The organism is Rheinheimera sp. (genome assembly GCF_036782235.1).
Taxonomy (GTDB): Bacteria; Pseudomonadota; Gammaproteobacteria; order Enterobacterales; family Alteromonadaceae; genus Pararheinheimera.
Map to the genome: position 1 here is coordinate 1 of NZ_DAIPZL010000019.1, position 45,787 is coordinate 45,787.

The following is a 45,787-nucleotide window of genomic DNA, read 5'->3' on the forward strand; positions in this document are numbered from 1 at the left end:
TCGTGACCTCGACCTTGGCAAGGTAGCGCTCTACCAACTGAGCTATGCCCGCATCCAGAAAGGCTATTGCCTTAACACGAGACGCATTCTACTGAGTTTAATAATTCCGTCAACCAGAAACTTGCAGATTGCAAATCGTTTGCTCAAATTTTAACTTGCCTGCCGAATAAAGCAGCAAGTTATTGATTATTGCTTTAAATCCTGCCACGCCGCCTGCAGATAAGCCACCATAGACCAGACAGTTAATAAGGTGGCCAGATACAATAACAGCATGCCCAGCTGAGTGATCCAATCCACAGGTTGCCAGATTAAACCAATCAGCGCCAACATCTGGACTGCAGTTTTCCATTTGCCCATATCAGACACTTTGACCTGAGCGCCACGGCCAACACCGGCCATCCATTCACGTAATCCAGAGATAATAATTTCGCGGCTGATCATTAAAAAAGCTGGAATAGTCACCCACAAACTTTGCATGTCTACGGCTATCAACACTAAAGCAGCTGCAACCATAGCTTTATCGGCAACAGGGTCTAAAAAGGCACCAAATGCAGTGGATTGTTGTAACTTACGGGCCAGGTAACCATCCAATGCGTCGGTGATAGCGGCCAGCCAGAACACAAAAGCGGCCAGAAAACGGGCATGCTCATGGGTGGAATAAAAGCAGAACACAAATACCGGAATTAAGAAAATTCTGAACAAAGTTAACAGATTAGGAATATTCCACATCAATGGGATCTCAAATACGTCATTAGTTTTTATTATGACAAGCCTGATAAATGAGTTCGGCCTGCGTTTTGGATATACCAGGTACTGTTGCCAGCTCCTGTACTGACGCTTTCAGCACGCCCTGTAAACCACCGAGATATTGTAACAAAGCTTGCCGGCGTTTCTCACCTATTCCGGCGATATTTTCCAGCGGACTTTGCACCATTTTTTTCCCTCTTTTGGCTCTGTGTCCGGTAATGGCGTATCTGTGCGCTTCATCACGGATTTGTTGGATTAAATGCAAAGCTGGTGCATCCGGCGGCAAACTCATTTCTTTATCGGTGCCGGCCAGAATGAGTGTTTCTAAACCGGGTTTACGGCTGGTGCCTTTGGCAACCCCAAGCAGTAGCGGTTTTTTTGCTAAATGCCAATCACTGAAAAAAAGAATGGCCTGATTTAACTGGCCCAAACCACCGTCAATCAGCACTAAATCCGGCACTCTGCTTTCATCCTGCAACTTGCCGTATCTTTTATTCAGCGCAAACAGCATGGCGGCGTAATCATCACCAGGCGTAATACCTTCCACATTAAAACGGCGGTATTCACCTTTATCCGGCCCTTCACCGTTAAATACCACACAAGAGGCGATGGTTTGCTGCCCCATGGTATGGCTGATATCAAAACATTCCATCCTTTTGAGTTCACTGAGCTTCAACAAAGCTTTGAGCTCACGGTAGCGCACCGCCATTTGCTCTTTGACACTAAGTTTACTGTTGCAGGCCGTCTCAGCATTTTTTTCTGCCAGGCTTAAATACCGTGCTTTTTCGCCGCGTTTGGCTGCCAGCAGGCTGACTTTATATCCTACCTGCGCGCTAATCGCAGCGCTGATGGCATCTGAATCTTCAAGTTCAATGCCAAGCACCACTTCACGCGGCACCTTCTGGCCACTGATATTGTTTAAATAAAACTGCAGCAAAAAAGCCGGCAGAATTTCGCCGGGTTCGGTCTGATGCGGCACTTTGGGATGATAGGTTTTGCTGCCAAGAATTTTCTGATCACGCACAAAAAGCACATGCACAGCAGCAACCCCATGTGAGTAATGAAAACCAATGACATCCATTTCACTGTGTTCGCCGCTGACACTTTGTTGCTCCTGCACTGTACGCAGCGCGGCAATTTGATCACGCAGCTGCGCAGCCTGCTCAAACTCCAGGTTTTGACTGGCCTGCTCCATCAGCTGCACTAAATCGTCGATCACCAGCTGATTTTTACCGGATAAAAACAATTTAGTTAACCGCACCTGCTCGGCATATGCGCTGTCGGAAATTTTGCCCACACAAGGCGCCGAACAAAGTTTTAACTGATATTGCAAACAGGGTCTGGTACGGGCACGGTAAAAACCATCTTCACACTGGCGTACCGGGAATATTTTCTGCAGTAATTTTAAACTTTCCCACACAGCACCAGCGCTTGGATAAGGGCCAAAATACTGACCGGGCACTTTACGCGGCCCGCGATGGGAGGTTAAACGTGGATGCTTGTGATCGGTCAACAAAATATAAGGATAAGATTTATCGTCACGAAGCAGCACATTGTATTTGGGCATAAACTGCTTGATGAGGTTATTTTCTAAGATCAGCGCTTCAGTTTCGCTATGGGTGACAATAATTTCCACATGCTGAATTTGGCTGACTAAAGCGCGGGTTTTAACCCCGGGCACATTCACCCGAAAATAACTCGACAGGCGTTTTTTTAAATCTTTGGCCTTGCCGACATAAATCACTGTCTCTTCGGCATTAAGCATACGATATACCCCCGGCAACTGAGGTACAGTTGCCAGAAATGCTTTGGCATCAAAGATAGTTTGGGAAGACGGCAAAATCAGAGGCTCAGACGATGTCAATCATACCGTGACGCAGTGCCAGGTGAGTCAGCTCTACATCCCCGCTGATCGCCAGTTTTTCAAACATCCGGTAACGATAAGAATTCACTGTTTTGGCACTGACATTCAGCTGCTCGGCAATGTCATTGACCTTCTGCCCTTTGGTGATCATCAGCATAATTTGCAGCTCACGTTCAGACAGCTCATCAAACGGATTGGCGCTACTGGACTGAATTTTACTCAGTGCCATTTTTTGCGCCACTTCATCGGAAATATACCTTTGCCCCGCGGCCACTTTGCGAATAGCTTCAATCATTTCTTTAGGGGCGGCATTTTTTGAAATAAAACCGGCAGCGCCCATTTGCATCACTTTGGTGGGCACCGGCTCTTCAAAAGAAACCGACAACGCCAGCACTTTAATGTCAGGGCAATAATGCAGAATACGTTTAGTGGCCGCCATACCGCCAATGCCGGGCATATTCATATCCATCAGCACAACATCAGGGGTCACCACATCAGCTGATTCATTGCGGCAGTAGCTTATTGCCTGTTCGCCCGAGCTGGCTTGTGCCACCACCTTGATGCCACGCTCATCATTCAGGATCCGGCTGATCCCGGTTCTGACCAGTTCATGATCATCAACCAACAACACGTTAATCAATTGTGGCTCCGCAGAATAAAAACCTGACCCAAATGAGGGTGTTAATGTTCGCTAGCATAGCTGAGCGCAACTGAATTTGCTACGGTAAAAACAGGCACTGTCAGAGGTCGGCGCAGAGCGTGGCGGCAATAAAAATGGCAGGCGCAAAAACAAAAAAACCACCTGTCAGGTGGTTTAGAAGAAGTGGCGGAGAGAAAGAGATTCGAACTCTTGAAGGGCTACTAACCCTCGCCGGTTTTCAAGACCGGTGCATTAAACCACTCTGCCATCTCTCCGCGATGGACGGCATGATAGAAAGTCTGACAAAAGTTGTAAAGTGGTTTTTTTCACGAAACGGTTTGTTTGCTCAGCTTTTCACCAGAAGCCGTCTGTTCTGTACACAAAAAAAACGGACGGCAACCACAAATGAAACTGCAGCACAGACCAGACTGACAGCACTGCGCTAAAAGTTTACACTAGTGAAAAAACCAGAGCCCTGCCCTTATGTCACAAAAACGAATTTATGTTGCTTACACCGGCGGTACCATTGGTATGCAAAAATCGGCCAACGGTTATATTCCGGTGCCCGGATTTTTGTCAGATACAGTCAAAGCCATGCCGGAATTTTACCGCCCCGAGATGCCACAGTTTGATATTCATGAATATCATCCGGTGATTGACTCATCCGATATGACACCAGCCCATTGGTTACATATTGCCGAAGATATCCGCGCCCATTATGACGATTATGACGGTTTTGTGGTGTTACACGGCACCGACACTATGGCCTACACAGCGTCAGCTTTGTCTTTTATGCTGGAAAACCTGACCAAACCTGTGATTATCACCGGCTCGCAAATTCCTCTGGCACAGCTGCGCTCCGACGGTCAGGTGAATTTACTCAATTCGTTATATCTGGCCGCGTATTACCCTATTGCTGAAGTGGCTTTGTATTTTAATAACCAGCTGTTTCGGGGCAACAGAGCCACCAAAGCAGATGCGGATGGTTTTAATGCTTTTGCCTCGCCTAACTTCCCGCCGCTACTGCAGGCCGGTATTCATATTGAAATGCTGGCCGGCCAACTTGCAAGCTCAGCACCAGCTGCACCGCTCAAAGTGGCGAAAATTACACCACAACCTATCAGCGTGGTGACCTTATACCCAGGCATTAGCGTGGATGTGATTAAAAATATGGCGGCAGCGCCAGTGCGGGCTTTAATTATCAAATCTTATGGTGTCGGCAACGCACCTCAGGATCCAGCGCTTCTCAGCACCCTCAAAGAAGCATCAGAGCGCGGCACTATTATTGTGAACTGCACCCAATGTTTTAAAGGCAAAGTAAATATGGGCGGTTACGCCACCGGCAACGCACTGCGTTTATCCGGGGTGATCAGCGGTTATGATATGACGCTGGAAGCAACCCTGACCAAACTGCATTATTTACTCAGTCAGCCACTAAACGCCGAACAGATCCGCGCCCAGATGCAAACCAGTTTAAGAGGCGAACTGACGACGGGCTAAGAAGCACCTTGTCGCAACAACCTTAGGTAAAGACATAAACTGATTTGCCATAAAAAAGCCCTGATATTGACAGGGCTTTTTTACTAAGGCGTTTAAAAGTTATCTGCTTTATTGCGATGGCAGATAAATAGCTTTAAGTCTGGCTAACAAAGGTTTTTCCGCCTGAGTGACAACACCATATTGTAGCCAGCGCGACAACAACTGAGGTTGGGTGACAGCTTCACCACTGTTGTGTTTGTCACTCAGCAGCTGCATTTGTACGTGCTGACGCCGCCCCTGCAAATCTGCCGGTGAATCCACTTTGGCCAGCCATTCCAGCGCCAGTGTTAAGTCAGCACGCGACAGTTGTTTTTCCTGCTGCTGATTAAACACCAAACGGTAAATCGGCGGGAAATCAGTGAGTTCAGGCTTATCTTTGTCAAGCGCAGCAAATAACTGACGATAGCTGTCAAGCTCAGCATTTTGTTGTAAGTCGGCTAAACGTTGTTGTAACTGCTGCTTTAAGTTTTTGACATCGGCGGCTTGTGTCTCATCGACTGCTTTAAACTGCGCCAGCTGCTGTAACTGTTGCTGAATAGATTTTTCATCAGTCGCGGCTACCACAGCTTCAGTGAGCGCGGCCAGTACTTCAGCCTGAGCGTCACGCTCGGCACTCAGCTGTTGCTGCATGGCCTGTTTTGCCAAAGTGCGGCTTTCAAACCAGCTGTCACAAGCTGCTCTGAATTGCTGCCACAACTGCTGGTCCTGGGTTTTACCGGCATAACCCAATAACTTCCATTGTTGCTGCAGAATTTTAAGCTCGCTACCGGCCTGTTCATTCGGGTTCTTTGCCAGCTCTTGCGCTGCTTGCACCAACGCAGCTTTATGTTCCGCATTTTGCTGTTGCTGAGCTTTTTGCTGTTCTTTCAGGCTATTCAGCAGCTGTTGGAACTGCGGCTGCAACTTCGCATACAGCTCTTTTTCCACCACACCACTTTGCTGCCAGTCTTTGCTGAACTGGGTGATCAGGCTATCCAGCGTTTTTCCGCTGACATTCTGTACTACAGCTTCCTGCATCCTGGCCAGCAACTGTGTTTTACGTTCAGCACTTTGTGCGCGTTCGGCATCCAGCTTTGCGAAATAGTCACGGCATGGCGCAAAAGCAAGCTCGCAGGCACTGTTAAAAGCGTCATTTAACTGCGTCTCTAACTCAGCATCGGCGCGGCCCAGCGTATTCCACTGTGCTCTGGCATTTTTTACCGCAGCGGCACGTTCAGTTGGTGTGATGTCGGTCGCCTCTGCCAGCTGCTGCATGGTTTCAACCAGCTGCTGTTTGCGTGGCGTGGCAATATAAGCCTGTAAATCCGCTAAATCCTGCACCTGGGCTTCCAGCTGCTGATAGTCTTTTTGCAGGCTTTGTTGCTGCACAGCACCCAGCTGCTGATAGTCAGCGCTGATGCCTTTAAAAAGACCAAATAACACATTAAATTTACCGGCCTGATGCAGGCGTTTAAATTCGGCCATTTTGCTTTTTAACAAGCGTAATGTTTTATCCTGTTGCGCGAGCATAGGCTCACAGTGCTCACGCCACTGCTGCACCAGCTGCTGATAACTGCTGCTGAAACTTTCCGGCATCAGCTGTTTCAGCACTTTATATTGCCGTTGCCACTGCTGTTGCCATTGTTTGAAGGCCTGATAGGCGGCATCCACATCATCACCCTGTTGTGGCAAGGTCCGGGTGGCGGCTTCGGCCAATAAGCGGGCGGCCTGCGCCATGGCGTCGGCCAGCGCTGGTAATTGCTCCAGCTGCCGGGCTATATGCTGCAGTTGCTGATTCAGCTGTGTTTGGCCAGAAGCAGGTAAATCGGCAGCCTGAACTGTGGCAACCAATTGATCCAGCTGCTGCTGATATCCGGCAGCCATAGTCAGTTCAGCCTCACCAAGCGCTGTAGCAAGCACCTGTTCCAGCGCTGTAACTTCTTGCTGTATCTGTTCAAAACGCTGTTGTGCAGCTAATTGCGCCGCCAGCTGCTGCTGGGCTTTGGCAAATTCTGCCAGTTTAGGGGCCAGCGAGCGTTCGGTCAGGCTGACCACTTTATTATATTTTTCAATAAAATCTGCTGCATCTGACAGGCAATCAAGCTCGGGCACTAACTGCTGCCATTCCTGCTGATAAGCCTGATACTTTTGTTGCAGTTCAGCCAGGTCCGTTTTTTCCCGCACTGAATTGAGTTTAGCCAGCAGCAACACCACTTGTTTGCGGATGCGCTCCGGCTTTTGTTTTTGCTCAGCATGTGCAGCTAATAAAGAGTCCGCAAACTGACGTAGTTCACCGGTTAAACTGCGGCTTAGTTTTTCCAGCGTTTTGTCATCGTCAAGCTGGGTCAATAATTGCTGACGCTGAGTCAGGCTCAGGCTGCTGTCCAGCACCGCCTGCTGGAATAAATCCTGACGGCCCAGACGCTGTAATAAGCTGAATTTCAGCTCAGCGTCCTGTTCGGTTTGCGCTAACTTTTCCAGAATACTGCTGCGGTTACATTCGCTGATAAACTGAGCTTTTAAATGCGGCGACACTTTGTTTTCCAACAACATTTGTACCAGCTGTTGTTCAGCAAAATGTTTCAGCCGCTCTGCTGGTTCATGTTTACTGGCTTGCCACCATAACGAAAACTCGTTTAACCGCTCAAGCGCAGTGCGGCGCACTGCTTCGGCACCGTCGTTAAAGGCGAGCTCGTGCAGGATCTCTTTCTGCGCCGGTGTTTTTTGATCAAGTTCGGCAATTGCCAACTGACGGATTGCAGCATTTTCATGCTGCCATTTTGGCTTAAACCAACGTTTAAAGATCATCATGCGAAAACCTTGCAATAGCATCCATAGCTGCAGGCGCCGGGGCGGCTGCTCCAGCGAATTGTTTTTTCATATCGGATTTGGATTTGACCACCATTTGGCCGTCAGCTCCCACGGTAAAGGGTTCGTCTGAACGCAGAACTTTGGCCTGATAAGCCATCACCAGTTGCATACTCTGTGCATGCTGCTGATCGCTCATCACAGTGCCGTCCGCCCAGCGTTTTGTGGCAACACATTCCACCAGATTCTGGTAAGTTTCTGCAGACATGGCTGCAACCAAGGCATGAAAATCCATGTTATTTTCTCTTGTACATCACAATGCGGACTTTGGTCACAAGGTACCACACACAACCCACCACCATAGCGGCATAGAGTGCTTTTTGCTGCCATGAATCCGGCTCGGGTGATTGATAATAAAACCAGGTGAAACTGCCCAGAAACAGCACCAACGCCAACATGGCATGATTGTTCAGCTGTTGCCCTTTGGCCAGCCGATTGTCCCGCTGCATACGTTTTAAGGTTTCAACTGAAATTTCCGACAGATTGTTGCCGCAATGGTTACAGCTGGCAGCTTTATCTGAGACTCTTTTATCGCAGTAAGGACAAGCAATAATCGCCATATACATCACCTCTTTTGACAGCGCACTATAAAGCAAATGACTGCTGTTGCAAACCATAGCCACGGCTTGTTTTGTGCTCTGACCGATAAAAAATGGCACCTTGAAGGTGCCATTTGTGAAAGATAACCGGGCTATTCAGTTTATAACTGATCAACCACTGCGCGCACAGCAACCAGCGTATCCTGACCCAGTTTCATTGAACGAACATCAGACCAGCCAAATTGTTCATCCGGCAGATTGGCGTTGTCTTTAAACGGCATTTCGAAGGTATAAGAGAGACACTTAAACTGCTCCGCCACCCAGGTCGAAGCAATGGTCAGATTGGCCTGACCCGGCGCGTCCAGCTCATAACCAAACTTGGTCTGAAATTCCGGAGTTGCCGTTAACAAAGCTTGTTTAAAGGCAGTTTCCAGCGCGGCCATTTTACTATTGTACGATGGCACACCTTCGGCACCGGCGACAAAGTTGTATGGAAGGTTTTCGTCACCATGGATATCCAGGAACATGTCCACACCCAGTTCCAGCATTTTTTGACGCACCAGATAAACTTCCGGGCTTTTTTCCATACTTGGCGTTTGCCATTCGCGGTTCAGGTTGACACCGGCTGCGTTGGTACGTAAATGACCTCGTACACTGCCGTCCGGGTTCATATTGGGGACCACATAAAACACCGCTTTTTGCAGCAGTTCACGCGCCACACCATCATCTTCATCCAATAAACGGTCTAATAAACCTTCGATAAACCATTCAGCCATGGTTTCACCCGGATGTTGACGTGCAGTGATCCAGATTTTCTTTTTACCTTCAGCCGGCTCACCGACGACCAGCATGCTCATGTCACGGTTATCCAGGGTGTTGCCCAAATCAACCAGCTGGCACATGCCACTTGCCTGCGCCTGGCTTAATAAGTCCATATGGCGCTCGTAGCTGTATGGTGCAAAATAGGCAAAATACACCGACTCAGCTTCAGGGTAATGATGAATGGTCAGCTCTTTGCCATCATATTCGGTTGGCACACGGAACCAGGTTTCACGATCATAAGAAGCAACGGCCTGATAGTCAGCCCAGCCGCCAGGGTAAGCTGAAGTGGCGACATTGGTAATTTTAATGGTATGAGGCTCAAAACTTTCTGAATGCAGCCGGAAATGGAACCATTGATAAAAATCTGAATTATGGTCTTTGCGAATGGCCAGCTGGATGTTATCAACGCTATCGGCCTGAATAACTTCGATATTACCGCTGTCAAAATTACTGGTAATTTTCATAACTGAAGGTTCCGTCAATGTAAAAAAGGTGCTGAGGTTAACACAGTCTGGCTGTGCTGAAAATGCAACGGCATGCCAAAGTCGTACTGCAGTGTCGGTTTGGGGATCATCAATAATAAAGCCGCACTAGGCGGCTTTATTCACAACACAATTTGATTAACGTGCCAGTGGCAATGTTGGGTAAGAAATACCCGCCATTTCGTTCATCACACGGATCACCTGAGTGCTGTAACCAAACTCGTTGTCATACCACACGTACAACACACAGCGGTCGCCATCGACGATAGTGGCCTGAGAATCCACCACACCGGCGTAACGTGAACCCACTAAATCGCTGGAGACGATTTCAGTGGAGCTGGTGTAGTCAATTTGGTCCTGCAATTCAGAGAACAACGACACTTTTTGCAGATAAGCATTCAGCTCGTCACGGTTGGTTTCTTTATTCAGGTTTAATGACAAAATTGCCATAGACACGTTGGGTGTCGGCACCCGAATGGCGTTGCCGGTCAGTTTACCTTTTAGTTCAGGCAAAGCTTTGGCAACCGCAGAAGCTGCACCGGTTGACGTGAGCACCATGTTCAGTGGTGCAGCACGGCCACGACGTTCAGCTTTGTGATAGTTATCAATCAGGTTCTGGTCGTTGGTATAAGAGTGCACAGTTTCAACGTGACCATTTTTAATACCATATTCGTCATTTAACGCTTTTAATACCGGTGTAATGGCATTGGTGGTGCAGCTGGCAGCAGAAACGATATTGTCTTCTTTGCTAATCATCTTGTGGTTTACACCATAAACCACGTTTTTCACATTGCCTTTGGCCGGCGCTGTTAACAACACTTTGGCAGCACCTTTGGCTTTAAAGTGAATCGACAGTTCCTGATCGTCTTTCCAGATCCCGGTGTTATCAACCACTAAGGCGTCATGAATACCATAAGCGTTGTAATCCACCTGCTCTGGCGAGTCGGCATAAATCACTTTGATAAAGGTACCGTTGGCTTTAATACCACCGTTTTCCTGATCCACAGTGATGCTGCCGTTAAATGGGCCATGGATAGAGTCACGACGCAATAAACTTGCACGTTTTTCTAAATCGCCTTTACGGCCTCCGCGCACCACAATGGCACGCAGACGTAATTTGGCACTTGGGCCGGCGCGTTCAATCATCAGGCGCGCCAATAAACGACCGATACGACCAAAACCATACAGCACCACGTCTGTTGGTTTGATGTTGTCGTCGTGGTCTAATAAATCTTCCAGCTCGCGCTGTAAATATTGTTCCAGCGTTAAACCTTCAGCGGCATTTTTGTAATGATAAGCAAAAGCCAGCTTACCAAGGTCGATACGACCCGGAGCCAGATTCATTTTGCTGATGGCTTCAAGCACCGGGAAGCTCTCACGCAACCGCAGTTTTTGTTGTTCAAAACGCTCAACCGTTTTATGAGATTTAATGATATCGATAGTGGTCGCATTCACCAATGGTTTGCCGTAAACCACCAGTTCAACAGCTTTGTTACGGTATAACCGGCCGATGATCGGCTGCATGTTTTCAGCAATTTCCTGGCGTTCCTGCCAGCTGCGTTGATACTGTTCTTCGTGAGATAAGGTCATGCTGTCGCCTTCTACTTCGTAAGTTAAATCAGTTGAGTGTAGGGTTGCCTGACGCGAGGCGGCTTATTGTAATTGAATTGGTAATACTACAACAACAATTACAAAAGATTTTTTCGGTGCTATTGGTTATGATAAAAATCGCCTTTGTGGAGATGCTTATGAAATTATGGTACGTCAGTCCTTTGCTGCTTAGCCTGGTCGCCTGCGGTGGAAAAGAATTAACAGTCAATCAGGTCTGTGAGGAAAAACCGGGCATTTGCAGTGACTTAAATGACGATTCTCACTGCAAGCTGGAACGCAGAGACGTTATTTTCGGCCGTTATGACGAGCAAAAAATGCCGTCGGACAAGAACAAATATAAATTGCTGATAGGTTTTGAAAAATACTCAAAATGTATCGAACTTGCTTCCGGCATCGAACATATCAAGCTGAAAGAGAAAAAAACCACCAGAGTAAATGGTTATCTGACCAGCCTTAAAGAAATCAAAAGACTGAATGATGAAACAATCAGCTCTTTGGATCCGAACCTGCTGCATTACCATTGGTCGCGCAACCAGAGTGAATCTCATCTGGCGAAGTTTTTACAGGCTGAACAGAAAAAAGAACTGGAAACCCCAGAGCTCCAAATCGCTCTTGCCAGTTACTACATGAAACGCAATCCACAAAAAACCATTGATATTCTGCATCATGCACTGAGTCTGTATCCGGCAGCGGCCGAGGTGGATCCGGAAATATATACAGCCCTGACCACTATTTATTACAAACAGAAAAAATTTCCCCAGTCTTACCACTGGGCATTACTGGCTGAAAATGCGGGTGTACAACGTATTGAATTTAAAAACATTAAATCGGAACTGGCTCAGCAAAAAATTGAAACAGACAGTATTGAAGATATCGCCGATACCACTATTGACAGCATCCAGCAAGGTCGGTTTAAAGTACCTGCGTTCTGAGGTGATGGCCCACTTAACTACAAAAGTTTGCCGGATAACGTCAGGCCAGTTTACAGGATAAAAAGATGTACAGATAAAAAAACCGTTGAGTAACTCTCAGCGGTTTTTTTATCTTTTCAGGCGGACAGTCTCAGCACTTGGTGAAATCTTGACAACGGCACTTGTCACGACAAGCGGCACAGCAAGATTCGAATACTCAGCGGCCTGAACCTTGTGATGTTTCCTTATCGCTGTCGACAAAACTTAACGACACCGAATTTACACAGTACCTTTGCCCTTCGGGTAAAGGGCCATCGTCAAACACATGCCCAAGGTGAGCATCACAAGCTGCACATAAAATTTCCGTGCGTTGCATACCATGGCTGTTATCCGGTAGATAACGCACTTTGCCCGGCAAAGCACGGCTAAATGAAGGCCAACCACAACCTGAATCAAACTTAGCCGCAGAATCAAACAACTCTGCATCACAACAAACACAATGGTAAACACCGGTTTTTTCGTTATGTAACAGAGCGCCGCTATAAGGATATTCTGTGCCTTTTTGCCGCGTGACGTAAAACTGCTCGTCACTGAGTCGTTCACGCCACTGCGCTTCTGTCAGCTTCATCGGGCCTCCGTTACGTTACAAAAAATCTGGTTTATTTTACTTTAACCATGGGACGACCGGCAGCACTCCAGTCAACATGGAAAAACTTACCTTTGCTCTTATCAGTGCGCTCAAAGGTGTGAGCACCAAAATAATCACGTTGGCCCTGTAATAAATTGGCCGGTAATACCGCAGTGCGGTAAGAGTCGTAATAACTGAGCGCTGAACTTAATGCTGCCACCGGCACGCCTAACAAAGTAGCGTCAGCCACTGCACGGCGCCAGTTCATCTGATACACCGAAATTTGTTTGGCAAAAAACGGGTCAACCAGCAGATTGGCCAGCTCATCATTACGCTCATAAGCGTCGGTAATGGACTGCAAAAATACCGCGCGGATAATACAACCAGCCCGCCAGATTTTGGCAATTTCGGCAAAATTCAGCTGCCAGCCGTGCTCAAGGCCTGCAGTTTTCATCAAATCAAAGCCTTGAGCATACACACAAATTTTGGCGCAGTATAAAGCGTCATGCAGCTGGGCTATGACCTGTGCCCTTTTGGCTTCGGTCGGTTTATCCTGCACCGGGCCCGCCAGCAAGGTAGAAGCGGCCACCCGCTGCTCTTTTAACGTAGAAATAGAACGGGCATATACAGCTTCGGCAATAGTGGGCGCTGGGCAGCCAAGTTCCAGACTGCTGACGGCTGTCCATAAACCTGTGCCTTTTTGACCTGCTTTATCCAGAATCACATCGACCAGTGGCAAGCCGGTTTCAGAGTCTTTGGTGGCCAGCACTTCGGCGCTGATTTCCATCAGGTAACTGTTCAGAATGCCCTGATTCCACTCTTTAAAGACAGCGGCAACCTCCTGTGCTGTCATACCGAGGGCGTCACGCATCACCTGGTACACTTCACAAATCAGCTGCATATCGGCGTATTCAATACCGTTGTGCACCATTTTGACATAATGGCCAGAACCGCCGGCGCCAATATAAGTGGCACAAGGCTCGCCTTCTGTCACAGGATTACCTGGTTCAAAACGTTCAATAGGACGGCCTGTGGTTGGGTCTACTTTTGCTGCAATAGCGCGCCAGACAGGCTCAATGCGGGTCCATGCATAAGGGTCACCACTTGGCATTAATGAAGGGCCAAAACGGGCGCCCACTTCGCCACCGGATACGGCAGTACTAAAGAAAATAAACTTGCCTTCGTAACTTTTTTCGCGCCGTACCGTGTCTGTCCACAGACTGTTCCCCGTGTCCACAATAATGTCATCGGCCTGAATACCGGCGTCTATTAATTTAGAACAGACATCATCCACAGGTTTACCGGCCGGCACCGACAAAATAATCAGATGCGGGCGGCTTAACTTGGCCAATAACTCAGTATATGAACTGCATGCCACCACCCGGCCGCCACGGCCATTGGTTTCCTGCACATCTTGCTGGATCACAGATTCAAGTTTTTTATGGTCAAGGTCAAAAGCGGCAACACGGTAGCCATGATCGGCCAGATTCAGAATGAGGTTTTTCCCCATCACACCCGCGCCTACAAAACCAATGTCACACTGTACTGTTGTATCTGTCATCAAAGCATTCTCCGAACTGCCGGCTCTGCAAAATGCCGGCGATTATACTGGAAAAGCCACTCAGAAAGCAGCGAAAAGGGAAAAAGATTATGCTGTTCAGACCATTGCAGTTGCACTGTAGCGGCCATAGTGCCCGGCTAATAACAACCTTGTTCCAGCCAAATCGACAGCGAACTCCCCTGCTGCAGATAGCTGGCGGCACCCTGGGTTAATACGGAACTCAGACCTTGCTCAAAAGCGGTGTCAAGCACACAGTGCCACTGCGCAGACGGCAGCGTCACCTCTATAGCCGTAGCGCTAGCGTTGATGCTAATGAGCAGCTGATGGGCCGTACTGGTATTGCGGATAATAAACACACAATAACTGACACTGCTGTCGTACCAGTCAGTTTCGGTTTTTAACCGGCCATCACTTTGATACCAGTCAATCTGATGTTTATCACCATGCAGCTGATAATGATCGTCCAGCAAAGATAACTGCTGCAGACAACTGTACTGCTTACGAAGGGCAATCATTTGTTTGACAAAACTTAAAAACTGCGTTGCATGATAATCCAGCTGCCAGTTTAGCCAGCTGATGTCATTGTCCTGACAATAAGCATTGTTATTGCCTTGCTGACTGTGACTCAGCTCATCCCCACCCAGCCAGTGCACTATGCCCTGGCTTAACAGCAAACAGGCCGCCAGATTACGTTTATGCAAAAAACGTTTAGCCAGCACCTCGGCATTACTGGTGGGCCCCTCCACACCATAATTGACGCTCAAATTATGATCGTGACCGTCGCGGTTTTGCTCGCCGTTCAGCCAGTTGTGTTTATGCTGATAACTGACTAAATCCTGCAGTGTAAAACCATCGTGATAGCTGATGTAGTTCACCGAGCAGCAGGCTGGTCTGTGATGTTTCTGAAAAATATCACGCGAGCCAAGCAGTCTGGTGGCAAATTCAGCCAGAGTGCCACTGTCTCCGCGCCAGAAACTGCGCACTGAATCGCGGAATTTGTCGTTTAGTTCAGACCACAAAGCCGGAAATTGGCCAAGCTGATAACCATAAGGCCCAACATCCCAGGGCTCAGCAATCAGTTTGGCCTGCGACAACACCGGATCTTGCGCCACTATTTGTAAAAAAGCGGCATAAGGGCTAAATCTTTTGTGCTCGCGCGCCAGTGTGACAGCCAAATCAAAACGAAAACCATCCACCTGCATCTCGGTCAGCCAATAACGCAGCGCGTCCAGCACCAGTTTTTGTGTGGCCGGATTGGCAATATTTAGTGTATTGCCACAGCCGCTGTAATTGGCATACTGCTGATAGTCGGTAATATCAGCATGACTTTCAAAAAGATAATAATGCCGGTTGGCAAGGCCCCTGAAACTTAAGCTGTAACCTTCTGCCTCAGCACTGTGGTTAAACACCACGTCGAGGATCACCTCAATGCCATGCTGATGATAAGTGCGCACCAGGGTTTTAAATTCGCTGACCGCATCTTCCAGCTGATATCGGGGATCAGGCGCAAAAAAATTAATCGGGTTATAACCCCAATAATTGCTGAGTTTGAGCTTTTCCAGCCGGGGTTCACTCATAAAAGCCGCCACTGGCAACAACTGCACTGACGTAATGCCAAGCTCAGTTAAATGCGCCATTATGGCCGGGTGACACATGCCCAGGTAGGTGCCACGCAGCTCTTCAGGCACATCGGGGTGCAACGCCGTCATACCTTTCACATGGGCTTCATACACAATAGTTTTTTCGCGAGGAATTTGAGGTTTCATCGCACCTTGCCAGTCAAAATCCGCCTGACCAAGCACAGCTTTGGCCAACATATAATGACTTCGGCCCTGATAAAGCCGGTCATTGAACACCAGAGCGCGATTCAGCTGGCGGGCATAAGGGTCTATTAATAACCGCTCGGCATCAAAACAGAGCCCTTGCTCCACCAGCATAGGACCGCCAGCTTTCAGGCCGTATAAAGTGCCTGTTGCCACCCCCACCACCGCCAGATGCCAAATGTCACCGGTACGGGCAGTAAAAGGCAATTCCGCCAGCGGCTCTTCGGTGTCAGCACAATACAGGCATAAGGTCAGCGCCGTGGCGTCTGGGGCAAAAACGGCAAAATTCCAGCCATCATCCTGCCTGCTTGGCCCCAGTGGTGCAGGCCTGCCCACACCGCAGACAAAGGCAGTGTTTTGGCTAAAAGTTGCCAGCATACCGCCAGCCTCTGACCGGTAATCGCTGCTCATCAGCTTAACCGCCGGCGCAGATACAAGGTGGATAACGGCGGTAAATCCAGCTGTAACTGCCAGCCCGGATTATAAACGCCTTGATTGGCCGACAAATGGCTGCCCACCGGATAATTGCTGCCCCAGTAATAGTTGCTGTCTGAATTGAGGATCACCTCATAATCACCGTGCTGCTCCACATCCAGTAAATAAGCCGGCCTTGGCACTGGGGTGAAGTTGCACACCACATACAAGACTTCACCGGCCTGGCTGTAACGCTTAAAGGACAAGGTGCTATGGTCGGCATCCTGATGTTCTATCCAGGCAAAACCGGCCGGTTCGTGATCAAGCTGATGCAAAGCTGCGCAGCGGCGGTAGGTATAGTTCAGATCCCGTACCAGCTGCTGTACACCCCGGTGCTTTTCAAAGTCCAGCAAGAACCAGGGCAAGGCCTGATTGTGATTCCACTCTGTGCCCTGCCCAAACTCATTGCCCATAAAATTCAGCTTTTTGCCCGGATGCGCAAACATAAAAGCATAATAAGCGCGTAAGTTGGCGGCTTGTTGCCACTCATCACCCGGCATTTTGTTCAGAATACTGCCTTTGCCATGCACCACTTCGTCGTGTGACAGCGGCAGAATAAAGTTTTCGCTAAAGGCGTACACCATGGAAAAAGTCAGGTCGTTGTGGTGAAACTTGCGGTAAGCCGGATCTTTACTGATATACCTCAGGCTGTCGTTCATCCAGCCCATATTCCATTTAAAACCAAAACCAAGACCGCCAAGGTCGACAGGCCGGCTCACACCATGGAAAGAGGTGGACTCTTCCGCGATAGTGATGGCTTTGGGGAACTGGGCGTACACTTCCTGATTCAGCCACTTTAACAAGCTGATGGCTTCGTAGTTGTGATTGCCACCGTCCACATTCGGGATCCACTCGCCATGCTCGCGCGAGTAATCCAGGTACAGCATGGAAGCAACAGCGTCTACCCGCAAACCGTCAATATGGAAGTGGTCCAGCCAATACAGCGCGCTGGCCACTAAAAACTGCCGCACATAATCTTTGCCGTAATCATAAATGCAGGAATTCCAATCCGGATGCCAGCCACGGCGTGGATCGGCATATTCATACAAATGGCCACCATCAAAGCGGGCCAGACCATGGCCATCTTCCGGAAAATGCGCCGGCACCCAGTCTAAAATCACGCCGATACCGGCCTGATGGCAGGCATCGACAAAAGCTTTAAATTGATCCGGAGTGCCAAAACGTGAAGTCGCCGCAAAAAGCCCAAGCGGCTGATAACCCCAGGAACCTGAATACGGATGCTCCATCACAGGTAACAGCTCAATATGGGTGTAACCCAGATCTTTGACATAAGGTATAAGGCTTGTTGCCAACTCAGGATAAGTCAGAGGCGAACCATCGGTATGGGTGCGCCAGGAGCCCAGATGCACTTCATAAATGCTCATCGGGCTTTGATAAGGCAGATGTTCCCGCTGTAACCACTGGCTGTCCTGCCACTGATATTTGCTGTGATCAAACACCAATGACGCATGAGACGGGTATTGTTCGGCAGCAAAAGCTAAAGGATCGGCTTTATGCGGTAATAAATGACCGCTGGCGTCTTTAATTTCGTATTTGTAGCGAACCCCTTCGCCCACCTGCGGCAACACCAACACCCAGTGGCCACACTGGGTACGTTCCATCGGATGGCAACGGCCATCCCAGTCGTTCATATCGCCGATTAAACTCACCGCACTGGCGTGTGGCGCATACACAGCAAAACGGGTGGCTTTGTGCGTTTTTTTGCCCAGTTGCAGGCTGATGATCTGAGCGCCAAGCTGGCTGTACAGATTCTCTGGTCGCATATGAACATAATGCACCGCATAAAATGCTTCTTCCTTAAACTGATAGGGATCCAGCAGTTCATACTGATATTGCCCCTGCGTTACCTTCAGTTTATACAGCTCAGTTTTGCGTTTACGCGGCAGCTGCAGGGTAAAAACGCCTGGGACTGAGTTATCTTCGTTCATCTGGCCCCAGCTGCTGTGATCGTCAAAGCCCAGCACTTCAACAGCTCTCGCTTTGGGCAAATACACCCGAATCAACCAGCCTTTATCTGCTTTTTGCCAGCCCAATAAGGCAAATGGATGGGCACAACGAACTTCAGCTAACGAGGCAAGACTCATAACATATCCTTTGACATTGACAGGGGCCTTGTTCACCAGGCGCAACAAGCAGAGTACTCCGGTAACAGAAGTTACCGGAGTTTTTTTATTGAATTATGAATATAAGCCAGAACGGCGATTTGCTGTCAAATTTTGCAGATGAGCACTGATGTGGCCGGCAGATTCAAGTTGCTCTAAGGTCATACTAAGTTTGCGCCGCCAATTGGCATATTCGTCACTGGTGCCCGGCACATTCACCGGCTCCAGCATCTCCATCCAGTCTTCCAGCTGCAGACATAACAACTGACAACTGCCTTTGGCCAGATGTTGTTGCAGTGCATAGTTTAAAGTGCGGTCCATCCCGAGATTTTCCACAGAGCGCGGATAATCGGCCGGTAAGGCATGATGACCATGCAAAGAATCCAGAATACGCTGTTTGGCTTTGTGCCGGTCGGCGTATAACCCAGGCAGAATCTCTTCGGTATAAAGCCCGAGTTTTAACCCAAGTTTTAAGTCAGAACAATGCCAGAAGCCAATCAAAGTCGGCATATCATGGGTGGTTAATGCCGACATCGCCTGCACCGGATAATGCGCAGTAGAAATATAACCACCATCTTCGGCCTGCTCAAAAAAGAAGATACGATATGAATACATACCAAATTGTTGCAGCAGCTCAAAAATGCCATCCGGCACTGTGCCTAAATCTTCGCCTATCACCACCGCCTGCTGACGCTGGCTTTCCAGCGCCAGAATGCCGAGTAAATCCATAATAGGATAATAAATATAAGCGCCTTCACCGGCAGACTGCGCGCCTTTGGGCACCCACCATAACCTTAATAACGCCATCACATGGTCAATACGCAAAGCACCTGAGTCCTGCATATTGGCGCGAAACAGCTCAATCATCGGTCTGTAGGCCTGACGGAACAGCTGATAAGGCAACATCGGCGGTAAACCCCAGTTCTGACCTTTAGGACCCAGAATATCCGGTGGTGCGCCAACACTGGCATTACGGCAATATAAATCCGGATTTGACCAGATTTCAGTAGAAGCTTCACTGACACCGACGGCCAGGTCACGGTACAAACCTAACAACATGCCACTGGCTTTGGCCTGTTGTTGTACTGTGGCCAGCTGCTGCTGGGCACAAAATTGCAGATAACTAAAAAATTCAATGTCGTCCTGATTTGCTGCGGCAAACTGCTGCACCGCTTCACTGTGGGCATCACGGTATTGCTCTGGCCAGTTTGGCCAGCCCCAGGCATGTGGATCTTTGGCAATTAAATGCATATGCAAGGCATCATAAAGCGCCAACTGACGCAGGCTGTCGCCGCCTTGTTGTTTAAAGGCTGCAAAATCAGCCGCAAGCTTCGGATTTGCTTGCTGATGTTCAGTAAACCAGTGAAACAAGGTTTTCAGCGCCGGCAGTTTCAGCTGCATCACGCCGCTGTAATCCACCCAGTCTTTACTGCGCTGCGCTTGTACTGCTTCAACAAAATGGGGGGCATTGACCAAAGCTGCGGTTTGCAAACAGTCAGCAAAACCCGGCATTTGCGGCACACTTAAATAAATGATGTTCAGCCAGCGGCGCGACGAAGGGCTGTAAGGGCTGGCCGATTCCGGCATCGCAGGGTAAAGCGCATGAATAGGGTTTAAGCCAACAAAATCAGCACCTTGTTTGGCTAAATAACTGACCAGACGCCCCAAATCGGCAAAGTCGCCAATACCCCAGTTGCTGTCCGATTTTAATCCATACAGCTGAACCGAAACGCCCCACTGCTTTTGCGTTTGAAATTGCTGCGGCTGGAAACAACGTTCAGGTGTAATGATCAGCGACTGTTGATAAACCTCATCATCACCTTCAATGGCAAGGCTCAGTTGGTGGTAACCCAACGGCAGATCAAAGTTAAAACTATGTTCATACTGCTGATATTCAGTGTCATCGAGCAGCATCACGCCGGACAACTCGGCATCGATGGCGCTATAGCTAAAAGCATGGGTTTGCCCCTGCTCTGTGGTCAGGGTGACGGTCAGTTGCTGGTGCACTTCGTCTATCGGCAATCTGATTTGTAAACGGTATTGCTGCTCTGCGCTCTGCTGCTGAACCGAGACCGGATCCAGCGGCTCTAACCAATGTAACTTCTGCCGCTCTGCCAGTTGAGCCGCCGCCAGGGGGTCGTTGTCGATGGCAAAACCAAGAGCCGCCAGTAATTTAAGCTGATCCTGCTCTTTTACTTCGGTGGCATTGCCCCAGGCGTCGGTGAAGGCTGTTTCAATACCGTTAAAGCGGATTAAATCAGCAAGAAGTTTTTTGTCCATAAAGGCTCCAAATCAGTGCGTCGCGGTGGAAGTGCCGGTGTTTTCATTGGCTTTTTTATGCATCTGACCGGCTTAGCCTGAGCAGTATACGACGTAAAAAATTACTTTCGATGGCTAAATGCGGCTTTATGTCATTAAATTACATAAATACGATTGCATAACGTTTTTAAGCTTGAAAAATGGCAAAAAACATGTAATTTTACTACACAATTGACAATCATTCGGGGTGAGCCATGACAATTCGTGTTGCAATTAATGGATTTGGCCGTATCGGCCGTAATGTTTTACGTGCTTTATATGAAAGTAAGAAGGCGTACGACATCAAAGTCGTGGCTATTAATGATCTGGGTGATGCTGCTATTAATGCCCACTTACTGAAATACGACACAGCACACGGTATTTTCCAGGCCAATGTTGAACATTCTGATAAAGCTATTTATGTCAATCAGGACGAAATCCTGACCCTGAGTGAGCGCAACCCGGCCAACCTGCCCTGGGCCGATTTAAAAGTAGATGTGGTACTGGAATGTACCGGCCTCTTTACCGACCGCACAACTGCAGGCGCGCATTTAACAGCTGGCGCGAAAAAAGTCATTATCTCAGCACCGGCCAAAGATGTAGACGCCACAGTGGTGTATGGTGTCAATCACAATGTGATCACATCTGATATGACAATCATCTCCAACGCCAGCTGCACCACCAACTGTTTGTCACCCATTGCCAAACCATTAAATGATGTACTGGGCATTGAATCAGGCCTGATGACCACTATTCATGCCTACACCAATGACCAACGTTTAAGCGATGTGTACCACACTGACGTGCGCCGTGCCCGCGCCGCCGCTATGTCGATGATCCCCACCAAAACAGGTGCAGCCGCTGCTGTTGGATTAGTCGTACCTGAACTCAAAGGTAAATTTGATGGTTTGGCGGTACGGGTGCCAACACTGAATGTGTCTTTGGTTGATTTAACCTTTATTGCAGGTCGTAACACCACAGTAGAGGAAGTAAACGACATTATCCGCAAAGCAGCCGGCGAGTTCCCGATGAATCAGGTGCTGGCTGTCAATGATTTACCGCTGGTGTCGGTTGATTTTAATCACAACCCAATGTCATCAATTTTTGATGCCACTGAAACCCGGGTCAATGGCCGGTTGGTCAAAGTGATGGCCTGGTATGACAATGAATGGGGTTTCAGTAACCGCATGCTTGATAATACTGTCGAGCTGATGAAAGCTTAACTGGGTCAGGGTCTGGCCTGCAGCAACTACAGTATGCGGCCACAGACTTTTGCACCAGCAAATAAATTAGCCAAAAAGGCGACTTCGGTCGCCTTTTTCATTAATAATCTCAGCACTTTGATTGCCTGGTTTTTACAATGCACAATAACTCCATTCAACAACTGTCAGGTTTTGGCCCTTTAGCCGGTTTACCTTGTTATCAACTCAACGCCAATGGCGCCAGGGTGGTCGTTTCTGCTTATGGTGCTCATGTACTCTCTTATCAAAATGCCGCCGGGCGTGAATTGTTGTGGTTATCTGAAACAGCAAAGTGGCAACACAACAGTGCCATTCGTGGTGGTGTACCTATATGTTGGCCATGGTTCGGTAAAGCAGCTGCTGAATTTGCTGCAGAAGCCTCAGGGGTGCCCAATCACGGTCTGGTGCGCACAGCGTTTTGGCAAATGACACAACAACATATTTCAGCTGAAGCTGTCTCCATCGGTTTTAGCATTGAGCTTGCTGAGCTGCCGTGGCGCAAAAACGCCGGCAGAGACAATCAACCAGTCCGGTTAGACTATCTGCTGACCTTATCCGATGAACTGAAGCTGCAACTACACTGCGACGCAGTGATGATGCAACAAGCGGCTCTGCATAGTTATTTTCGAGTACCACAAGTCGAAGGCGCTATTGTCAGTCCACTGCCACAGCAGTGTTTTGACAAGGTGAGTAACAACACATTGCACCTGAACCAAGCTCAGCTGCAATTTCAGGGGGAAATTGACCGGGTTTACCCTGATACCGCCAATACACTGACGCTGTTGACCACAAATAGCGCCACTGCCTTGCTGACCATTGCACAACAAGGCCATGATGCCAGTGTGTTATGGAACCCTGGACATATAAAAGCCGCAGCTATGGCGGATATGCATCCGGGCGCGGCAGCCGAGTTTGTATGTATAGAAAGTGCAAGGCTGGCTCTGGAACCACAGCCTTTGTCGTTAACACAAATTATCCGTGGTTAAAAAGCAGCCGGATATTGATTGCTCAATCCGGCCAACGGGAATAAAAACTGTCCTGCAACGTGATTTTGTCGCCGTTTTGATATGTCACTTCAAGTTCAAGTTGCCACTGCATCCTGGGTTCAGTGCAGGCGCCTAACATCAGTTCGGCTTGCCACTGCTGTTGTTTTAGCTCAAACCGCAGTGGTATTTCCCCCATATACATCGTTTTGCCACGAATAGTGCCTGTCACTGCCAAAACCTGGTTGTTGCCGCTATCCAGTTGTAGCAACAAAGGGGTTTCAACCGGCATATCACCAGGCAGATAACTCAGGGTAAATGTTTCTAACTGCACCTGACGTGTAGTTGTCGTTTTGGCAGCTTCTTGCGGGCTGCATGCAGCTAACATCAACAAAACACAACCAAATACACTTTTCATCACAACTTGTTTACCTCATTTTTCCGCGCCCATTGTAAGGCTTAGCGCACGCGACTGTGAAATTTCCGTCATTGCGCTCAAAAACTGAACAGCAACATTGTTCTACATCATAAAACCGGCGAGTCCGCCTATCTTTTTGGGGGTAAAACTCGTATTATCGCGCCCAAAGATTGGCAGGCAAAACAAGGTTGTGTCAGAAAAACCTTGCTAAACTATCGGTCTATTATAAGAAGGGTCACCCCCATGGGTGTTTTTTAATAACTAGCAAAAAACTGCAGCGGAACTCAACATGAGCCAGACCAAATCGTTAAATGTTGACTACAACTACACGGTTGTCCGCCTCTTTGCCCTCACAACAGTGTTGTGGGGTATAGTCGGCATGACAGTGGGTGTTTTATTAGCGGCGCAATTATATTGGCCAGCACTGAACTTTGATACAGCCTGGTTGACTTACAGCCGACTTCGTCCTCTTCATACCAATGCGGTAATTTTCGCTTTTGGTACCAGCGCCTTGTTCGCGACCTCTTATTACGTGGTGCAACGTACCTGTCAGGTTCGGCTTTATGCAGAAAAGCTGGCCATGTTTACCTTTATTGGCTGGCAGGTGGTCATTATTGCTGCGGCTATTACTCTGCCAATGGGCATCAGCCAGAGCAAAGAATACGCCGAGCTGGAATGGCCTATTGACGTATTAATTACTATCGTCTGGGTTTGTTATGCCATTGTGTTTTTTGGCACTATGATCAAAAGAACCACCAGCCATATTTATGTAGCCAACTGGTTCTACGGCGGTTTTATTATCACTGTTGCTGCGCTGCATATTGTAAACAGCATGGTGATCCCGGTATCTCTGACAAAATCTTATTCTATCTACGGCGGTGCTGTGGATGCCATGGTGCAATGGTGGTATGGCCACAACGCAGTAGGTTTCCTGTTAACTGCGGGCTTCCTGGGTATGATGTACTACTTCGTACCAAAACAAGCTGGCCGTCCGGTGTATTCTTACCGTTTGTCTGTCGTACACTTCTGGGCCTTAATCGCCCTGTACATCTGGGCTGGTTCTCACCACTTACACTACACTGCCCTGCCTGACTGGACTCAGTCTGTGGGTATGGTGATGTCAGTCATTCTGTTTGTGCCAAGCTGGGGCGGTATGATCAACGGTATCATGACCTTATCTGGCGCCTGGCATAAACTGAAAACAGACCCAATCTTACGTTTCTTGATCGTGTCTTTATCTTTCTACGGCATGTCGACCTTCGAAGGCCCGATGATGGCGATCAAATCAGTAAACGCATTATCTCACTACACAGACTGGACAGTTGGCCACGTTCACTCAGGCGCTTTAGGCTGGGTTGCCATGGTGTCTATCGGTGCTCTGTATCACTTAATTCCGGCCGTATTTGGTCAGGGTCGCATGTATAGCACCAAACTGGTGAACACCCACTTCTGGTTACACACCACTGGTGTTGTACTGTACATCGTTGCTATGTGGATCAGCGGTATTATGCAGGGCATGATGTGGCGTGCAGTAAACACTGACGGCACCCTGACGTACAGCTTTGTACAGTCACTGGAAGCCTCTTATCCGTTCTATCTGATGCGTTTTATCGGTGGTGTGTTTGTAGTCGCAGGTATGCTGGTGATGGCGTACAACGTGATTAAAACAGTCCGTGCCAAACAAGGCGTATTAGAGCCAGTAGCAGAAGCGGCGTAAGGAGCTTATCGTGTCTAAGAATTACCATGAAAAAGTTGAAAAAAGCGCCGGCTGGCTGGCCATTTTAACTGTAGTTGCCATCAGCTTTGGTACTCTGGTTGAAATTACCCCTTTGATGTTTATCAAAGAAACCACCGAGCCAGTTGACGGTTTAAAACCCTATACTGCACTGCAAATGGAAGGTCGGGATATTTTTATCCGTGAAGGTTGTACCAACTGCCACAGCCAGATGATCCGTCCGTTCCGCCATGAAGTTGAACGTTACGGTCACTACTCTGTTGCCGGCGAAAGTATCTGGGAACATCCGTTCCTGTGGGGTTCGAAACGTACTGGTCCAGATTTGGCCCGTGTTGGTGGTCGTTACAGCGATGACTGGCATTACGCGCATTTAATGGATCCACGTTCTGTTGTACCACAGTCAAATATGCCTGCTTATCCGTGGCTCGATGAAAACGTGCTGGATGGCAAACTGACTGCGAAAAAGCTGGAGACTTTCCGCTCTTTCGGCGTGCCTTACACTGACGAAGATATCGCCGGTGCTGAAGCTGCTGTAAAAGGCAAGAAAGAAATGGAAGCCCTGATTGCCTATCTGCAATCACTGGGCACAGCGTTGAAGTAATCCTTATGGACTACGCAACCATTCACAGCTTTTATACCGTGATTATTTTGGTGGCCTTTGTTGGACTTCTGGTTTGGGTTTTTTTAATTAAACGCAAACCAGATTTCGACGATGCAGCAAATGCAATCTTTGCTGACGAACAAAAGTCACAACAAAAACAACAACAGGAGTCGGATCATGAGTAGCTTTTGGAGTGCTTGGATCACAATCTTAACGATCGCATGTATCGTGTTATGTACTGTGTTATTAACATGGAACTTAAAAAACCATGTGGGTGTTGAAGAAGGCAAAACCACAGGTCATGAGTTTGATGGTATTGAAGAAATTAACAATCCACTGCCAAAGTGGTGGACCATTATGTTCTACGCCACCATCGTCTGGTCGGTATTTTATTTTGCCGCCTACCCTGGCCTTGGTAACTTCAAAGGCTTTTTAGGCTGGACCAGCTCTAACCAGGGTGTAAAGTCTTTAGCAGAATCAAAAGCTGCCATTGAAGCACAAAAAGCTGCTGGTACTCCTTCACAGTTGGACCGCGAATATATGAAAGCAGACGAAACTTTTGCCAAAGAGTTTGCTAAATATACCAGCCGTCCAATTGAAGAACTGGCGTACGACACTCAGGCATTAAAAGTAGGTCAACGTTTGTTCCTGCAAAACTGCGCCCAGTGTCACGGCTCTGATGCCCGTGGTCAGCGTGGCTTCCCGAACCTGACCGACAACGACTGGTTATACGGCGGTACTGTTGACAAGATCAAAGAAACCCTGCTGTATGGTCGTAAAGCCGCCATGCCAGCCTGGGGTGAAGCTTTGGGTGAACAGGGCATCAAAGAAATGACCGCTTATGTGCTGAGTTTGTCTGGCCGTAAGGTGAACGACAAAGACGCAGCTGCAGGTAAAGCCAAGTTTGGTATGTGTGCAGCTTGTCACGGTGCAGACGGTAAAGGTAGTCTGGCGCATAACCTGCCATTTGGCGCGCCTAACCTGACCGACAACACCTGGTTGTACGGTGGTTCAGCCGGTTCTATCGAAACTTCGCTGCTCAAAGGCCGTAATGGTGTGATGCCAGCCTTTAAAGACACGCTGGGTGAAGATAAAATCCACGTAATCACCGCATACGTATACCGGTTATCACGTCCGGATGACACCAAATAACCGGAATTTGCCAAAAGTGCGTTAAACCGCTGCAATAAGCCCCGCTGTCGGGGCTTATTGTTATGCAGCAGAGGAAAACAGATGTTAAGCAAACCCTGGTATAAACAATTCTGGCCCTGGGCACTGATTGCCCTGCCCGTACTAACCATGTTCAAGGCCGCCCACACTATTTACATTATGAATCAGCAAACGCCAGATCTGGTGGTAGATGACTATTATGCCGAAGGCAAAGCAATCAATATGAATCTGGCTAAGTACCGCGAAGCGGCACTGCGCAATTTACAGGCCAATATTCTGATTGCCGCCGACAAAGCTGTGGTACGTTTTGCCAGTAACCCGGTACTGGGTGACACCCTGGAACTGCAATTTGTGCACAACACTGTGGCTGCTAACGATTTTGTGGTGAAGGCTGAGCGTAGCGGCGAAAACCTGTATATCACCCAACTGCCAACCACTTTGTCTGGCAAATGGAAGCTGGTGGTTGCCGATAACAGCGAGCAATGGAAACTGCGTGCTGAACTGACGTTACCTCATAACGGCGAAATCAAACTAACTTATTAAGATGACAAAAGCTGTGGTGCAACCCTGTTTTCACTGTAACGATCCTGTGCCAGAGGGCAGTAACTTTGTGCTGGACTTTGATGGCCAGCAACGTCAGTTTTGCTGTCCGGGCTGTGAGGCCGTCGCCCACAGTATTGTCTCGCAGGGACTTGGTGATTATTACCGTTTTCGCACCGCGCCGGCCAATAAAGCAACACCTTTGCCGGAGAAACTGCAGCAACAACTACAAAGTTATGACAATGCCGATGTACTGGGTGACTTAACCACCAAAGATGGTCAGTGGCAACAAGTGGAGCTCTCCATCAGCGGTATGAGCTGTGCAGCATGTGCCTGGCTGATAGAAAAACAACTGAAACAATACCCTGCTGTTGCCAGTGCTTCGGTAAATTCTTCAACATCACGTTGTGCCCTGCGTTTTGATCCCAACCAAACTCCCCTGAGCACTTTACTCAAAGGCATTGCTGAACTGGGTTATCAGGCCAGCCCTTTTATTGCCGACAACGAAGAGCAGTATTACCAGCAGGAAATGCGGGCATATCTGAAGCGTCTGGCCGTTTCCGGCATTATGTCGATGCAGGTGATGATGTTGGCCTTTGGTTTGTATTTTGGCGAATACACTGGCATCGAACAACAATACGAGGGTTATCTGCGCTGGATAAGCCTGCTGCTGACCTTACCTGTGATGGTATTTGCCGCTGCACCTTTTAGCCAAAGTGCCTGGCGTGCACTCAAAGCAAAAGAGCTGAATATGGACGTGCCGATTGTGCTGGCGCTGTATTACACCTTTTTAGCTTCGGTATACGCCACCGTCAGTCACAGTGGTGAAGTGTATTTTGAATCCGTCTGTATGTTTGTGTTTTTGCTGCAGCTGGGTAAGTTTTTTGAATTCCGGGCGCGTAAACAAGCGCGTGATGCCACCAGCAATCTGCTCAAAGTGATGCCGGTCAGCGCCTGGTTATGGGACGGCCAGCAAGCAACTGCCACTTCAGCACGGCGCTTAACACCTGGGACACTGATTTTAGTTAAAGCAGGTGAAACTATACCGGCAGATGGCATTATCCAAAGTGGCCAAAGCAGTACCGACGAGTCGATGCTGACCGGTGAATACCGGGCTATTGCCAAACAACCTGGTGATGCCGTGCTGGCCGGAAGTGTGAATCATGATGGGGTGTTAGTGGTGCAGGTGCAAAAAGCCCTGACCGAATCCAGACTTGGCCAGATCATTTTATTGCAACAGCAAACACTGCATCAAAAGCCGCAACTACTGGAAAAAACCGACAAAATTGCCCGTTTTTTTGTGCAGCGTTTATTAGTGATAGCCACCCTCACCTTTGCCGTCTGGTACTTTTTTATCGACGCAGATCGTGCTTTTTGGGTGACTTTATCTGTGCTGGTTGCTACCTGCCCCTGCGCGCTGAGTCTGGCAACCCCAACCGCCATTACCTGCGCTTTGGCACGACTGAACCGCAAAGGCATTCTCATTAAAAACCAGCAGGTGCTGGAAGTGTTGCCCAAACTGAACCGGGTGTTTTTTGATAAAACCGGCACCCTGACACAGGGTCGCTTTAGTGTGCGTCACTTCAGGCTGCATCAAAGTCCATATAGTGCGCAAGAACTGACAAACCTGATTGCCAACCTCGAAGCTTATTCTGAACATCCAATAGCCCGTGCTTTTAGCGGACTTCTGCACTCGCAACTACAACTGAGCGATGTTGAGTTGCAGGTAGGTGCCGGCCTCTCTGCGCTTTGGCAGCCACAACAAGGCGCTACCCCAGTCAGGGTGAAAGTGGGCAGCGCGGCATTTTGCCAGCAGGCACAAACAGAAGCTCAGGTATATTGCACCATCAATGACGAGCTGGCTGCCTCAGTCGAATTGTCGGATGCACTGCGCCCTGAAACCAGAACTCTGATGCAAAGTTTAAAAAATCTTCATATTCAAAGCTGCATTATCACCGGTGACAGCTCAGCGCAGGCAGAAGAAGTTGCGACCAGCCTTGGCGTACAACAGCTGTGGAAATCCTGCACACCTGAGCAAAAAGTTGAGCATATTCAAAACGCTGTTGCCGCAGGTGATACAGTATTGATGGTAGGCGACGGCATTAACGACAGCCCCAGCTTTCATGCGGCACATGTCTCTGTTGCACTGGATTCAGGCACTGATTTATCAAAAAACCAGGCTGATGTGGTGCTGCTGCATAACGATTTGTCGTTATTGTCTGAACTGATTGCCGGGGCAAAACTGGCAAAAAAAGTAGTGCGGCAAAATTTACTCTGGGCTGTTGGGTATAATCTGGTGATCATACCTTTGGCAGTCTGCGGTTTTGTGTCACCTTATGTGGCTGTCATTGGTATGTCGTTCAGCTCCTTATTGGTGGTTTCCAACTCACTCAGGTTATTAAAACAATGAGTATTATTTCCGTATTAATTCCAATTGCCGTGTTGTTTGTCATTCTTGGGCTTGCCATCTTTTTCTGGGCGGTCAAGTCCAGACAGTTTGACGATCTCGACAAAGAAGCTTTTAGTATTTTGTTTGACGAAAAACAGCAAAAGCCTGAGGCAACAAGCCCAAAGAAAGACGATGACCACCCCCTTTGAACTAGCGTCAGCCCTGTTGCCCGCGCTACTGATTGGCTTTTTAGGCAGCGGTCATTGTCTGGTGATGTGTGGCGGTATTGTCAGCGCCTTACAAATGATGATGCCTGGCCAGAGCAACAGTGCAAAACTCAAACTGCAACTGGCGTTAAGTGCGGGACGCATCAGCAGTTATGTTATTTTTGGTGCTTTCGCCGGTTGGTTAGGCATGCAAGGCATGCAGCTGCTTGGCACCGGCAAACCTGTGCTGCAACTGCTGTCGGGTTTGATGTTATTGCTGATGGCACTTTATGTCAGCAGGCTTTGGACTGGCCTCACCGCCCTTGAACGTTTGGGCACAAAACTGTGGCGTTATGTGCAACCGCTCGCAGCACGGTTATTGCCGCTCGATACCCCGACCAAAGCTTTTGGCTACGGCCTGTGTTGGGGTTATTTGCCTTGTGGTCTGGTGTATTCAGCTCTGGCATGGTCGCTTGCCAGCGGCTCTGCCGGTATGGGAGCCTGGTGGATGCTGGGTTTTGGTCTGGGCACTTTGCCAGCTTTGCTGCTGGCCGGACAAGCAGCTGCAAAGGTGCAGCAACTCAAAAACCATATTGGGGTGCGTTTTGCGGTCGCCATACTGCTTGGTGCCTATGGCTTGCAGACAATTTACCTTGCACTTCGCCGCTTAGTTTTTTAAGCTGGACAGGTATTAGATGGCATTAAAATGGAAACCTTTGTAATGAGCTCTTCGTCTATTAATTGCCAGGATTGTGGCTTTAGCCAGTTATGTTTGCCTTTTTCACTGAACGAGGCCGAACTTGATAAACTTGACGACATCATTCAGCGCAAACGCCCATCACACAAAGGTGATCACCTGTTTGAAGCTGGTAAACCGCTGCAGGCGCTTTATGCTGTTCGCACCGGATCTTTTAAAACCTATACCCTGACCGAACAAGGTGAAGAGCAAATCACCGGCTTTCATTTGCCCGGTGATGTGATAGGTTTTGATGCTATTGGCAGCCAGCAGCATCCAAGTTATGCCCAGGCACTGGAAACCGCCATGGTCTGCGAAATTCCGTTTCATACGCTGGAATCTTTATTAGATCAGCTGCCAAAACTGCGCCAGCAGCTGATGCGGCTGATGAGTCAGGATATCTCCGGCGATCAACAAATGATGTTGTTATTAAACCGCAAAACCGCAGAAGAAAAACTGGCCGCCTTTTTAACCAATCTGGCGCAGCGTTTTGGCAATCGTGGTTTTTCCAAAAAAGAGTTCCGCTTAACCATGACCCGCGGTGAGATTGGTAATTATCTGGGTTTAACGGTTGAAACTATCAGCCGCCTGCTGGGCCGTTTTCATAAAGATGAGCTGATTCATGTGGACGGTAAACTGATTGTGATCACCAACTTTGAAGCCCTGAGTAAAGTTGCCGGTATGGCCAAAATCGCCAGTTAACGGCGATTTTGATCCAGGTTAAGGTTCGCCTGCCAGAAAACCGATATGTTGGCTACACTTTAACCACAAGTGTAAATTCAACCGGGAGAATGACATGGCAACTTATCAGGATGTGCTGGTGGTGCTGGACCCCAGCCAACAGGAACAAAAAGCGCTGGCCCGCGCCCTGGAACTGGCCGAACACACTGCTTGTCGCCTCACTGCGTTTTTATCCATTTATGATTTTTCCTATGAAATGACCACCATGCTCTCTGGCGAGGAGCGTGAGTCTATGCGTCAGGCGGTCATTGCAGACCGTGAACTCTGGATCAGTGAACTGGTGGCACCGGCTAGAGCTAAAGGCATGGCTGTGGCTATTTCTGTGGTCTGGCATAACAGGCCTTTTGAAGCCATTGTCAGTGCAGTGAATCAGCATCAATACGATTTAGTGATCAAAGGCACGCACAACCACGATGTGCTTAAATCGATGATTTTTACCCCAACGGACTGGCATATACTGCGCAAATGCCCCTGCCCCGTGCTGTTGGTGAAAGAACATGCCTGGCCAAGTCAGGGTAAAATTCTGGCGGCAGTGAATGCCGGTAGCGAGCAGCCACATCATATTGAACTGAATAAACGTATTATTCTGCAGGCTCAGGCTATTGCCGCCATGCTACAGGGGGAAGTGCATCTGGTGAACGCTTATCCGGGCACACCTGTGCATGTCGCCATTGAAATTCCGGAATTTAACCCGGCTGAATACAATGACAATATGAAACATCACCATCAGCAGGCTGTGGCTGATCTGGCGGCTAAATTTGCCATTCCAACCAGCCAGACCCATGTACTGGAAGGCATGCCGGAGGATGTGATCCCAAGGGTTGCACAAAACCTGGACGCAGAAATGCTGGTGATTGGCACCATAGGCCGCACTGGTTTGTCGGCCGCTATCATCGGTAATACTGCTGAGCACGTGATTGACCGGCTCGATTGTGACGTGCTGGCGCTGCGCCCGGACGCTCAGGTACTGGCTCCTTAAAGTGACCCCCTTTGATTCTTTGTATTGCGGATTGGCAAAAAGCGCCAATCCGCTATAATGTGCGCCATTTTTTCGTGATCTGGTGTTGTTATGTCACATGCTGCAGAAGCCAAAGCCCAATACAATCTGAATAAACTGCATAAACGTTTGCGCCGTGGTGTCGGCCAGGCGATCGCCGACTTTGGCATGATTGAAGCGGGTGACAAAGTGATGGTCTGCTTGTCCGGTGGCAAAGACAGCTACACCCTGCTGGATATACTGTTGAACCTGCAACAATCTGCACCTGTCGACTTTTCCATAGTGGCGGTGAATTTAGATCAGAAACAGCCAGGCTTTCCGGCCGACGTACTGCCGGGTTATTTAAGCAGCATTGGGGTTGATTTTAAAATTGTCACTGAAGATACCTACAGCATCGTCAAAGACAAAATTCCGGAAGGCAAAACCACCTGCTCTTTATGCTCAAGACTGCGCCGTGGCATTTTATACCGTACCGCCAAAGAGCTGGGCGCCACCAAAATTGCACTGGGCCATCACCGCGACGACATGATTGAAACTATGTTTTTAAACATGTTTTATGGTGGCAAAATGAAATCAATGCCGCCTAAACTGCAAAGTGACAATGGTGAGCATATTGTCATTCGCCCGCTGGCGTATTGCCGCGAAAAAGACATTGAAAAATACTCCACTGCCAAAGCTTTCCCTATTATTCCATGTAACCTCTGTGGCTCGCAGGACGGCCTGCAACGTCAGGTGGTTAAAGAAATGCTGCAAGATTGGGATAAACGTTTCCCGGGACGCATCGAAACTATGTTCCAGGCCATGCAAAACATAGTGCCTTCTCATATGATTGATAAAAACCTGTTTGATTTTACCGCAGTGCGTCATGGGGTGGTGGTTGCTGAAGGAGATACCGCTTTTGATAAAGTCGAAGTGCCCAAGGTACCTGTTGGTTTAGCCGACGCCGATGATGAACCGGAAACCACAAAGGCTGTGCAAATTCAGCGTATTGAACTGGCATAACCGTCAACGGACCTTGTACGCAGACTGTATAAATAAAAAATCCGGCTTTGCCGGATTTTTTATTGTCATCTTTTCCCTGATTAATAGCCGGTCTGCAGTTGTCAGCCAGACTCGTCAGTCATCTTTTCCCTGATTAATAGCCGGTCTGCAGTTGTCAGCCAGACTCGTCAGGTTAGCCCTGCTGCAACAAAGCAGATAACTCAGCAGTTTTAGCCTGCATCAGCCTTATATCGCCCCTGCTTTCAACGTTAAGACGCACCAGAGGTTCGGTATTGGAACTTCTTAAATTAAAACGCCAATTGGCAAATTCCACACTGATGCCATCGGTGTGGTCGACCATGAGCGCCTGCGGCTGATACAAAGCCAGAACTTCAGCCAGCTTGGCAGCAGGATCGCTAATAGTGAAGTTAATCTCGCCTGAGGATGGAAAAGCCGTGATCCGCTGCTGCACCATGGCTGATAAGCTGCTGTTTTTCATGCATAAAAGCTCAGCCACCAATAACCATGGGATCATGCCGCTGTCACAATAGGCAAAATCACGGAAATAATGGTGGGCACTCATCTCACCACCATAAACCGCATCTTCTTTGCGCATCCGCTCTTTAATAAAGGCATGGCCGGTTTTTGACTGCACGGCAATACCACCTGCGTTCTCAACTAAATCAATGGTGTTCCAGCTCAGGCGCGGGTCGTGAATAATGCGAGCACCGGGGTTCTTTTGCAAAAAGGCTTCTGCCAGTAAACCAACAATATAATAACCCTCAATAAAAGCACCTGTTTCATCAAACAAAAAACAGCGATCAAAATCACCATCCCAGGCCACGCCAAAGTCGGCCTGATGCGCCAGCACTGCAGCTGACGTATCAGCGCGGTTATCCGGCAGTAAAGGATTAGGAATGCCATTGGGGAAAGTTGCATCAGGTTTGTGATGTACTTTCACAAACTCAATAGGAATACTCAGTTTGCTGAAAGCCTGCTCCAGCGCGTCCACCACATGGCCGGCGGCACCATTACCTGAATTCACCACAATTTTCAGCGGTTTAAAATTTTCTGCTTTGATGTAGCCAAGCAAATGCTGCACAAAATCGGCCAGGATAGACTGCTGACGATAACTGCCTTTGTGACTGGCAACAGCAAAGTCACCCTGCTCGGCCAGCTGTTTGATTTCTAATAAACCACTGTCAGAGCTGATGGGCCTGGCACCTTGTTGCACCAGTTTCATACCGTTGTAATCCAGCGGGTTGTGACTGGCGGTCACTTCAATACCACCACAAACACCCAGGTGAAAAGTGGCAAAATAGACTTCTTCGGTGCCGGTCATGCCAAGGTCAATCACATCCACACCGGCGTCCATCAAACCATCAGCCAGCGCTAACTTAAGAGATTCGGAAGTAGCACGCACATCACCGCCCAGCACCACTGTTTTGGCTTGCAGATACTGCCCAAAAGCGCGGCCAATACGATAAGCAACATCAGTATCGAGTTGCTCGTCTAATTTGCCGCGAATATCATAAGCTTTCACACAATCAATTTTGCGATACATCTCAGGCCCTGCCATAACGGTCTTCAAAACGCACTATATCGTCTTCCCCCAGGTAAGAGCCTGACTGCACTTCAATCAGCTCCAGTGGCACCTTGCCCGGATTCTCCAGCGCATGCACAGCAGTGATAGGGATATATACCGACTGGTTTTCAGTCAGGAACTTATCCACGCCATCGATGGTGACCTTAGCCGTGCCAGATACCACTATCCAGTGTTCAGCGCGATGATGGTGCATTTGCACCGACAACTTAGCGCCCGGTTTTACCGTAATACGTTTCACCTGGAAACGGCTGCCATGATCAATGGAGTCATATTTGCCCCAGGGGCGGTACACCTCGCGGTGGAAAGTTGCTTCCGGCCTCTGAGCTGCTTTAAGCTGATTCACAATAGCTTTGACATCCTGCGCTTTGTCTTTATGCGCCACCAGCACCGCATCTTTGGTACTGATCACAACAAGATCTCTGACCCCAACGGTAGCAACCAACTGCTCTTCGCTGCGGATAAAACAGTTGTGGGTATGGTCGGTCAGAATATCCCCCTGCAGCACGTTGCCGGCCTGGTCTTTGTCTGCTACCTGCCACAATGCCGCAAAACCACCCACATCATTCCAGCCAGCATCCAGTGGCACCACCACCACGTCGCCAGACTGACTTGCCGTCAGCGGCTCCATAATAGCGTAATCAATCGAATCCTCCGGACAAGCCATAAAGGCCTCTTTATTGATACGGATAAAATCCAGATCCGGTGTTTGTTCAGTGAGCGCTGCCTGGCAAGCCAGATAAATATCGGAACGGAATTGTTTCAGCTGCTGTAAATACACTGAAGCGCGGAACATAAACATGCCACTGTTCCAGTAATATTCACCACTGGCGAGATATTGCTCTGCGGTTGGCAAGTCGGGTTTTTCGACAAAAGACTGCACCAGATACGCTTGTGCAGTGGCGTGACCACGGCGAATGTAGCCATAACCCGTTTCGGCATGGCCTGGCACTATACCAAAAGTGACCAGTTTACCGCTGTTGGCAAATTGTTCTGCCTGAGCAACAGCCTGCTGAAAGGCATTTGTGTCGCTAATGACATGGTCAGCCGCCAGCACCAACAATAATGGGTCTTCACCATTTTGAGTGGCCTTCAGCGCAGCCAGTGCAATAGCAGGGGCGGTATTACGGCCAACCGGCTCCAGCAAAATAGTGCTTTGACTGAGCGCAAGCTGTCTCAGCTGCTCAGCGGCAATAAAACGGTGTTCTTCGTTACAGATCAGTAAAGGTGCACTGTGAGCTAAACCCTGTAACCTTAATAAAGTTTGTTGCAGCATGGTTTGGCTGCCGGTCAGCGCCAGAAATTGTTTTGGATAGTTGCCGCGTGACAGCGGCCACAAACGCGTCCCTGATCCGCCAGCCATGATAACAGGCATAAACATGGTAATTTCCTTTTGATAAAAGCAGTGTTGCGCTCAGTCTGTCTGGCACTATGCGCAGTGTCAACTGGCGCTTTTTCATGCTGGCCGACAGTCAGGCCCGGAACAATCAATTTTATGGCCAAAGGCTTTTTGCTTACTTGCTAAGGCATAAGCCCCAGTTAAAGAGCTCTGTCAAGCAGGCATCAGCCTCTCGTTAAATTTCCAGATGCCGCCAGTCTAGCCAATGGCTGCCACTGTTATTTTGCAGCTGTACACCAGTGGGCCTGATATCGGTGATCAATCCCTGTGGGATAGTCATTCCGGTGCGAAGCGCGGCTAATCGCTCTGCCCTTTGGCGTTTGGCCCGGGCCGATGGATCAGCGCCTGCTTTGAGTAAAATAGCAGCAAGCTCGGACGATTCCGGCACCAACAATAACGGTGTGTCTTTAAAGGCAAAGGTGGCACCAATCGGATGCACTGCGTTACGCAACTGGCCATCATCCGGCAAGGCGCCAAGCTGCAACAGTTCTTGCACCAACGGCGTGACTTGTTGTGGCAAAAACTGATTACTCAGCAGCTGATAAAGCACGGGCGCATCCCCACTGCGATAACGCAGCACAGCGCGGCTGACATAAGGTTTAAACAACTGCAGCAGTTGTAGCGCTACTTCGGGATCACGGTGAATATCACCGGTGATACCGGCATAAAAAGCCGTTTTGCCTGGCACCTGCCCCTGGCGCATCAAGGCTTTCACCAGACTGAGCTGGCCATAAGCGGCGGCTTGTACCAAAGCGTTATTCTGCTCAGCGTCAGCCACTGCCACAAAAGCCGGTTCAGCGCCGAGCGCAAGAGCCTGCTCTGCCAAATCAAACTGACGTTTTTGCATCAGACACTGAAACAACGTCTGATAATCCGATCTGATATTGACCGGCAGCTGAAACTCTTTGACCAGGAGCAGTGCTTTGTCACAACGGCCATTTTTAAATGCCTGCTCAGCGACCGCAGTCAGCTCAGTTTTATTAAACTGCTGTGCCTGTACCTGCTGTAAAAACACCTCGTTGTTTTGTTTCAGCGCACCTGAGCTATAGACAAACTGTTCCGGAGTGCTTTTACAACCCAGCAAAAATAACAACATGATCCAGCATAAACGATTCATCCCGACCTCTTTTATCTGATTAAACACCAGGTTTTACGCCCGGTATTTTTATTGTTGCAGCAAGAGTGACTCAGCTTTTGTTGTGATAGGTTTTAAACCAATCGACAAAATGTTGCATACCAACAGCCAAAGCAGTGGCAGGTTTAAAACCAACCAGTTGCTCAAGTTGCTGCACATCGGCATAGGTCTGATACACATCACCCGCCTGCATCGGCAGATAATTTTTCTTTGCCTTTAAGCCGGCAGCAGCTTCGATGGCACTGATAAAATCTTCCAGTGCAACCGGCTGATTATTGCCAATGTTATAAAGTGCATAATAAGGGTTGTTTGGCTGTTGTTGCGGGTAACCTGCACTGCCTGGCAATTTATCCTGCACACGCAGAATACCTTCAACAATATCATCGATATAAGTGAAGTCCCGCATCAGCTGGCCATGGTTGTACACATCAATCTGCTGACCGGCCAGAATAGCTTTGGTAAATTTCCATGGCGCCATATCGGGTCTGCCCCAGGGGCCATACACAGTAAAAAAACGCAGCCCCGTGGTTGGCAGCTGATACAAATGGCTATAGGTATGCGCCATCAGCTCATTGGATTTTTTGGTGGCGGCGTATAACGAAATGGGCGTATCCACAGCGTCAGTTTCACTAAAAGGCACTTTTTGCTGGTTGCCATACACTGAGCTGGAGCTGGCATACACCAGATGCTCAACCTGATGATGGCGGCAACCTTCCAGAATGGTCATCATGCCAATCAGGTTGGAGTCGACATAAGCCATTGGATTATCAATCGAATAACGCACTCCAGCCTGAGCACCGAGGTGGATCACCCGCTGAAACTTTTCGCTGGCAAAAAGTGCGGTCATGGCAGCTCTGTCACTTAAATCCAGTGGCACAAAGCGAAAAGTCTGCTGTTGGTCGGCTGATAAGCTGGCTTTAATACGTGCCAGTCTGGCCTGTTTAAGTGCTACATCATAATAGTCATTCAGGTTATCAAGTCCAACGACCTGATGACCCTGGGCACAAAGTTGCTGCGCAACCTGACTGCCGATAAAACCAGCAGCGCCTGTAACTAAAAATTTCATATAAACATCCGTTATTGTCAGATCTGAGCAGTGTGCAAACAAAGCCGTGCAGAAATCACAACTCAGTGCAGCATCACTTCTGGCTGGTACTGCTCAATCCTTTTGAACCATCAGAAGGTAAAAAGCCGCATCCATATAACGGATACGGCACAGGCTCAGGCGGTTTAGTCCGCCAGCAGCTGGGTTAACTTTTGTTTAAACTCAGCACCAAAAGCCGAGCGCAGCGCATATTCGGCATTGGCCAGTGCATAACCCAGTTTATTGCCGCAATCATGCGATTTACCTTTAATATGATAAGCCTCAATCACTTCCAGTAACCGCAGCTGATGCAGCGCGTCCGTCAGCTGAATTTCATCACCGGCACCTGGCGGCGTAAAGGCTAATAAGTCCCAGATAGTGGGTGATAAAATATAACGGCCGGTAATGGCAAAATTGCTTGGCGCTTCATCCAGATCCGGTTTTTCCACCATGTCCACCACCGGCACACTTTGGCCCTGACTTAACGGCGCACCGGCTAAATCCACCACCCCATACTGATTCACCAGATGCTGAGGCACAGGCTCCACCATGATCTGGCTGTGACCGGTTTCATGGTATCTTTTGATCATTTCCGCCAGGTTGTCTTTTTTCAGATTGCTGTGGTACTGATCAACTATCACATCCGGCAACAACACGGCAAAAGGATGGTTGCGCACTACTGGACGCGCACACAAAATGGCGTGGCCAAGGCCAAGCGCCTGCGGTTGACGCACTGAAATCACAGTCACGTTTTTTGGTGTGATATTACGCACTTCATCCAGCAACTGGCGTTTCACCCGTTTTTCCAGCGCAGCTTCTAATTCAAAACTGGTATCAAAATGGTTTTCGATGCTGTTTTTTGAAGAATGGGTCACCAACACAATTTCGGTGATCCCTGCGGCAACAGCTTCCTGTACCACATATTGGATCAGCGGTTTGTCGACAATAGTCAGCATTTCTTTTGGCATGGCTTTGGTGGCAGGCAACATGCGGGTGCCAAGACCTGCCACAGGGATGACGGCGCGGGTGACTTTTTTATCATCTTCCGGGCGGTTTAACAGCGAAGTGTGCGGATGTTTAGTATCCATCTGAGTGGTCCCATTCCATAGTGGAAAATACGATTACTTATGGAACCGCATGATAGCAGAAAAGTTTTTAACTTCCTTCTACTTCAACATCAGTCTGCCTGCAAAAAATAGCATAGGCAAAACAACAGCCGGCTAATCCGCTGCTGTCGAAGCGGGCTTTGCCACAAGGACGCTCAGGAGCGCTGGTTAAAACACTCAAAGGATTGTTGTAGCAGTGTGGCCTCTGCAATAAGGCCAAAAGCCGTCAGCAGCAATATCACAGTTTCTGCGGTGCACCAGCCATCTGATGTTTGATTCCGTCTGAGTAAATATTGTGACGGCCGCGCCGACTGCAGCCTGATTGACGGGATTTGTTGCAGATATGGGCTTTGATTATACATTTTACGCGCCAGTTGCCAGGTTGCATCCAGTAAAATCAGCTGGATACACCGCCTTTGTGTACCGACAGGCTGTTGTTGCAGCTGTTCTGTTGACTCTGGTGTTGCCTGTTGTTGCCAGTGCAGCTGCCAGTGTTCTACATCCAGTATCAGTGCTTCAGGTTCAGGGTAAAGCAAAAAACTGCATTGTTCTGGCAGGCTTTTTATTAAAAGCGCATCGGGCTCCACTCTTGACCAAGGCACTCTTCGCACCCTGACCCGGCCTGACAACAAACTTTGTTGCACCAACACACCTGTGTTAGTGCTTTTTTGATATTCGGTGCTGTGGGTCAGCAGCACTATGTCGATGCCATCTTGCCAATCGGCAGGAGAAAATGCAGCACTGGAGCTAAACATCACCTGGGAAGCAGTGGCAGTGCCAGCTGTGGCGCCTGATTAAATTCCAGCTGCAAGTCATCCGACAGTTGTGCAGTGTCCGTTAAATCCAAAGTACATTGAGTTGAGTTACATTGCACTTTGGCGGCAAGTTCAGAACTTGCCGACAATAACACAGCTTCTTTTTGAAATTGCAGACTGAGTCCAGTCATTTCGGGTAAAAAGTATTTGCCAAGACCAGCCAGCTCTTTTAACAGGGCATCAAATTGCTGATGCATTTGTTTAAGCTGCGAAAGTTTTATTGTTGCATCCAGTGGCATCCGGCTGCGTAAACGAAAATTCAGATCACAAGGCGCTGCATTTGGCTGCTGCTGCAGCACAATCAGCGCTTTGCGGTTATTTAACAGCTCTGAATAAGGCAGGATCAGCTCACCATTGGCAGCAACAGTTAATGGCTCATCACTGATGTCGGTGGTGATCCTGGCGCCGGTGAGTTCACAAGGCTGTTGTGTGCCCTGACGCTGCAACATAAAAGCCAGCGTAATAGCACTGTATTCGGCTTTTTCACTTTTTTTCAGCCGGGCATAAAAACCGTCGTAATTAAACTGGGTATTGGCCAGGACTGGTGCACTCAGCACCAACGCCAGCAGACCGGACAACAACCGCATCAGCTTTCTTCCATAAATTTGTGGTTGGCGGCGATCATATCGCGGATTTCAGTGACATAAGACTTACCCCGCTCTGAATAACGGATCAAGCCCTGCGCAAGTTTCTGACCTGTAACTTTACCTTCTTGTTTACGGATTTCAGCGCGGATAGCACGTAAATCGTCATACACATAAAAGGTATTCAGGTTATAAAAATAGGCATTCACGCTGGCGGCAATGTCTTTAAACATGGCCACTTCGTGGTATCTGCCGGCCGGCCTTTTGGCTGGCACAAAACCACAGCCAGCTTTAAAACACCACTGACCAAAAAAGTTAAAACCGTCGGTGGCAAAACGACTGGAGCCCCAGCCAGATTCTTTTGCCGCCTGTGTGAGCACCAGGCTGCTTGGGATCACATCAACACGGCTTAATAAGTCGTTGATCCCAGCATCATCAGCTTCAGGATAATCCACTTTAAATTCATCAAACAGACTGTAGATAAAGGCATACTCTTCCAGCGTCAGCTCTTGTTTGTTGCTGCGCTTTTGTTGCAGCTCAACGATTTGTGCGCGCAGCTTTAATAAACGGCTGTTTTCCCGCTCAATAAAAGGTTCCAGATATTCAAAAAACGCTTTTTTGCGTTTGGCGGTATCTTTAATAGCGGCAAAATCTGGCACTGCGGTTAACGCCGGCATATGCTGCGGATAAGTCAGACGCGCCAGTAACTTTTTTTGATCAGCGCTGTCTAACGCCGAAATCCGGCTTGGCATCTGCCAACTGGCAAGTTCTTGAGCATCCGCCACAGGATCTGAGCGTAAGAACGGATAGGCAGCTGCCAGCAGCACAACAAAAGCGACACCTGCTTGCGCCGTTGTTTTGAGCCATAACTTCATAACCAACTTTCCTCTGTACAAATACCCTTCAGTTGTTCGTGTGACGAACCCTGAATGTAAGTTTGCCGACTTTTATTTTGTCTGGGTTGGTCATTTTAACCACTATAATCGGCTTTTTCGACCAAAACTTGGTGTTAAGACCAAAATGCTCTAAGTGATAATTTTTAAACTACTGATTTTTAAGGGTATTAATTATGGCCTATTTTATGCTCAAGCTAGAACAAATTACCCTCAAGGAGCAAATAACATGAAAAAAGTAATAGTACTAACCCTCATCGCTGGTCTTTGCAGTGTTTCTGCATCCGCCACTGCCAAACAACTTTCTGCACAATTCCCTTCAGCCGGATTAACCCAACTGCAAATTCAGAACGGGGTTGGTGAACTCAGATTTGAACAAAGCAATGATGCAACTATCAGTGTTGAAGTTGATGTAAAACCTGCTGAAAAATGGCTGTTTAAAGAAGCTGATGTCGAAGCAGCTACTCTTGAATCGTCGGTCAAGGCAGACCGTTTAACAATATCTGTGCCTATGGATGATACCGAACAAAAATGGCTGGTAAAAATACCCAAAGGCATGGCTTTGGATCTACAACTGGGCGTCGGTGAAATTGATATTAAAGCCCAGGCATCTGATATCAATGCCTCAATTGGTGTGGGTTCCTTTAAAGCGAATGCAGCTGTCAGCAACTATCGCAAAATCGCCCTGTCGGCCGGTGTTGGCGAAGTCAGCGTCAAAACCAACACCTCGGTGAAAGTGGACCGTCATCTGATCGGTGGCGAAGCAACCTATGACGGTTCGGGTTCAGACATTATTTCCGTTGATGTTGGTGTAGGTGATGCCGTTGTGCGCGATACCATCCATTAAACTGCAAAACCAGTTTGCTTTAACTATGCCGCCGAATCTGGCAGTGATCACAGCCACCTCAACCTGAGGTGGTTTTTTATCTGTGGATATCCACCTGCAGCCAAGACACTTCAGTACGCCAAAAATGACTCAGCTCGGTATTTAAATCAAAAAAGCTGGTGATAGGTAAAGAGCGGCCACTGACACAGGCCTGGGTAAAACGATGGCAATTGTTGGTTAATAAATCATAACGCTGATAGGTAAAAATCTGACTGACTGCCCGCTGTGCACATTCTGGACTGATAAGCACTTCACCAGCCTTGTTGCAGGCCGCCAGTAAATGGTTGCCACTTCTGTTGTCAAAAAACCGGGTGATTGACACAGAACGCACCAAACCTGTGCCCTGTAACTCAACGATCTGGCCTTCACCGATATAAATACCACTATGTTCAAACAGATGAAAAATCTCACAGATCACAACAGCTCCAGCCGGAACTTCCGATAATTTCAGCATGATTGATTTTTTTTGATGAATTTGGCTCAGTATGATTGCAAAAGCTTTGTGGCTGTGTAAAAAGGTGTAAGGAAATTTTAATAATCAAGATGTCCGGATGGATGTCTGAATTCAGTAAAATGCGGAGGCAGTAAGGTAAGCGGTATGAAACCAATTGAGCGCTCGAAAAAATTAGATGGTGTGTGTTACGACATTCGTGGCCCTGTGGCACGCGAAGCAAAAAGGATGGAAGAAGAAGGCCATCGCATTTTAAAACTCAATATTGGTAACCCCGCCCCTTTTGGTTTTGAAGCGCCGGACGAAATTCTTAAACATGTGATCCATAACCTGCCAACAGCTCAGGGTTATACCGACTCACAGGGTATTTATCCGGCCCGGGTGGCAGTGGCACAGTATTATCAAAGCCGCGGCATTTTAGGCGCAGACGCTGACGATGTTTACATTGGTAATGGGGTGTCTGAGCTGATTTTAATGTCATTGCAGGCACTGTTAGACAATGGCGATGAAGTGCTTATTCCATCACCGGATTATCCACTCTGGACTGCTGCCGTGAATCTGGCCGGTGGCAAGGCGGTGCATTACCGCTGTGATGAAGCCGCCGACTGGTATCCGGACACTTCGGATATTCGCAGCAAAATTAACAGCCGCACCAAAGCCTTAGTGCTGATCAACCCCAATAACCCGACAGGCGCTGTCTACGACAAAACCATGTTGCTGGATTTACTGGCCATTGCCCGTGAGCACAACCTTGTGGTACTCAGCGACGAAATTTACGACAAAATTTTGTATGACGGCGCCGAACATATTGCCACCGCGTCACTGGCCGATGATTTAGTGCTGCTGACTTTTGGTGGTTTATCAAAAAACTACCGTATTGCCGGATTCCGGGTGGGCTGGTTATTTATCTCTGGCGCCAAACAAGCGGCGCGGCATTATATTGAAGGCCTGAATATCCTGGCGTCGATGCGGCTTTGTGCCAATGTTCCTTGCCAGCATGCAGTACAAACTGCGCTGGGCGGTTATCAGAGCATTAATGAGCTGATTATCCCGGGTGGCCGTTTGTATGACCAGATGGATCTCGCTCATAAACTTATCAACGATATTGACGGTTTAAGCTGTGTGCGGCCCAAAGGCGCCATGTATTTATTCCCGAAAATTGACCGGAAAAAATTCCCGATCAAAGACGATGAGCTCTTTGTGCTGGATTTTTTGCGTCAGCATAAAGTGCTGCTGGTGCATGGCCGTGCTTTTAACTGGCCTGAGCCGGATCATTTCCGCGTGGTGTTTTTGCCGCATAAAGAACAGCTGGAAATGGCACTTAGTAAACTGGCGCAGTTTTTACCAGGTTACCTCCAGCAATAACGGACAAAGCTATGAGCCAACAGAGCCACTTTTTTGCTCATCTGTTTAGGATGAAACTGATCAACCGCTGGCCGTTAATGCGTAACGTCAATATCGAAAACGTGGCAGAGCATAGCCATCAGGTGGCCATGGTGGCCCATATGCTGGCGGTGATTGGTCAGCAACTTTTTAAAGGATCCATTCACCCTGAGCGGGTGGCCACACTGGCATTATTTCATGATGCCAGTGAAGTAATCACCGGTGATTTACCGACACCGGTGAAATACTTTAATCCGCAAATTGCAGTGGAATATAAAAAGATTGAAGCTATTGCCGAGCAAAAACTGTTGTCGATGTTACCGCCAGAACTGCAAGCTGTTTATCAGCCGTTGTTGTTGTCGGCAGAGTACAACGAAGCAGAAAAACGGCTGGTCAAGGCAGCCGATCATCTTTGCGCTTATTTAAAAGCGATTGAAGAAATTTCGGCTGGTAATCATGAATTTACCATCGCAAAAAGACGGCTTGAGAAAATGCTGCAAAGCTATCCTGAGCCTGAAGTGCAATATTTCCTGCAGACCTTTGCCGCCAGTTTTTCGCTGACACTGGATGAAATTAGCCTCGAAGATCCGCTTTAAATCAAAGCGGCTGCAAAGTCAGCCGCTTTTATCTTCCTGTTGTCTTATCTGATTGATTCAACGCAAAAGCGTCGATAAGCCCCCGCCCGGCCTCAAAACCCGATAAATGCTAATGCCGATGTGGCTGATGCGCAGCCTGTGAGCCGTGCTCGTGCTCGTGCTCGTGCTCGTGCTCGTGCTCGTGCTCGTGCTCGTGCTCGTGCTC

The 45,787-nt window shown here is 48.5% G+C and carries 41 protein-coding genes and 1 tRNA gene; 18 read left to right on the top strand and 24 right to left on the bottom strand.

Annotated features, from left to right (window positions below; translation table 11 throughout):
- Positions 1-186 precede the first annotated feature (186 nt).
- From pgsA to V7P87_RS15300, 4 genes are all read right to left on the bottom strand, one after another.
- On the bottom strand, positions 187-729 hold the full coding sequence (pgsA, locus tag V7P87_RS15285; protein WP_333798206.1) for a CDP-diacylglycerol--glycerol-3-phosphate 3-phosphatidyltransferase: 543 nt from the start codon (positions 727-729) through the stop codon (positions 187-189).
- Positions 730-751: 22 nt separating this feature from the next.
- Positions 752-2,569, bottom strand: a complete 1,818-nt coding sequence (uvrC, locus tag V7P87_RS15290) for an excinuclease ABC subunit UvrC (protein WP_333798247.1) — start codon at positions 2,567-2,569, stop codon at positions 752-754.
- Between the two features lie 28 nt (positions 2,570-2,597).
- Positions 2,598-3,242, bottom strand: a complete 645-nt coding sequence (gene uvrY, locus V7P87_RS15295) for a UvrY/SirA/GacA family response regulator transcription factor (protein ID WP_442967980.1) — start codon at positions 3,240-3,242, stop codon at positions 2,598-2,600.
- 193 nt (positions 3,243-3,435) lie between these two features.
- Positions 3,436-3,526, bottom strand: a tRNA-Ser gene (locus V7P87_RS15300).
- Positions 3,527-3,734: 208 nt separating this feature from the next.
- On the opposite strand from V7P87_RS15300, the gene ansA reads away from it, so the two are divergent.
- Positions 3,735-4,751, top strand: coding sequence for an asparaginase (gene ansA, locus V7P87_RS15305; protein ID WP_333798208.1), 1,017 nt, complete (start codon positions 3,735-3,737; stop codon positions 4,749-4,751).
- A gap of 108 nt (positions 4,752-4,859) precedes the next feature.
- Here ansA and V7P87_RS15310 read toward each other — a convergent pair whose 3' ends face one another.
- The 5 genes from V7P87_RS15310 to V7P87_RS15330 form a co-directional block, all read right to left on the bottom strand.
- A complete protein-coding gene (locus V7P87_RS15310; protein ID WP_333798209.1) occupies positions 4,860-7,577 on the bottom strand; it encodes a DUF349 domain-containing protein in 2,718 nt (905 codons plus the stop codon).
- Positions 7,567-7,872: a YeaC family protein gene (locus V7P87_RS15315; protein ID WP_333798210.1), complete on the bottom strand. Its 306-nt coding sequence runs from the start codon at positions 7,870-7,872 to the stop codon at positions 7,567-7,569. The genes V7P87_RS15310 and V7P87_RS15315 overlap by 11 nt, the downstream gene beginning before the upstream one ends.
- A 1-nt stretch (position 7,873) precedes the next feature.
- Positions 7,874-8,197 (bottom strand): zinc ribbon domain-containing protein, encoded by a 324-nt coding sequence (locus V7P87_RS15320; RefSeq protein WP_260657815.1) that lies wholly within the window; start codon positions 8,195-8,197, stop codon positions 7,874-7,876.
- A gap of 140 nt (positions 8,198-8,337) precedes the next feature.
- Positions 8,338-9,462: a M14 family metallopeptidase gene (locus V7P87_RS15325; protein WP_333798211.1), complete on the bottom strand. Its 1,125-nt coding sequence runs from the start codon at positions 9,460-9,462 to the stop codon at positions 8,338-8,340.
- A 156-nt stretch (positions 9,463-9,618) separates the two neighbouring features.
- Positions 9,619-11,070, bottom strand: coding sequence for a glyceraldehyde-3-phosphate dehydrogenase (locus tag V7P87_RS15330; protein ID WP_333798212.1), 1,452 nt, complete (start codon positions 11,068-11,070; stop codon positions 9,619-9,621).
- A gap of 158 nt (positions 11,071-11,228) precedes the next feature.
- Here V7P87_RS15330 and V7P87_RS15335 point away from each other — a divergent pair, with 158 nt between their 5' ends.
- Positions 11,229-12,023 (top strand): DUF2989 domain-containing protein, encoded by a 795-nt coding sequence (locus tag V7P87_RS15335; protein ID WP_333798213.1) that lies wholly within the window; start codon positions 11,229-11,231, stop codon positions 12,021-12,023.
- A gap of 196 nt (positions 12,024-12,219) precedes the next feature.
- Here V7P87_RS15335 and msrB read toward each other — a convergent pair whose 3' ends face one another.
- From msrB to malQ, 5 genes are all read right to left on the bottom strand, one after another.
- Complete coding sequence (gene msrB / locus V7P87_RS15340) at positions 12,220-12,630, bottom strand: peptide-methionine (R)-S-oxide reductase MsrB (RefSeq protein WP_333798214.1); 411 nt, start codon at positions 12,628-12,630, stop codon at positions 12,220-12,222.
- A gap of 31 nt (positions 12,631-12,661) precedes the next feature.
- Positions 12,662-14,191: an NADP-dependent phosphogluconate dehydrogenase gene (gene gndA, locus V7P87_RS15345; RefSeq protein WP_333798215.1), complete on the bottom strand. Its 1,530-nt coding sequence runs from the start codon at positions 14,189-14,191 to the stop codon at positions 12,662-12,664.
- 137 nt (positions 14,192-14,328) lie between these two features.
- Complete coding sequence (gene glgX / locus V7P87_RS15350) at positions 14,329-16,425, bottom strand: glycogen debranching protein GlgX (protein WP_333798216.1); 2,097 nt, start codon at positions 16,423-16,425, stop codon at positions 14,329-14,331.
- Positions 16,425-18,593, bottom strand: a complete 2,169-nt coding sequence (gene glgB, locus V7P87_RS15355) for a 1,4-alpha-glucan branching protein GlgB (RefSeq protein WP_333798217.1) — start codon at positions 18,591-18,593, stop codon at positions 16,425-16,427. The genes glgX and glgB overlap by 1 nt, the downstream gene beginning before the upstream one ends.
- 93 nt (positions 18,594-18,686) lie before the next feature.
- Entirely contained in the window at positions 18,687-20,891 is a 2,205-nt protein-coding gene (gene malQ, locus V7P87_RS15360) for a 4-alpha-glucanotransferase (protein ID WP_333798218.1), read from the bottom strand.
- Between the two features lie 233 nt (positions 20,892-21,124).
- Between malQ and gap the strand changes: the two genes are divergently transcribed.
- Positions 21,125-22,132: a type I glyceraldehyde-3-phosphate dehydrogenase gene (gap, locus tag V7P87_RS15365; protein WP_333798219.1), complete on the top strand. Its 1,008-nt coding sequence runs from the start codon at positions 21,125-21,127 to the stop codon at positions 22,130-22,132.
- 137 nt (positions 22,133-22,269) lie between these two features.
- A complete protein-coding gene (locus tag V7P87_RS15370) occupies positions 22,270-23,136 on the top strand; it encodes an aldose epimerase family protein (RefSeq protein ID WP_333798220.1) in 867 nt (288 codons plus the stop codon).
- Between the two features lie 22 nt (positions 23,137-23,158).
- Here the strand turns inward: V7P87_RS15370 and V7P87_RS15375 are convergent, their stop codons facing one another.
- The gene (locus V7P87_RS15375; protein WP_333798221.1) at positions 23,159-23,551 is read right to left on the bottom strand and encodes a hypothetical protein; all 393 of its coding nucleotides are present in this window, start codon (positions 23,549-23,551) and stop codon (positions 23,159-23,161) included.
- 289 nt (positions 23,552-23,840) lie between these two features.
- Between V7P87_RS15375 and ccoN the strand changes: the two genes are divergently transcribed.
- The 11 genes from ccoN to ttcA all read left to right on the top strand — a co-directional run bounded on the left by ccoN (position 23,841) and on the right by ttcA (position 33,668).
- The gene (ccoN, locus tag V7P87_RS15380) at positions 23,841-25,268 is read left to right on the top strand and encodes a cytochrome-c oxidase, cbb3-type subunit I (protein ID WP_333798222.1); all 1,428 of its coding nucleotides are present in this window, start codon (positions 23,841-23,843) and stop codon (positions 25,266-25,268) included.
- A gap of 10 nt (positions 25,269-25,278) precedes the next feature.
- Positions 25,279-25,887: a cytochrome-c oxidase, cbb3-type subunit II gene (gene ccoO, locus V7P87_RS15385; RefSeq protein WP_260657800.1), complete on the top strand. Its 609-nt coding sequence runs from the start codon at positions 25,279-25,281 to the stop codon at positions 25,885-25,887.
- Between the two features lie 5 nt (positions 25,888-25,892).
- On the top strand, positions 25,893-26,072 hold the full coding sequence (locus V7P87_RS15390; protein WP_260657799.1) for a cbb3-type cytochrome oxidase subunit 3: 180 nt from the start codon (positions 25,893-25,895) through the stop codon (positions 26,070-26,072).
- A complete protein-coding gene (ccoP, locus tag V7P87_RS15395) occupies positions 26,065-27,039 on the top strand; it encodes a cytochrome-c oxidase, cbb3-type subunit III (RefSeq protein ID WP_333798223.1) in 975 nt (324 codons plus the stop codon). Before V7P87_RS15390 ends, ccoP begins: the two co-directional genes overlap by 8 nt.
- A gap of 81 nt (positions 27,040-27,120) precedes the next feature.
- On the top strand, positions 27,121-27,600 hold the full coding sequence (locus tag V7P87_RS15400; RefSeq protein WP_333798224.1) for a FixH family protein: 480 nt from the start codon (positions 27,121-27,123) through the stop codon (positions 27,598-27,600).
- A 1-nt stretch (position 27,601) separates the two neighbouring features.
- Positions 27,602-30,007, top strand: a complete 2,406-nt coding sequence (locus V7P87_RS15405; protein WP_333798225.1) for a heavy metal translocating P-type ATPase — start codon at positions 27,602-27,604, stop codon at positions 30,005-30,007.
- Positions 30,004-30,195 carry a cbb3-type cytochrome oxidase assembly protein CcoS gene (gene ccoS / locus V7P87_RS15410; RefSeq protein WP_296294549.1) on the top strand — a complete coding sequence of 64 codons (192 nt, stop codon included), beginning with the start codon at positions 30,004-30,006 and terminating at the stop codon, positions 30,193-30,195. Before V7P87_RS15405 ends, ccoS begins: the two co-directional genes overlap by 4 nt.
- Complete coding sequence (locus V7P87_RS15415; protein WP_333798226.1) at positions 30,179-30,871, top strand: sulfite exporter TauE/SafE family protein; 693 nt, start codon at positions 30,179-30,181, stop codon at positions 30,869-30,871. Before ccoS ends, V7P87_RS15415 begins: the two co-directional genes overlap by 17 nt.
- 42 nt (positions 30,872-30,913) lie before the next feature.
- Positions 30,914-31,630, top strand: coding sequence for a fumarate/nitrate reduction transcriptional regulator Fnr (gene fnr, locus V7P87_RS15420; protein WP_260657793.1), 717 nt, complete (start codon positions 30,914-30,916; stop codon positions 31,628-31,630).
- A 94-nt stretch (positions 31,631-31,724) separates the two neighbouring features.
- On the top strand, positions 31,725-32,648 hold the full coding sequence (gene uspE / locus V7P87_RS15425) for a universal stress protein UspE (protein ID WP_333798227.1): 924 nt from the start codon (positions 31,725-31,727) through the stop codon (positions 32,646-32,648).
- A gap of 90 nt (positions 32,649-32,738) precedes the next feature.
- Positions 32,739-33,668 (top strand): tRNA 2-thiocytidine(32) synthetase TtcA, encoded by a 930-nt coding sequence (gene ttcA / locus V7P87_RS15430; protein ID WP_333798228.1) that lies wholly within the window; start codon positions 32,739-32,741, stop codon positions 33,666-33,668.
- Positions 33,669-33,840: 172 nt separating this feature from the next.
- Here the strand turns inward: ttcA and V7P87_RS15435 are convergent, their stop codons facing one another.
- The 8 genes from V7P87_RS15435 to V7P87_RS15470 form a co-directional block, all read right to left on the bottom strand.
- Positions 33,841-35,211 (bottom strand): phosphomannomutase CpsG, encoded by a 1,371-nt coding sequence (locus V7P87_RS15435; protein WP_333798229.1) that lies wholly within the window; start codon positions 35,209-35,211, stop codon positions 33,841-33,843.
- Position 35,212: 1 nt separating this feature from the next.
- On the bottom strand, positions 35,213-36,631 hold the full coding sequence (locus V7P87_RS15440; RefSeq protein ID WP_333798230.1) for a mannose-1-phosphate guanylyltransferase/mannose-6-phosphate isomerase: 1,419 nt from the start codon (positions 36,629-36,631) through the stop codon (positions 35,213-35,215).
- 193 nt (positions 36,632-36,824) lie between these two features.
- The gene (locus V7P87_RS15445) at positions 36,825-37,766 is read right to left on the bottom strand and encodes a hypothetical protein (RefSeq protein ID WP_333798231.1); all 942 of its coding nucleotides are present in this window, start codon (positions 37,764-37,766) and stop codon (positions 36,825-36,827) included.
- 70 nt (positions 37,767-37,836) lie between these two features.
- Positions 37,837-38,850: an NAD-dependent epimerase gene (locus tag V7P87_RS15450; RefSeq protein ID WP_333798232.1), complete on the bottom strand. Its 1,014-nt coding sequence runs from the start codon at positions 38,848-38,850 to the stop codon at positions 37,837-37,839.
- Positions 38,851-39,014: 164 nt separating this feature from the next.
- Complete coding sequence (gene galU / locus V7P87_RS15455; protein ID WP_333798233.1) at positions 39,015-39,956, bottom strand: UTP--glucose-1-phosphate uridylyltransferase GalU; 942 nt, start codon at positions 39,954-39,956, stop codon at positions 39,015-39,017.
- A gap of 173 nt (positions 39,957-40,129) precedes the next feature.
- A complete protein-coding gene (locus tag V7P87_RS15460) occupies positions 40,130-40,729 on the bottom strand; it encodes a tRNA-uridine aminocarboxypropyltransferase (RefSeq protein WP_333798234.1) in 600 nt (199 codons plus the stop codon).
- A complete protein-coding gene (locus tag V7P87_RS15465) occupies positions 40,729-41,376 on the bottom strand; it encodes a DUF2987 domain-containing protein (protein WP_333798235.1) in 648 nt (215 codons plus the stop codon). The genes V7P87_RS15460 and V7P87_RS15465 overlap by 1 nt, the downstream gene beginning before the upstream one ends.
- Positions 41,376-42,248, bottom strand: a complete 873-nt coding sequence (locus V7P87_RS15470; RefSeq protein WP_333798236.1) for a glucosaminidase domain-containing protein — start codon at positions 42,246-42,248, stop codon at positions 41,376-41,378. The genes V7P87_RS15465 and V7P87_RS15470 overlap by 1 nt, the downstream gene beginning before the upstream one ends.
- A gap of 247 nt (positions 42,249-42,495) precedes the next feature.
- Here V7P87_RS15470 and V7P87_RS15475 point away from each other — a divergent pair, with 247 nt between their 5' ends.
- A complete protein-coding gene (locus V7P87_RS15475; protein WP_333798237.1) occupies positions 42,496-43,113 on the top strand; it encodes a hypothetical protein in 618 nt (205 codons plus the stop codon).
- A 76-nt stretch (positions 43,114-43,189) separates the two neighbouring features.
- Here the strand turns inward: V7P87_RS15475 and V7P87_RS15480 are convergent, their stop codons facing one another.
- Positions 43,190-43,570, bottom strand: coding sequence for a lecithin retinol acyltransferase family protein (locus V7P87_RS15480; RefSeq protein ID WP_333798238.1), 381 nt, complete (start codon positions 43,568-43,570; stop codon positions 43,190-43,192).
- A gap of 180 nt (positions 43,571-43,750) precedes the next feature.
- Between V7P87_RS15480 and V7P87_RS15485 the strand changes: the two genes are divergently transcribed.
- Both V7P87_RS15485 and yfbR read left to right on the top strand, forming a co-directional pair.
- The gene (locus V7P87_RS15485; RefSeq protein ID WP_333798239.1) at positions 43,751-44,968 is read left to right on the top strand and encodes a pyridoxal phosphate-dependent aminotransferase; all 1,218 of its coding nucleotides are present in this window, start codon (positions 43,751-43,753) and stop codon (positions 44,966-44,968) included.
- A gap of 11 nt (positions 44,969-44,979) precedes the next feature.
- Entirely contained in the window at positions 44,980-45,582 is a 603-nt protein-coding gene (gene yfbR / locus V7P87_RS15490; protein WP_333798240.1) for a 5'-deoxynucleotidase, read from the top strand.
- The last annotated feature ends 205 nt before the right edge of the window (positions 45,583-45,787 follow it).

Coding starts and splice junctions, on each gene's coding strand:
- pgsA (WP_333798206.1), bottom strand. CDS start 729: ATGTGGAATATTCCTAATCTGTTAACTTTGTTCAGAATTTTCTTAATT.
- ansA (WP_333798208.1), top strand. CDS start 3,735: ATGTCACAAAAACGAATTTATGTTGCTTACACCGGCGGTACCATTGGT.
- V7P87_RS15310 (WP_333798209.1), bottom strand. CDS start 7,577: ATGATCTTTAAACGTTGGTTTAAGCCAAAATGGCAGCATGAAAATGCT.
- V7P87_RS15315 (WP_333798210.1), bottom strand. CDS start 7,872: ATGGATTTTCATGCCTTGGTTGCAGCCATGTCTGCAGAAACTTACCAG.
- V7P87_RS15320 (WP_260657815.1), bottom strand. CDS start 8,197: ATGGCGATTATTGCTTGTCCTTACTGCGATAAAAGAGTCTCAGATAAA.
- V7P87_RS15325 (WP_333798211.1), bottom strand. CDS start 9,462: ATGAAAATTACCAGTAATTTTGACAGCGGTAATATCGAAGTTATTCAG.
- V7P87_RS15330 (WP_333798212.1), bottom strand. CDS start 11,070: ATGACCTTATCTCACGAAGAACAGTATCAACGCAGCTGGCAGGAACGC.
- V7P87_RS15335 (WP_333798213.1), top strand. CDS start 11,229: ATGAAATTATGGTACGTCAGTCCTTTGCTGCTTAGCCTGGTCGCCTGC.
- msrB (WP_333798214.1), bottom strand. CDS start 12,630: ATGAAGCTGACAGAAGCGCAGTGGCGTGAACGACTCAGTGACGAGCAG.
- gndA (WP_333798215.1), bottom strand. CDS start 14,191: ATGACAGATACAACAGTACAGTGTGACATTGGTTTTGTAGGCGCGGGT.
- glgX (WP_333798216.1), bottom strand. CDS start 16,425: ATGAGCAGCGATTACCGGTCAGAGGCTGGCGGTATGCTGGCAACTTTT.
- glgB (WP_333798217.1), bottom strand. CDS start 18,593: ATGAGTCTTGCCTCGTTAGCTGAAGTTCGTTGTGCCCATCCATTTGCC.
- malQ (WP_333798218.1), bottom strand. CDS start 20,891: ATGGACAAAAAACTTCTTGCTGATTTAATCCGCTTTAACGGTATTGAA.
- gap (WP_333798219.1), top strand. CDS start 21,125: ATGACAATTCGTGTTGCAATTAATGGATTTGGCCGTATCGGCCGTAAT.
- V7P87_RS15370 (WP_333798220.1), top strand. CDS start 22,270: ATGCACAATAACTCCATTCAACAACTGTCAGGTTTTGGCCCTTTAGCC.
- V7P87_RS15375 (WP_333798221.1), bottom strand. CDS start 23,551: ATGAAAAGTGTATTTGGTTGTGTTTTGTTGATGTTAGCTGCATGCAGC.
- ccoN (WP_333798222.1), top strand. CDS start 23,841: ATGAGCCAGACCAAATCGTTAAATGTTGACTACAACTACACGGTTGTC.
- V7P87_RS15390 (WP_260657799.1), top strand. CDS start 25,893: ATGGACTACGCAACCATTCACAGCTTTTATACCGTGATTATTTTGGTG.
- ccoP (WP_333798223.1), top strand. CDS start 26,065: ATGAGTAGCTTTTGGAGTGCTTGGATCACAATCTTAACGATCGCATGT.
- V7P87_RS15400 (WP_333798224.1), top strand. CDS start 27,121: ATGTTAAGCAAACCCTGGTATAAACAATTCTGGCCCTGGGCACTGATT.
- V7P87_RS15405 (WP_333798225.1), top strand. CDS start 27,602: ATGACAAAAGCTGTGGTGCAACCCTGTTTTCACTGTAACGATCCTGTG.
- ccoS (WP_296294549.1), top strand. CDS start 30,004: ATGAGTATTATTTCCGTATTAATTCCAATTGCCGTGTTGTTTGTCATT.
- V7P87_RS15415 (WP_333798226.1), top strand. CDS start 30,179: ATGACCACCCCCTTTGAACTAGCGTCAGCCCTGTTGCCCGCGCTACTG.
- fnr (WP_260657793.1), top strand. CDS start 30,914: ATGAGCTCTTCGTCTATTAATTGCCAGGATTGTGGCTTTAGCCAGTTA.
- uspE (WP_333798227.1), top strand. CDS start 31,725: ATGGCAACTTATCAGGATGTGCTGGTGGTGCTGGACCCCAGCCAACAG.
- ttcA (WP_333798228.1), top strand. CDS start 32,739: ATGTCACATGCTGCAGAAGCCAAAGCCCAATACAATCTGAATAAACTG.
- V7P87_RS15435 (WP_333798229.1), bottom strand. CDS start 35,211: ATGTATCGCAAAATTGATTGTGTGAAAGCTTATGATATTCGCGGCAAA.
- V7P87_RS15440 (WP_333798230.1), bottom strand. CDS start 36,631: ATGTTTATGCCTGTTATCATGGCTGGCGGATCAGGGACGCGTTTGTGG.
- V7P87_RS15445 (WP_333798231.1), bottom strand. CDS start 37,766: ATGAATCGTTTATGCTGGATCATGTTGTTATTTTTGCTGGGTTGTAAA.
- V7P87_RS15450 (WP_333798232.1), bottom strand. CDS start 38,850: ATGAAATTTTTAGTTACAGGCGCTGCTGGTTTTATCGGCAGTCAGGTT.
- galU (WP_333798233.1), bottom strand. CDS start 39,956: ATGGATACTAAACATCCGCACACTTCGCTGTTAAACCGCCCGGAAGAT.
- V7P87_RS15460 (WP_333798234.1), bottom strand. CDS start 40,729: ATGTTTAGCTCCAGTGCTGCATTTTCTCCTGCCGATTGGCAAGATGGC.
- V7P87_RS15465 (WP_333798235.1), bottom strand. CDS start 41,376: ATGCGGTTGTTGTCCGGTCTGCTGGCGTTGGTGCTGAGTGCACCAGTC.
- V7P87_RS15470 (WP_333798236.1), bottom strand. CDS start 42,248: ATGAAGTTATGGCTCAAAACAACGGCGCAAGCAGGTGTCGCTTTTGTT.
- V7P87_RS15475 (WP_333798237.1), top strand. CDS start 42,496: ATGAAAAAAGTAATAGTACTAACCCTCATCGCTGGTCTTTGCAGTGTT.
- V7P87_RS15485 (WP_333798239.1), top strand. CDS start 43,751: ATGAAACCAATTGAGCGCTCGAAAAAATTAGATGGTGTGTGTTACGAC.
- yfbR (WP_333798240.1), top strand. CDS start 44,980: ATGAGCCAACAGAGCCACTTTTTTGCTCATCTGTTTAGGATGAAACTG.